Source organism: Rhodococcus sp. SJ-3, assembly GCF_051918125.1.
In the GTDB taxonomy this organism is placed as follows: Bacteria; Actinomycetota; Actinomycetes; order Mycobacteriales; family Mycobacteriaceae; genus Rhodococcus.
The window spans coordinates 1205915-1261937 of the sequence record NZ_CM123306.1 but is presented as its reverse complement, the minus strand read 5'-3'; the positions used below and the strand labels follow the sequence as shown (position 1 = coordinate 1261937).

General features: G+C 64.6%; 51 protein-coding genes and 1 pseudogene (1 of these 52 only partly in view). 30 read left to right on the top strand and 22 right to left on the bottom strand.

The window, feature by feature from the left end; translation table 11 throughout:
* Nucleotides 1-5 precede the first annotated feature (5 nt).
* Nucleotides 6-2008 (top strand): annotated as a pseudogene (locus ACTDXD_RS05535) (TerD family protein).
* 56 nt (nucleotides 2009-2064) lie between these two features.
* Here the strand turns inward: ACTDXD_RS05535 and nhaA are convergent.
* Together nhaA and ACTDXD_RS05525 are read right to left on the bottom strand one after the other, a co-directional pair.
* Nucleotides 2065-3918, bottom strand: a complete 1854-nt coding sequence (gene nhaA, locus ACTDXD_RS05530; RefSeq protein WP_440126170.1) for a Na+/H+ antiporter NhaA — start codon at nucleotides 3916-3918, stop codon at nucleotides 2065-2067.
* Nucleotides 3919-3998: 80 nt separating this feature from the next.
* Nucleotides 3999-4685: a lysophospholipid acyltransferase family protein gene (locus ACTDXD_RS05525; RefSeq protein WP_440126169.1), complete on the bottom strand. Its 687-nt coding sequence runs from the start codon at nucleotides 4683-4685 to the stop codon at nucleotides 3999-4001.
* An 18-nt stretch (nucleotides 4686-4703) separates the two neighbouring features.
* Here ACTDXD_RS05525 and ACTDXD_RS05520 point away from each other — a divergent pair, with 18 nt between their 5' ends.
* Together ACTDXD_RS05520 and ACTDXD_RS05515 are read left to right on the top strand one after the other, a co-directional pair.
* Nucleotides 4704-5267, top strand: a complete 564-nt coding sequence (locus ACTDXD_RS05520; protein WP_440126168.1) for a TetR/AcrR family transcriptional regulator — start codon at nucleotides 4704-4706, stop codon at nucleotides 5265-5267.
* Nucleotides 5268-5303: 36 nt separating this feature from the next.
* On the top strand, nucleotides 5304-5747 hold the full coding sequence (locus ACTDXD_RS05515) for a hypothetical protein (protein ID WP_440126167.1): 444 nt from the start codon (nucleotides 5304-5306) through the stop codon (nucleotides 5745-5747).
* An 11-nt stretch (nucleotides 5748-5758) separates the two neighbouring features.
* Here the strand turns inward: ACTDXD_RS05515 and ACTDXD_RS05510 are convergent, their stop codons facing one another.
* Both ACTDXD_RS05510 and ACTDXD_RS05505 read right to left on the bottom strand, forming a co-directional pair.
* Nucleotides 5759-6964, bottom strand: a complete 1206-nt coding sequence (locus ACTDXD_RS05510; RefSeq protein WP_440126166.1) for a flavin reductase family protein — start codon at nucleotides 6962-6964, stop codon at nucleotides 5759-5761.
* A 25-nt stretch (nucleotides 6965-6989) separates the two neighbouring features.
* Nucleotides 6990-8405, bottom strand: coding sequence for an MFS transporter (locus ACTDXD_RS05505; RefSeq protein ID WP_440126165.1), 1416 nt, complete (start codon nucleotides 8403-8405; stop codon nucleotides 6990-6992).
* A gap of 177 nt (nucleotides 8406-8582) precedes the next feature.
* Here ACTDXD_RS05505 and ACTDXD_RS05500 point away from each other — a divergent pair, with 177 nt between their 5' ends.
* From ACTDXD_RS05500 to ACTDXD_RS05490, 3 genes are all read left to right on the top strand, one after another.
* Complete coding sequence (locus tag ACTDXD_RS05500; RefSeq protein WP_440126164.1) at nucleotides 8583-9875, top strand: amidase; 1293 nt, start codon at nucleotides 8583-8585, stop codon at nucleotides 9873-9875.
* Nucleotides 9876-9964: 89 nt separating this feature from the next.
* The gene (locus ACTDXD_RS05495) at nucleotides 9965-10255 is read left to right on the top strand and encodes a hypothetical protein (protein WP_440126163.1); all 291 of its coding nucleotides are present in this window, start codon (nucleotides 9965-9967) and stop codon (nucleotides 10253-10255) included.
* A complete protein-coding gene (locus ACTDXD_RS05490; protein WP_440126162.1) occupies nucleotides 10252-10908 on the top strand; it encodes a response regulator transcription factor in 657 nt (218 codons plus the stop codon). Before ACTDXD_RS05495 ends, ACTDXD_RS05490 begins: the two co-directional genes overlap by 4 nt.
* 6 nt (nucleotides 10909-10914) lie before the next feature.
* Here the strand turns inward: ACTDXD_RS05490 and ACTDXD_RS05485 are convergent, their stop codons facing one another.
* The 7 genes from ACTDXD_RS05485 to ACTDXD_RS05455 are packed head-to-tail and all read right to left on the bottom strand — an operon-like array spanning nucleotide 10915 to nucleotide 16525.
* Nucleotides 10915-11865, bottom strand: coding sequence for a PDR/VanB family oxidoreductase (locus tag ACTDXD_RS05485; protein WP_440126161.1), 951 nt, complete (start codon nucleotides 11863-11865; stop codon nucleotides 10915-10917).
* A gap of 26 nt (nucleotides 11866-11891) precedes the next feature.
* Nucleotides 11892-12641 (bottom strand): SDR family NAD(P)-dependent oxidoreductase, encoded by a 750-nt coding sequence (locus ACTDXD_RS05480; RefSeq protein ID WP_440126160.1) that lies wholly within the window; start codon nucleotides 12639-12641, stop codon nucleotides 11892-11894.
* A gap of 9 nt (nucleotides 12642-12650) precedes the next feature.
* Complete coding sequence (locus ACTDXD_RS05475) at nucleotides 12651-13145, bottom strand: aromatic-ring-hydroxylating dioxygenase subunit beta (RefSeq protein ID WP_440126159.1); 495 nt, start codon at nucleotides 13143-13145, stop codon at nucleotides 12651-12653.
* The gene (locus ACTDXD_RS05470) at nucleotides 13138-14418 is read right to left on the bottom strand and encodes an aromatic ring-hydroxylating oxygenase subunit alpha (protein WP_440126158.1); all 1281 of its coding nucleotides are present in this window, start codon (nucleotides 14416-14418) and stop codon (nucleotides 13138-13140) included. Before ACTDXD_RS05470 ends, ACTDXD_RS05475 begins: the two co-directional genes overlap by 8 nt.
* Before the next feature lie 40 nt (nucleotides 14419-14458).
* Complete coding sequence (locus tag ACTDXD_RS05465; protein ID WP_440126157.1) at nucleotides 14459-14956, bottom strand: nuclear transport factor 2 family protein; 498 nt, start codon at nucleotides 14954-14956, stop codon at nucleotides 14459-14461.
* 4 nt (nucleotides 14957-14960) lie between these two features.
* Nucleotides 14961-15320 carry a hypothetical protein gene (locus ACTDXD_RS05460; RefSeq protein WP_440126156.1) on the bottom strand — a complete coding sequence of 120 codons (360 nt, stop codon included), beginning with the start codon at nucleotides 15318-15320 and terminating at the stop codon, nucleotides 14961-14963.
* A 32-nt stretch (nucleotides 15321-15352) separates the two neighbouring features.
* The gene (locus tag ACTDXD_RS05455; protein ID WP_440126155.1) at nucleotides 15353-16525 is read right to left on the bottom strand and encodes an acyl-CoA dehydrogenase family protein; all 1173 of its coding nucleotides are present in this window, start codon (nucleotides 16523-16525) and stop codon (nucleotides 15353-15355) included.
* A 161-nt stretch (nucleotides 16526-16686) separates the two neighbouring features.
* On the opposite strand from ACTDXD_RS05455, the gene ACTDXD_RS05450 reads away from it, so the two are divergent.
* Both ACTDXD_RS05450 and ACTDXD_RS05445 read left to right on the top strand, forming a co-directional pair.
* Complete coding sequence (locus ACTDXD_RS05450) at nucleotides 16687-18165, top strand: ATP-binding protein (RefSeq protein WP_440126154.1); 1479 nt, start codon at nucleotides 16687-16689, stop codon at nucleotides 18163-18165.
* 118 nt (nucleotides 18166-18283) lie between these two features.
* Nucleotides 18284-19375, top strand: coding sequence for a zinc-binding dehydrogenase (locus tag ACTDXD_RS05445; RefSeq protein WP_440126153.1), 1092 nt, complete (start codon nucleotides 18284-18286; stop codon nucleotides 19373-19375).
* A gap of 144 nt (nucleotides 19376-19519) precedes the next feature.
* Here ACTDXD_RS05445 and ACTDXD_RS05440 read toward each other — a convergent pair whose 3' ends face one another.
* Nucleotides 19520-19858, bottom strand: a complete 339-nt coding sequence (locus ACTDXD_RS05440; RefSeq protein WP_440126152.1) for a hypothetical protein — start codon at nucleotides 19856-19858, stop codon at nucleotides 19520-19522.
* A gap of 248 nt (nucleotides 19859-20106) precedes the next feature.
* Between ACTDXD_RS05440 and ACTDXD_RS05435 the strand changes: the two genes are divergently transcribed.
* The 3 genes from ACTDXD_RS05435 to ACTDXD_RS05425 all read left to right on the top strand — a co-directional run bounded on the left by ACTDXD_RS05435 (nucleotide 20107) and on the right by ACTDXD_RS05425 (nucleotide 22607).
* Nucleotides 20107-20607 carry a hemerythrin domain-containing protein gene (locus ACTDXD_RS05435; protein ID WP_440126151.1) on the top strand — a complete coding sequence of 167 codons (501 nt, stop codon included), beginning with the start codon at nucleotides 20107-20109 and terminating at the stop codon, nucleotides 20605-20607.
* Nucleotides 20608-20751: 144 nt separating this feature from the next.
* Nucleotides 20752-21762, top strand: coding sequence for a 3-carboxyethylcatechol 2,3-dioxygenase (locus ACTDXD_RS05430; protein ID WP_440126150.1), 1011 nt, complete (start codon nucleotides 20752-20754; stop codon nucleotides 21760-21762).
* Nucleotides 21759-22607, top strand: coding sequence for an alpha/beta fold hydrolase (locus ACTDXD_RS05425; protein ID WP_440126149.1), 849 nt, complete (start codon nucleotides 21759-21761; stop codon nucleotides 22605-22607). The genes ACTDXD_RS05430 and ACTDXD_RS05425 overlap by 4 nt, the downstream gene beginning before the upstream one ends.
* 7 nt (nucleotides 22608-22614) lie before the next feature.
* On the opposite strand, the gene ACTDXD_RS05420 is transcribed toward ACTDXD_RS05425, so the two are convergent.
* Nucleotides 22615-23316: an IclR family transcriptional regulator gene (locus ACTDXD_RS05420; RefSeq protein ID WP_440126148.1), complete on the bottom strand. Its 702-nt coding sequence runs from the start codon at nucleotides 23314-23316 to the stop codon at nucleotides 22615-22617.
* Nucleotides 23317-23479: 163 nt separating this feature from the next.
* Here ACTDXD_RS05420 and mhpA point away from each other — a divergent pair, with 163 nt between their 5' ends.
* The 4 genes from mhpA to ACTDXD_RS05400 all read left to right on the top strand — a co-directional run bounded on the left by mhpA (nucleotide 23480) and on the right by ACTDXD_RS05400 (nucleotide 29275).
* Complete coding sequence (gene mhpA, locus ACTDXD_RS05415) at nucleotides 23480-25129, top strand: bifunctional 3-(3-hydroxy-phenyl)propionate/3-hydroxycinnamic acid hydroxylase MhpA (RefSeq protein WP_440126147.1); 1650 nt, start codon at nucleotides 23480-23482, stop codon at nucleotides 25127-25129.
* A 137-nt stretch (nucleotides 25130-25266) separates the two neighbouring features.
* Entirely contained in the window at nucleotides 25267-27675 is a 2409-nt protein-coding gene (locus tag ACTDXD_RS05410; RefSeq protein ID WP_440126146.1) for a CoA transferase, read from the top strand.
* A 27-nt stretch (nucleotides 27676-27702) separates the two neighbouring features.
* The gene (locus tag ACTDXD_RS05405; RefSeq protein WP_440126145.1) at nucleotides 27703-28662 is read left to right on the top strand and encodes an enoyl-CoA hydratase/isomerase family protein; all 960 of its coding nucleotides are present in this window, start codon (nucleotides 27703-27705) and stop codon (nucleotides 28660-28662) included.
* Between the two features lie 34 nt (nucleotides 28663-28696).
* A complete protein-coding gene (locus ACTDXD_RS05400) occupies nucleotides 28697-29275 on the top strand; it encodes a TetR/AcrR family transcriptional regulator (protein WP_440126144.1) in 579 nt (192 codons plus the stop codon).
* A 2-nt stretch (nucleotides 29276-29277) separates the two neighbouring features.
* Here the strand turns inward: ACTDXD_RS05400 and ACTDXD_RS05395 are convergent, their stop codons facing one another.
* Entirely contained in the window at nucleotides 29278-30684 is a 1407-nt protein-coding gene (locus tag ACTDXD_RS05395; protein ID WP_440126143.1) for an alpha/beta hydrolase fold domain-containing protein, read from the bottom strand.
* A 206-nt stretch (nucleotides 30685-30890) separates the two neighbouring features.
* Between ACTDXD_RS05395 and ACTDXD_RS05390 the strand changes: the two genes are divergently transcribed.
* Nucleotides 30891-32687 (top strand): NAD(P)-binding domain-containing protein, encoded by a 1797-nt coding sequence (locus ACTDXD_RS05390; protein ID WP_440126142.1) that lies wholly within the window; start codon nucleotides 30891-30893, stop codon nucleotides 32685-32687.
* 59 nt (nucleotides 32688-32746) lie between these two features.
* Here the strand turns inward: ACTDXD_RS05390 and ACTDXD_RS05385 are convergent, their stop codons facing one another.
* Both ACTDXD_RS05385 and ACTDXD_RS05380 read right to left on the bottom strand, forming a co-directional pair.
* Nucleotides 32747-34330 (bottom strand): class I adenylate-forming enzyme family protein, encoded by a 1584-nt coding sequence (locus ACTDXD_RS05385; protein WP_440126141.1) that lies wholly within the window; start codon nucleotides 34328-34330, stop codon nucleotides 32747-32749.
* The gene (locus ACTDXD_RS05380; protein WP_440126140.1) at nucleotides 34327-35952 is read right to left on the bottom strand and encodes an FAD-dependent oxidoreductase; all 1626 of its coding nucleotides are present in this window, start codon (nucleotides 35950-35952) and stop codon (nucleotides 34327-34329) included. Before ACTDXD_RS05380 ends, ACTDXD_RS05385 begins: the two co-directional genes overlap by 4 nt.
* A gap of 129 nt (nucleotides 35953-36081) precedes the next feature.
* On the opposite strand from ACTDXD_RS05380, the gene ACTDXD_RS05375 reads away from it, so the two are divergent.
* The 5 genes from ACTDXD_RS05375 (at nucleotide 36082) to ACTDXD_RS05355 (ending at nucleotide 42510) form a co-directional block, all read left to right on the top strand.
* Nucleotides 36082-37725, top strand: coding sequence for an FAD-dependent oxidoreductase (locus ACTDXD_RS05375; protein ID WP_440126139.1), 1644 nt, complete (start codon nucleotides 36082-36084; stop codon nucleotides 37723-37725).
* Nucleotides 37726-37858: 133 nt separating this feature from the next.
* On the top strand, nucleotides 37859-39169 hold the full coding sequence (locus ACTDXD_RS05370) for an NtaA/DmoA family FMN-dependent monooxygenase (protein ID WP_440126138.1): 1311 nt from the start codon (nucleotides 37859-37861) through the stop codon (nucleotides 39167-39169).
* A 34-nt stretch (nucleotides 39170-39203) separates the two neighbouring features.
* On the top strand, nucleotides 39204-41030 hold the full coding sequence (locus tag ACTDXD_RS05365) for a flavin-containing monooxygenase (protein WP_440126137.1): 1827 nt from the start codon (nucleotides 39204-39206) through the stop codon (nucleotides 41028-41030).
* A gap of 39 nt (nucleotides 41031-41069) precedes the next feature.
* The gene (locus tag ACTDXD_RS05360) at nucleotides 41070-41264 is read left to right on the top strand and encodes a ferredoxin (protein WP_440126136.1); all 195 of its coding nucleotides are present in this window, start codon (nucleotides 41070-41072) and stop codon (nucleotides 41262-41264) included.
* A gap of 7 nt (nucleotides 41265-41271) precedes the next feature.
* Complete coding sequence (locus ACTDXD_RS05355; protein WP_440126135.1) at nucleotides 41272-42510, top strand: cytochrome P450; 1239 nt, start codon at nucleotides 41272-41274, stop codon at nucleotides 42508-42510.
* A gap of 29 nt (nucleotides 42511-42539) precedes the next feature.
* On the opposite strand, the gene ACTDXD_RS05350 is transcribed toward ACTDXD_RS05355, so the two are convergent.
* On the bottom strand, nucleotides 42540-43349 hold the full coding sequence (locus ACTDXD_RS05350; protein WP_440126134.1) for an SDR family NAD(P)-dependent oxidoreductase: 810 nt from the start codon (nucleotides 43347-43349) through the stop codon (nucleotides 42540-42542).
* A 444-nt stretch (nucleotides 43350-43793) separates the two neighbouring features.
* Between ACTDXD_RS05350 and ACTDXD_RS05345 the strand changes: the two genes are divergently transcribed.
* Nucleotides 43794-45401 (top strand): AMP-binding protein, encoded by a 1608-nt coding sequence (locus ACTDXD_RS05345; protein WP_440126133.1) that lies wholly within the window; start codon nucleotides 43794-43796, stop codon nucleotides 45399-45401.
* 87 nt (nucleotides 45402-45488) lie between these two features.
* Here the strand turns inward: ACTDXD_RS05345 and ACTDXD_RS05340 are convergent, their stop codons facing one another.
* From ACTDXD_RS05340 to ACTDXD_RS05320, 5 genes are all read right to left on the bottom strand, one after another.
* Nucleotides 45489-45875, bottom strand: coding sequence for a hypothetical protein (locus tag ACTDXD_RS05340; RefSeq protein WP_440126132.1), 387 nt, complete (start codon nucleotides 45873-45875; stop codon nucleotides 45489-45491).
* A gap of 172 nt (nucleotides 45876-46047) precedes the next feature.
* A complete protein-coding gene (locus ACTDXD_RS05335) occupies nucleotides 46048-46473 on the bottom strand; it encodes a preprotein translocase (protein ID WP_440126131.1) in 426 nt (141 codons plus the stop codon).
* Nucleotides 46461-47231, bottom strand: a complete 771-nt coding sequence (gene tatC, locus ACTDXD_RS05330; RefSeq protein WP_440126130.1) for a twin-arginine translocase subunit TatC — start codon at nucleotides 47229-47231, stop codon at nucleotides 46461-46463. The genes ACTDXD_RS05335 and tatC overlap by 13 nt, the downstream gene beginning before the upstream one ends.
* The gene (locus ACTDXD_RS05325) at nucleotides 47228-47425 is read right to left on the bottom strand and encodes a twin-arginine translocase TatA/TatE family subunit (RefSeq protein WP_440126129.1); all 198 of its coding nucleotides are present in this window, start codon (nucleotides 47423-47425) and stop codon (nucleotides 47228-47230) included. Before ACTDXD_RS05325 ends, tatC begins: the two co-directional genes overlap by 4 nt.
* A 31-nt stretch (nucleotides 47426-47456) precedes the next feature.
* Nucleotides 47457-48416 (bottom strand): intradiol ring-cleavage dioxygenase, encoded by a 960-nt coding sequence (locus ACTDXD_RS05320; protein ID WP_440126128.1) that lies wholly within the window; start codon nucleotides 48414-48416, stop codon nucleotides 47457-47459.
* A gap of 162 nt (nucleotides 48417-48578) precedes the next feature.
* Between ACTDXD_RS05320 and ACTDXD_RS05315 the strand changes: the two genes are divergently transcribed.
* The 8 genes from ACTDXD_RS05315 to ACTDXD_RS05280 all read left to right on the top strand — a co-directional run.
* On the top strand, nucleotides 48579-49379 hold the full coding sequence (locus tag ACTDXD_RS05315) for a HugZ family protein (RefSeq protein WP_440126127.1): 801 nt from the start codon (nucleotides 48579-48581) through the stop codon (nucleotides 49377-49379).
* 15 nt (nucleotides 49380-49394) lie between these two features.
* On the top strand, nucleotides 49395-49796 hold the full coding sequence (locus ACTDXD_RS05310; RefSeq protein WP_440126126.1) for a TIGR03668 family PPOX class F420-dependent oxidoreductase: 402 nt from the start codon (nucleotides 49395-49397) through the stop codon (nucleotides 49794-49796).
* 60 nt (nucleotides 49797-49856) lie between these two features.
* Nucleotides 49857-50957, top strand: a complete 1101-nt coding sequence (locus ACTDXD_RS05305) for a Gfo/Idh/MocA family protein (RefSeq protein WP_440126125.1) — start codon at nucleotides 49857-49859, stop codon at nucleotides 50955-50957.
* 36 nt (nucleotides 50958-50993) lie between these two features.
* On the top strand, nucleotides 50994-52007 hold the full coding sequence (locus ACTDXD_RS05300) for a hypothetical protein (RefSeq protein ID WP_440126124.1): 1014 nt from the start codon (nucleotides 50994-50996) through the stop codon (nucleotides 52005-52007).
* Between the two features lie 108 nt (nucleotides 52008-52115).
* Complete coding sequence (locus ACTDXD_RS05295) at nucleotides 52116-52826, top strand: hypothetical protein (RefSeq protein WP_440126123.1); 711 nt, start codon at nucleotides 52116-52118, stop codon at nucleotides 52824-52826.
* A 40-nt stretch (nucleotides 52827-52866) separates the two neighbouring features.
* Complete coding sequence (locus ACTDXD_RS05290) at nucleotides 52867-54789, top strand: histidine kinase (protein ID WP_440126122.1); 1923 nt, start codon at nucleotides 52867-52869, stop codon at nucleotides 54787-54789.
* The gene (locus ACTDXD_RS05285) at nucleotides 54786-55439 is read left to right on the top strand and encodes a response regulator (protein ID WP_440126121.1); all 654 of its coding nucleotides are present in this window, start codon (nucleotides 54786-54788) and stop codon (nucleotides 55437-55439) included. Before ACTDXD_RS05290 ends, ACTDXD_RS05285 begins: the two co-directional genes overlap by 4 nt.
* 106 nt (nucleotides 55440-55545) lie before the next feature.
* Nucleotides 55546-56023, top strand: the 5' end (the start) of a protein-coding gene (locus tag ACTDXD_RS05280; RefSeq protein ID WP_440126120.1) for a ScbA/BarX family gamma-butyrolactone biosynthesis protein. Its footprint extends 479 nt past the window's final position; only the first 478 of its 957 coding nucleotides appear in the window; its start codon is at nucleotides 55546-55548; the stop codon falls past the right edge of the window.

The window sequence follows — 56023 nt, the reverse complement described above, 5'->3', positions numbered from 1 at the left end:
TTTCGATGGATTTCCCGTTGCTGTCCAAGGGCCAGAACATGACACTGCCTGCAGAAGCGGAGCAGTTCGATGTGGTGCTCGGGTGGACCGAATCGGAGATCGAAGTCGACGTATCAGCGCTACTTTTGGGTGCGGATGGACGAGTCCGCTCCGACGCCGACTTCGTCTTCTACAACCAGCCCGAGTCGCTGGAAGGCTCCGTCCGCTTCCTGGGTACGAGTGCAACCGAAGACGGTGCGCAGGCGCGGATCGCGATAGAACTGTCCTCGATTCCCGAGGATGTACATACGGTTGCTCTCGCGGGCAGCGTCGGATCCGGGAGCTTCGGTGATCTGGGGAAGCTCGCGTTGCGGGTCGTCGACGGGGCAGGGCACACGATGGCGGAATACGTGACCGCAGATGCGACCACTGAGTCGGCATTCTGTTCGGCGAGGTGTACCGAAGAAGCGATCAATGGAAGGTCCGAGCAATAGGACAAGGCTGGGATTCCGGTCTGTCCGGATTGGCGGCCGATTTCGGTGTCGATATCGACGACGAACCTGCCCTCGATGGTGCAGCATCGGACGACCCCGCAATCGTCGCTCCCGTTCCGGTCGAAGTACCCGTCGCGGCATCTGCTCAGCTGAGTGCAACGTCGGAGAAGGCAAGGACTCGGGGTGTGCGCACCGCCAAACGTGCGGTCAAGAAGTCGAAACCGATCGAATTCACTCTCGCCGAGAATGAAATGTGGCAACCCGCGCGGTTGTTCTCGGTAGCCGGTATCGGAGCGGGAGAAGAGCAAGAGCGGCGCGCGACATCGGCTCTCGTCGCAACCATGCAGGCCGTACGGCCCTTTGCGCGCGCGGTATGCGCTCGGATGGGCGCACCAGCCGGTGTTTTCGAGGGCTATGTCGAGGTGCAGTACGAGCGAGGAGAGACGAAGGTCATCCCCGACGGTGTGCTGAAGGTGTCACGCGGGAGCCGGCTGTGGACGGGCCTGCTCGAGGTCAAGACAGGCAACGGCAAACTCAGGAAAGAACAGCTCGAGAACTACCTCGACGTGGCGCGCAAGAAGAAATACGACGTAGTGGTCAGCCTCTCGAACGATGTTCCCGCGAGCGCGGGAGAACTGCCCGTCGAGGTGGACCGCCGTAAGCTTGCCAAAGTGGCGCTTCGGCACCTGTCGTGGGCCGAGGTCGCGCACGAGGCACGAATGTTGCTCTCGCACGGTGGAATCGACGATGACCTCCAGTCCTGGATTCTCGCCGAGTTTCTCCGCTATCTCGAGCATCCGCGCTCGGGTGTGGTCGAGTTCGTCGATATGGGCAGGCACTGGGTGACGGTGCGCGACTCCGTGATCGCAGGCACCTTGCGCGGTGGCGATCACAAGGCTGCTGCCGTCGCCGATACCTGGGTGTCGCTCGCGCGGCACCTCGCTTTGAGATTGACCGCCGAACTCGGTGTCAACGTCAAACACGTGTTGCCCCGAAAGTTCAGTGCCGACCCGGCTACTCGCAATGCCGCGGTCGCAGCGAGACTGGCAACCGACGGGGTATTCGAGGCAGTCCTCCGCATTCCGGATACGGCAGGGGATCTGACGGTGACTGCGGATGTGCGGACGAACAAGATTCGTTGCCGCACCACTATCGACGCGCCGAACGAGGGGACCGCGGGCCGACGCCTGACGTGGTTGCTCAAGCAACTCGTTGATGCGCCTGGCGATGTCCGACTCGAGGCGGTGTTCTCCGAGCGTGGAAATGAGGCGTGTGACCATCTGGATGCGGTGCGGGCCGACCCGAAGGTGTTGACCGCCGGCCGTTCGGGCGACATCGTGTCGTTCTGTCTCGAGCAGTCTTTCCCGATGGGGAGTCGGCGTTCGGGAACATCGGCGAGTTTCATCAGCAGCGTGACATCGTCGACCGATGCCTTCTACGGTACGGTCGTCCAGAAACTGCGTGAATTCGTTCCGGCCGCACCCAAGCAGACCGAACAGCCGAGGGCTGATCCGTCCGACGTCGTGACCGAATAGCGGAGCGGGCAACTTCGGCGCTGCATCCGGCACATCACTCGGTGAGTGTGCGGTCCCTACCGATCACGGACTTCTTCCAGTTTCCGGATCAAGGTCGCCGCATCGAACGGCCCGGTGTGCAGGGTGAGATCCGAGCCGGTGGCGCCGATGTAGAACGTCGGTGTCCCGTGCACATCGCTGGAGGCCGCGTCGAGGTCGTCGTCCTCCACCCGATGCCGGTACCGTCCCAGCCGCAAGTCTTCGGCGAATCGCTCCATGTCGAGCCCCAATTGCTCGGCATGTTCGTAGATTTCGTCTTCGGTCAGAGCGTCGCTGTGGGCGAACAGGTGATCGTGCATCTCCCAGAATCGGTCTTGCACGCCCGCGGCCTCGGCGGCCTCGGCTGCGAAACGCGCGTGCGGATGCACTTCGTCGAGCGGTAGGTGCCGGAAGACATAGCGAAGCTCATTGCCGAAGTGCCCGTGCACCTCTCGGATACTTCCGGTGGCTTCGCTGCAGAACGGGCATTCGAAATCGCCGTACTCGACGAGGGTGAGCGGCGCGTCCACCGATCCACGCAGGTGGTCTCTGTCCGGGTCGACCGGCCTCAACAGCACGAGTCCGGTGACGCCTTCGGGCGGGCGGCGGTGATCCGAGCGCCTGAACAACACCCACCCCAGTCCGGTCGCGAGAACGGCCGCGACGAGCACGCCGATGCGGGCGTCGTTGGCAGCGTCGGGAGATTCGAATGCCAGATCCACAATGAAAAGGGAGATGGTGAATCCGATGCCTGCGAGGGCAGCGCCTCCACTGATCTGCGACAACGTGAGGCCCGGTTGGAGGGCACCGGGGCGCAGCCGCGAGAACACCGCGGTGGCGGCGGTGATACCGACCAGTTTTCCCAGCACCAAACCGAGAATGACGCCCCACGTGATCGGCGACCTGAGCGCGTCGCTCACCGTCTGCCCGGTGATCACGACTCCGGCGTTGGCGAGCGCGAAGATCGGCACCACGAGAAACGCGGTGTACGGCTGATAGAACCGCAGCAGCCGCTCGTTGACGGATACCGCCCGAAGCACGCTGAGCTGTGCGGCGCGCGCATAGTCGGAGTTGGGGGATTGACGGAAGGCTCGTGTGAGCTCACCCGCACGTTCCACCTCGTTTCGTCTCGGTGGGTAAACGGGAAGGATCAGCGCGATCAGCACCCCGGCGAGGGTGGGATGCACACCCGACTCGTAGAACGCCACCCACGTTCCTGCCGCAACGATGAAGTAGGCGATGCCACGCCACACCTCGAGCCGGCGAAACTGCAGGATGAGAAGCAGTCCCACGCCGCCCAGCAGCAGATAACCCAGTCGCAGCTCGTCGGTGTAGAAGAAGGCGATGATCGCGAGAGCGCCGATGTCGTCGGCTACTGCGAGGGTGAGGATGAATACGCGTAGTCGAGCCGGGCACCGCGGCCCGACCAATGCAAGTGCGCCCAGCACGAAGGCTGTATCGGTGGAGACCACCACGCCCCACGCACCGGCAGCCTCCCCGCTGGGGTTGAGCAGCAGGAAGAGCGCAGCGGGCACCGCCAGGCCGGCGATCGCAGCCAGCAGAGGGACTGCGGCCCGGGTGCGGTCGGTGAGCTCTCCGATGGTGAGTTCGCGTTTCACTTCCAGACCGACGACGAAGAAGAACAGGGTCATGACTGCGTCGTTGACCCAGTGCTTCAAGTCGAGAGTGATGCCGTAGTCGCCGATCGCAATGGTCAGTGGTGTGTGCCAGAACGCCTGGTAGGAGTCACCCACGTTGGCCCAGATCAACGCCACCACGGTGGCCGCGAGCAGAAATCCGGCCGACAGTTTGTCGTCATCGGTGCCGTCACGAATTCCAGCAAGGGTCAGCGATATCCGTCGAAGTTTCCCAGGCTGTTCGTCGACCGCCATGTGTCCCCGATTCGAAGTCCGCTCTCAGTCGTCGGCCAGCTTATCGCCGCTGGAGGGCACCCGGGCCGCGACTCGACCGGTCACGAGCTCGCTCGCAGCGTCGCCCATTCTTTCGCGTACGCGTCGACGTACTCCTGGCCGGTGTGAGCGGCGAGTTCGAGCATCAACGCGTCTGTGGCTGCTCGCGCACCCGCAGCTCCGGTACCCCGGAACGGCGTCAGGTCCAATGGCTCGAGGATCTCGACCGTGACTCTGCGTCGCCACCACGGGACGGAGCCGGCCGACCGTGTACCCGTAATCGCCACCGGCACAAGCAGAGCCCCGGTATCGAGTGCGACCCGGACCGCGCCGGTTCGTCCCCGGTAGAGACGTCCGTCGGGTGAGCGCGTGCCTTCCGGGTGGATCCCCCACGCTCCGCCCTGCTCGATGATCCCGGTTGCGGCTTCGAGGGCGGACGCTGCCGTGGATCCTCCTCGGCGATCGACCGGAATCTGGCCCATGGTCGAGAAGAACCACTTCTGGAGGTTGCCGACGAGGCCGCTTCTGTCGAAGTATTCGCGCTTTGCCAGGAAGGTGATCTGCCGCCGGGCGGCAAGCGTCAGGTAGAACGAGTCGAGTACTGCAAGGTGGTTGGCTGCCACGATGACCGGCCCGTGCCGGGGGAGGTTCTCGCGACCGACGATCTTCGGACGCCTGGGTAGGTGCAGGACCGGTCCGATCAGGACGTGCCGACACAGCCGGTAGAAGCATGCACTCCACAAACGCATAGACAGTGTCTACACGCAATGGGAGACACTGTCTACGTGAAGACGGAGACTACGAGATCGGCGCTGGTGAAAGCTGGCGTCGAGTTGTTGGAAGAAACCGGGTCGGCTGAGATCGGTCTCCGAGAGATCGCGCGGCGCGCTGGGGTTTCGCACGGTGCGCCGCGTCGATGGTTCCCTACGCACAGGAGCCTGCTCGCTGCGATCGCCGAGGTCGGCTTGAAAGACCTCTCGGCTGTACTCGTCGCGGCGGCAGGATCGGACAGCGATCTTGCCGGGCTGGCAGTTGCCTACGTCGACTTTGCCAAGCGCAGGCGGGCAATGTTCACCCTGATCTTCCGGCACGACCTGCTCGAAGGCTCCGGTGCTGAGCTGAGAAGCGTGTCGCAACCGCTGTTCGCGTGGCTGGTCACGATGATCGAGCAGTCTGCAGGCACGGATCATGCGCATCAGCGGGCTGCGGCCTTGTGGACCGGTGTCCACGGGATTGCGGTGCTCTCGTCGACGGGGTCGCTGGGGCTCGCCGCGTCGGGAGTCGACGAAGGCGACCTGATCGACCGTGTGGTGCGGAACAGTCTCCGGTGACCTTCCCCGTCGACTCCACGGGTAGCGTTCGACGCCATGAGCACCCTTCAGGAAGTCGGCGACCGCGAGTCGTGGAGATGCTGGTTGTGCGACGAACCGGTGGACTCCGAGATGTCGGTCAACGACCCGCGTGGCCCCAGCATCGACAACATCAATGCTGCCAAGAAGGGCGCCAAGGGGAAGGGCGGGGCCGAGCGGCTCGCGCACCGTGCCTGCAACACCAAGAAAGGCGCTGTCAAGCCTGTCGTACCGTGGCCCGATCATCTGTTCGTCGTCGACCCCGCGCCCATAATCGGCGTGGTCGAGCAGCTGAGACGGAAGGGTGGGCGCGTCGCCGTCGCGCGGTGCCCCGCGAAATCCGATGCCGAAGACGCTTCCGCGTGGCTGCTCGACCGACTGTCGCGTCTGGAACCCGACATGCAGTTCGACACCCAGATCGATGCAGGTGGTGGTGGGTTCCTGCTGGTGCTGAAGGCGTAGTGCAGCTGCATCTACCGACGACCGGATCGTCCTTCCAACACCGCGACGACTGCCTTGGCCCCGGAAATCCATTCCTCGACCGTCGCTCCGGACGCATGTGTCGGAAGCTGGGCCAGACGTAGCGTCCGGGTGTGGTGACCGTCCCGATCGCGGACGGGGAGTACCACAGAGCCCACGTTGTAGTGAAGCTCGGGATCGAGTTCCCGTGGGCGATAGTCGACGGTCGATTCGACGATCGAGGCCCGGATGTCACGTTCCTGTACAGGTGTCAAGCGTCCGCACTGGTATCGACGCGTCGCCTCACACATCGTGTCGTAGGCGGCGATGCCCTCCTGCGGAAGCAGCGACAGTACATACCCGTGGGTGCGGAGGAACACGATTCGCTGCCGGTAGTGCTCCTTCACGGATTCGTCGACGCCGCGGGCTTTGGCCAGCCAGTGTTCCAGCTCGTCGTCGGCACGGTCGAAGACCACACTGTCGCCGATGGGCGGCACGATCGGTATGCGCCGTGCAAGGCCGTTCTCCCGATCGACCCCGGCCCCTACTGCGGACAGGACCGTCGCCATCTCGTCTCTGCTGATTGCCGTGTAGAGGATGACCTCGCATCCGACGGTTCGGGCGAGGGCCTCGACGTCGGCACGCGCGATCTCGGCATCCTGAATCTCGTCGAGAATCTCGTGATCCATCCGGGCCATCAGCGAGGTACTGACGAAACTGCCGTAGCCACCTTGGAAAAAGAGCAGCGGCGCAACAGGATTGGTGACAGCCATGTCGTTGACGCTGCAGAGGATGATCCAATGGTCACCGGCGTCCAGTGAATTCGTGATGCGCGCATCGATCCACGCAACGGACTGTTCGAGCACCGGGTCGCCGGACGGTGAGCTGAACCAGTCGATACCGTCGAACTTGTTCTCCCATCGTCGTGCGATCGTGGAGACCAGGTCTTCCTGCTCCCCGCCGAGAATGTTGATGCATACCGAGTCGCATCGGCGGAGCTTGTCGAACGACTTGGATGTCTTCATCGGCATGAATGAGACGAGTGGAGGCTCGAGCGATACCGAGCTGAATGTTCCGACGACGAGAGCGAGCAGTTCGCCGTCGTCAGCGCGACCCGTGACTACCGCGACGCCGGTGGGGTAGTGACCCATCACCTCGCGGAACAGGCCCTTGTCGATGTCACTGTCGATGTCGATGTCGATGGTGGTATCGGTGGACATGAGTGCCCTCCTTGCTCGGGGGAGATTACTTGCTGTAGCCGGCCTGGAGCTTGCGTCCGAGGGCCTCGGGGCGGAGGAACAGGATGCACAGTGCGCCGCCGACAAGGAGGACGACACCGGTGATCGTGAATGCCTGGTGTACACCGTGGGCCATGTTGTTCGCCATCTCGGGAGTGAGTTCCGATCCGGATGGCGGCGAGACATACCCGGCTCGGGTCATCAGCCATCCGACGAGTGTGGGGGAGATGATCGCTCCTACGGAGGCGACCCCACCGAGCGTGGCCATCATGATGGGCCGCTGTTTCTTGCCCACGGAGAACGTTAATGCTGATGCGGTCATGGGGTAGGCGAGGCTGCAACCGGCTGCGATACAGAGCAGCGCCACAGCGAAGACACCTGATGCTGTTTGGACGAGGATGAAGCAGACACCGGCAACGAGTGCCGCGATCCCGAAGGGGATCGCGATCGACCGGTGCGAATCGAAGCCCTTCTGCATCAGCCGGTGGCCGAGGAAACCGAGGAACAGCAGGACGATCGCGCCCAGGATCCACGGAATGGTAGTGACCGTGCCGACCTGAGGGAGGGAGAGCCCGACGACCGTGCCGAGGTACTGCGGAAGCCATGTCGTCACGAAACCCTGGACCCAGAAGTTGGAGCCGCCGCCGATGACCGCAGCGAGGAAGGTCAGGCTGGCGAATGCGCGCCAAAGAGCAACGGGCTTCTGCTTGTCGACGTCCTCGGTGTCCATCTCGGCCGGAGGTTCAGCGTGCACGCCGTCCTCGCCGTGTTTGCCATGACCCGAGTACGGGCCGTCGCCAGCGAGCAACACCCATGCGACCACCCAGACGAAGCCGACGATACCGAGGACACCGAAGGCCCAGCGCCAACCCCACTCACCGATGACCCACGCCAGTGCGGGCGCGGCGAGAACAGGACCGAGGGTGGAGCCGGCAGCCACGAGATTCGACGGCAGAGCACGGCGGCGCGGCTCGAACCACGAGTGGACCGAGGTCAGCGACATCGCCGTGGCCGGCCCTTCGGCACCGCCGAGCACGATGCGGGTCACGAGCAGGATCGCGGCACCGCCACCTAGCAGCATGGGGAACTGCATGACCGCCCACACGACGCCCATCGTGAGGATGATCCACCGCACCGAGAACCTCGCTGCGAGAAAGCCGGTCACGACAGACACCACGGCGTACAGGAAGAAGAAGGCGCTGCCGATGAAGCCGAATTCGACTGCGGAGATACCCAGATCGGGAATCGCCTCGGACGCAACCAGTCCCAGCACTGCCTTGTCGGCGAACGCGACGATCTGGAACAGGACGAGCAGTGCTGTGACGAGCCAGGCCTTGCGGTTCATTCTGCCGAAATCGATCTTCTTCGATGTCCCCGGTCGGGGAGAATCGATGATCTTGTCCGGTGCCACGGACGAAGCCATGTGCAGCCGCCTTTCTTGTGGGCTGGGAATGGTGCGGGAAACACTCGAAGACAACATCGGGCCGACGGTGTGGAAAACATATTTGGCCTGTCCGGGCTCGGGTAGGAGAGAAACCTTTACTGTCGTCGGCCGCGCTCACTGGGCAGAATGGGAGGCCAGCGAACGTAGGAGGAAGATGTGAACGCACCCGCGGTCGGTTTCTCGGTTGAGGATCAGGTGCGGTCGATCGGAGCGGGTTCGACCACCGCTGTGGAACTCGTCTCGCACGCCAGGGCGGCGATCGAGGCTCATGAGCCGGAACTAGAGGCCTGGGTGCAGCTGTCCCGGTCGGCAATGGCAGAGGCAGCGGACGTCGACCGCGACCGACGCGACCTCCCCCTGCGGGGTGTCTCTGTCGGCGTGAAGGACCTCATCGACGTCGCGGGTATGCCCACACGGGCCGGCTCGTCCGTCACGCCCTCCTCGCCGGTCACCACCGATGCGCCCTGCGTCGCCCGACTGCGCTCGCTCGGCGCCGTCATTCAGGGGAAAACCGTGACGACGGAGTTCGGCTACTTCCGTCCCGGCCCCACACGTAACCCGCGCGCGCTCGATCACACGCCCGGCGGGTCGTCGAGCGGTTCCGCCGCGGCAGTGGGCGCAGGCACTGTACCGCTGGCGCTCGGCACTCAGACCGCAGGATCACTGACTCGTCCCGCGTCGTACTGCGGTGCAGCGGGAATGGTCCTTGCACACGGCACCACCGACATGTCGGGAATCCTCGGCCTGAGCGAATCGCTGGATTCCCTGGGGTTTCTCACCCGAACTGTCGCCGACCTGCGTTACGTGTACGACGCGTTCGTCAGCGGGCGACCGAGTGATCCGTCCAGTGAGGAAACCAGTGTGTTCGTCTGGGGCGGTAGCTACCTCGACTATCTGGATCCCACGATGATTGCACTGCTGGGTCGACTTCCCGCTCTCCTCGGTGATTTGGGGTTCCGATCGGAACCGCTCGACTGGGACGACCACGTCAAGACCCTCGCCGACGACCACGTCACGGTGATGGGGTACGAAGCCGCACGCAAGCGTGCCCATGAATTCGACACGCATCGCGACGACCTGAGTCCCCAGATTCGGGATCTGCTGCTGCAGGGTCGCGAGATGCCCGAGTCGGCGTACTCCGCGGCCTTGATTCGGCGCGATCGGTCGCGCGACCTCCTGCGCGAGATTCTCGAGGGGCCTTCGGTGATCGTGGGTCCTGCCGCCACGGGGCCTGCGCCGAAGGGCCTGTCCGTGACCGGCTCGCCGATCCTCAGTCGTCCGTGGCAACTGCTGGGAGCGCCTGTGGTGGTCGTGCCGGGTGCCCGCACCGTGTCGGGCCTTCCGCTGGGGTTGCAGGTGATCGGATCTGCAGGAGGCGAGGAGTATCTGTTCGACGTGGGCGAGAAGCTCGAGGCCGCACTGCGTGAGCTTTCCCCGATGGACGGCTGACAGCGACTGCAACACCGAAGGATTCAGGAGACAGCGTGATTTCTGGGAATGTCGGGATACTGACACCGCGACCGGTCGATCATCACCGGATGTTCCTCACATGTTACGAGGACACCTTCAACTACGGGTGGCATCACGTCGACCTTTTCGTGCACGATGAGTACGGTCGCGAGGTCAACTGGGTGCACTGGACGGTCGAGGCGGACGGTCCGGACGCAGCCGACCGATCGGTGCGCGGTGAGGAACCATTGCTGAGGCGCACCACGCCGTGGGAGCCCAAGCTCAGCGCGGTGGGAGCGCGGTACTGGACTGCTGAAGCCAGGTGGGGAGAGGGCGCCGAGCCCGGAGACGATATCGAGGTGGGAGGAGACGCCGAATGACCACCGCACACGCGACCGGGGACATTCCCGAGGCGACGGTGTACGTCGTCGACGACGATCCCGCGCTGTGCGATTCCGTCGACTGGATTCTCGAGAGCATCGGTATCAAGCCGGTGATCTGCCACAGTGCTGACGCTTTCCTCGACGTGTACGACGGTTCGATGCCCGCGTGCATCGTGCTTGATGTGCGGATGCCCGGAATGAGCGGTACACGCCTGCAGGAGAGAATCAACGAATTCGCCCCGCACGTTGTGATCATCTTCGTTTCAGCGCACGGCGACATCCGGATGTCCGTCTCGACATTGCAGAAGGGGGCGATGGACTTCCTCGAGAAGCCCTACGATCCACAGCGACTGCTCGACGCGGTGCAGTCCGGCGCGGAGAGAGCCAGAACCCGTTTTGCCGAACATGTTTCACGCACGATCGTGCAGGAGAAGCTCGAGTGCCTGACTCCGAGGGAGCGCCAGATTCTCGCTCTGGTCGTCGAAGGGCTGCCCAGCCAGAACATCGCTCGACGGCTCGGTATGAGCGTGAAGACGGTTGATGTTCATCGCGCCCGAATCAAGAGCAAGACCGATTCCGACAGCATCGGAACCTTCGTCCGGGACCTCCTCCGGTACGGAGTGGAGGTCCCGGACGCCGATCGGTACTAGTTCCGATCAGTAGTAGTCCAGCACGAGCCGGGGGCTCTTCGTGCGCGACACGCATACGGCCATGACCTCACCCGATTCCTTCTCGCCCTTGGTGAGCACGTTGTCGCGGTGCTCGGGCGAGCCTTCCAGTACCTGCATGATGCAGGTGCCGCAGATTCCTTCCTGGCAGGAGGTGTCGACGTCGCAACCGTTCTCCTGGAGCACCTCGACGATGCTCTTGTCGGCGGGGATCTCGTAGGTCTCGCCTTCCAGTTCCACTTCGAAGGCCGCGTTCTCGGACGCGTCGGGCTGTTCGGCGGCGTGGAAGTTCTCCAGGTGGACGGCGTCGGCGGCGACGTGCCGGCCCGCGACCGCGACGACCTTGTCCATGAATCCGTCCGGTCCGCACGTGTAGACGTGCGCACCTACCGGCAATGTCGTGAAGGCCGCGTCGAGTATCTGCTCCTGGCTGTCGCGGGAAACTCCGATGTGTGCGTGGAGCTTCTCGGGGCAGCGGTCGTTCAACAACGGCAGGAACGCCGCTTCGGCTTCGGTGCGGGCGAAGTAGTGAAGTTCGAAGCTGATGTCGTGGACATCCATGTAGCGGGCCATGCTCAGCATCGGGGTGATGCCGATGCCTGCGGCGACGAGTACGTGGTGTCGAGCGCTGGTTGCGATGCCGAGGAGGTTCCGGGGCTCGCTGATGCGGAGTCTGTCGCCGACCGCGAGTTCGTGCAGGGCGGCAGACCCGCCGCGGGAGTTCGCCTCACGTTTGACGGCGAAGGCGAACGAGTCCGCGGAGTCGGGGGTGCTGCAGAGCGAGTACTGCCGGGTGATGGCCGTCGGCCCTTCCACGTCGATGTGCGCACCCGGAAGATAGGTACCCAGCGGCGACCCGTCGGGCTTCTCCAACCTGATCGACTTGATGGTCGGAGTTTCCTGGGTGATGTCGGAGACGATGACGTCGATGAGTGCCATGTCCGTTTCTCCTTGTGTAGCAACAGTCAGCGGACGTACAGTCCGCCGTTGACATCCCAGCAAGCGCCGGTGACGAAGTAGGCGTCGTCGGAGGTCAGCAACGCGACCGTGTCGGCGATGAACGACGGGCTTCCGAGGCGCCCCACAGGGATCCCCGCGATGATGCCTTCGAGTTTGTCTGCGGGCACCGTCCTGCGTACCACGGGCAGGTCGTGCGGGCCGGGGGAGATGGCGTTCACCGTCACGCCCCGGCTCGCCAGCTCACGCGCGAACACCTTGGTGGTGGTGAGGATGGCGCCCTTGGACGCGGCGTAGTGGCCGCCGGTGGCCGTGCCGCCGTTCTGGCCCGCGAGTGACGCCATGTTGACTATCCGTCCGAAACCTTCGTCGGCCATGGCGGCCCCGAACACCTGGCATCCGAAGAAGATGCTGTTGATGTTCGTGTTCAGGACACTCGTGAAATCATCCTCGGCGAGCGTCATCAGGTCGGCGGCCTGGGTGACCGCGGCATTGTTGACGAGGATCGTGGGTGTGCCCCAGAGCTCTTCGCACACCGCGAGTCCCTCCTCGAACCCGCTCTTGTGACCGACGTCGAGCTTGACGCCGCGCGCGGTGGATCCGTCCGCAGACAGCTCCGATGCGAGCGCGTCGGCGGCGCCACCGTCGAGGTCGGCGAGGAGGACGCGCCGGCCGTCGGTGTGCAGTTTCCGGGCGATGACGGCGCCCATTCCGCCGGCGGCGCCGGTGACGACCGCGATGCCGTTGGTGGTGGTCATACCAGCTCCTTACAGCAGGTAACCGGAGGCGCTGACCGCGTCCTCGCTGTCGACGAGACGGATCACCTTGAGAGAGATCTTGTCGTCACCCTCGTCGCCGAAGACGACGGTGTGGGTCAGGTTCGCGCCGAGTGTCAGGAACTCGTTCCGCTTGAACGCGTTGAGAATCTGGGCCGAGCGAATGGTGACGGAGGTGTCGGTGAGCTCGCGCACGGTGAAGCGGGAGATGACCCGGACGGTGCGTGCCGCCGCTACCGCAGACGGTGAATAGCCCTGCAGCATGCGCTCGACACGAAGACGCCGCATGCGCTTGTCGTCGTACACCAGGTTGAGCGACGACCCGAAATCGTCGGTGTCCGGGTCGATCGGAACGACGTAGTGGCCATCGTCGGTGTACATCTGCTCCCACGACTTGTAGTCCTTGTCGTCGAGCGCTTCGGCTTCCTTCCAGATGAGCTCGATGGCGCGCAGGACGCGGGGATCCGTAAAGGTGAGGTCAGTCATCGCTCATCAACTTCTTCCACATTCCGTAGGCCTCACGCATTCCCGTTTCGTCGGTGACGTGGGAGGTGGGCCAGCCTTCTTTCGTGAGGTATTCACGTCCCTCGCCACGGTTGACGAGGATCGGCATGTCGGGATTGCCACCGGCACCGATCTGAACCCGGGTCCAGCCTTCGGCATCGTCGGGGCTACCGAAACCGAACGGTCCCTGGAAATGTTCGTGGATGCGCAGCCGCTCCCGGTTGACGCTCTCGGGTCCGCCGTCCATGCCGATGGCCATGTGCCAGATCTCGGTTTCGTCGACGGAAATGGGGATGAGCACGCGGAAGAACGACGACGACATCGCCACGTTCGGGAACGTGTTGAGGTTGAATCCGCATCCGTGCATCGAGCGCATGTATCGGCGGATCCGCTCGGGACTTTCGCCGGCTTCGGCGAGTTCGTCGACTAGATGCCGGAATCGGGGCTGGATCTCTTCGGTGCCGTCGTCGATGTCGAGGTCCATGTGGGCAGCTGCCATGATCGCGACACTGTGCCCGTTGCCGAGCGAGTGCGTTTCAGCGCTCGGATCGTCCATGAACGACATCATGTTCGCGGTTTCCGCATCGACCGAGGCCATCCAGGACTTGTGGACCATCGGAAAGTGGTAACCGTCGGTGGTGTTCTCGAGCTGGATCTTCCAGTTCCCCTTGAATCGGAACTTGTGCACGCCGATTACCTTGGTCGGCAGACCGTTGCTCTGCTTGAAGAACCGCTCCATCCAGATCTTGGAGTCGCCCAGGAAATCCTCGAGCGGCTCCGCGTCCTGATTGAACGTCGCCCAGATCATTCCCATGTAGCTCTCGGTGCGGAGGGTCTGGAGCGGGTAGTCCTTCTTGTCGATGACACCCTCGTACCCGTCCGGGTACGGGATGCCGCGCAGGCGACCATCGAGTGCGTACGACCAGTTGTGGTAGGGGCAGGTGAAACCGTTCGCCTTGCCGCTGCGCTGGTCGCACACTGTCGCGCCGCGATGCCGGCACCGGTTGAGCAGGGTGTTGAAATTGCCCTTGCGGTCGCGGGTGACGATCACCGGCTGATCGCCGACCTGCGTGGTTTTGAACGATCCGGCTTCGGGGATTTCGCTCTCGTGCGCGACCCACACCCACGTGCGGTAGAAGATCTTTTCCATCTCCACGCGGAAGATTTCCGGATCGGTGTAGAGCCGGCCGGCGACACGATCGGTGCCGACGAGGTCGCCGTAATTCTCTTGGATCGAATGCTCGACCGTTGTCATGGTGCTCTTCTTTCGAAATTCGTGTCGTGCGGGCGTCCGCTCAGTGCAGGTGGGCCATTGCTTCGGTGGGTAGCGGTGTCGCGAACATCCGCTGCGTACGGAACCGGCTCATCCGGGCGGTGGGATGGGGGAGTTGTTCGATATCGAAGTCGATTTCGAGTCGGGCGCACAACAACTCGGCGGTGCCATCGGTGTAGAGCGAGAGTTGCTGCATGATCCAGCGGCCCCGAACACCGTCACCGTCCACCCGGATCTGTTCGCTGCCGAGCAGATGAACGTTGCGGACGAAGTGCTCCGCAGGCGGAAGATAGCGAGAGACGAGCGCAACGACCTCGGCGCGACCTCGGGCGATCCCGAACTTGCCGGCGTACTCAGGGCCCACGCCTTCCCAGGTCGCGTCCGCGGTGAACAGCAGTCCGATCTGGTCGGTGCTCTCCAAGGGCCCGGGTATGTCGCACAGGTCCATGTAGCGTGTCAGGCAGTCGCGGACGGCGTCCTTCGCTTCGAGGACTGCCAGACGGCGTTCGAGGGCGGTCATCGGGTTACAACTCCACGTCGTCCCGAATGGTCAGCTCACGACCCATCCGCGCTTCGATCTTGAAGTACTTCCACAGTGCGTATTCGCCGATCATGGTGGTGCGCAACAGGTTGCATGCGTTCTTCACCGTCTCCTGATCCCGAGCATCGGCGAGGACGTAGCAGGTCCACGGCCACCCATCGGACGGACCGACCATGTGGGCGTCGTCATCGAACGTGCCGATGATGTCGATGCCGTCCATGTTCTTCAGGTTCGAGAGCATGGTGGAAATGCCGACCCAGACCGGGCCGATCTCCGCCTTGGGCAGATCGAAGAAATTCTGGTTGTTGCCGATGCAGAACAGTGTGCGCAACGGTTCGGCCATGACGGCGTCCTTTCGGTTGGGGTCGAGCCCGGTCAGGGGAAACTGGGGATACCGGCGTCGAGTCCGAGCAGGATCGAACCGGCGGCCTCGAAGGTGTTGGTCTGGAGCATCGCGTGCTGGGCCGGAACGAGCGCGTCCTGCAGATATCTCTGGAGCGGATGGCTCTCGTAGATCGCGCCGGTGCCCGCGAGATCGAATGCGGTGAGCACCACATCACGGCCTACATGCGCGGCCTGGGTCGCACCCAATCGGAGCAACGCCTTGTGTTCGTCGGTGATGGTGGCGCCCGATACGGCGAGCTCCCAGACCTCGTCGGTGACCTCGTAGAAGAACGCCCGCGCCGAGCGCAGATCGGCCTCGGCCTTCGCGAGGCCCGTCTTGTATGCGGGGCGGTTCCCCTTGGCTGTTCCGCCGGTGATGCTGGAACGGGCCGAACCCACCTCACGCACGTAGTCGAGGGCGCCGCGTGCCGCCCCGAGTGTCACCACCGCAAGGACCTGTGCCGCGTACGGGAGCATCGGGTAGCGGGTGATCGGCTCGTCCACCTGCGGGAGTCCGCCGCGCACGAAGGTCATCTCTTCGGGCACGAAGAGCCTGTCTGCGCGGACGGCGTGGGAGCCGGTTGCCTTCATTCCGGCAACATCCCAGTTCTCCACGATCTCCACGTCGGCCGGGTCCACGAGCGCGGTGAGTGGCATACCGTTGGAATCCGGGCCGCCGGCGAGGCCGATGCCGAGAATGTCGGCGCCGCGGCATCCGCTCGCGAACTGCCAGAGCCCACTGCACAGGTAGCCGCCCTCCACCTTCTCGGCTTCCTGCATCGGGAACAGGCCACCGGCGTAGGCGAGGTCCGGTCCGTCGGCGTAGATCTTCGCCTGCGTCGCGATCGGCAGCGCAGAGAAATACACCAGAGACGACCCGAAGCTCGCGACCCAGCCCGTGGCGGGGTCCACCGCGGAGATCCGTTCGACGAGCTCCATGAACGACGACGGATCCATCGGTTCACCACCGAACTGCGCCGGTGTCGACGCCCGATACATCCCGGCACGCTTGAGCAGGGCAATGTAATCGGGTGGGACGAAGTGCTGCTTGTTGAACTCGTCGCGTCGGTCGCGCAGGACTTCGAGCGCATCGTCGAATGCACGGTCCCGTGCCGCGCCCACAGGCTCGGCCGCGATCCGTTCGGTGGTGCTGGGGATCGTCATGTCGTCTCCGTTCGCTCGTGTTCGCGCTGATGAACACGCTATGGACGCGGCGGCTACGGCGGTATCGGGGTTTTCTCCCGAGGGCATAAGGTAATTCCTTATGGCGGATGGGACGCATCGCGTTCGATGATGGGCCGTCATGGTCCAGGAGGTGTCGATCGATGTTCCCCACTCGGCGCGACTTCCAGGCAATGGCGGAACGGACGCAGACGGGCATTCTCATTCACGAGGCCGCGTCGAAGAACATTCTGTGGGCGAATCCCGCCGCATGCCGGATGTTCGGATTCACGCTCGAGGAGTTGCGTCCGCTCAAGGCGCACCACATGAGTAGCCAGGAACGGCAGTACCGTCGAGCGCTCGGTGTCGCATGGCTGCAGTCCGCCGTGGTGCACGGGTCGAGTCGCCGACAGTGGAAGTACCGCACCAAGGCCGGTGTCGACTTCCTCACCGATGCGACCGCGTCGCTCATGCAGTTCCAGGATGGTCCGGTGATCATGGTCGAGTTCCGCAACATCTCCGAGGAGGTCGAAATCCAGCAGGAACTCAGCTGGGTGTCGCAGTCCCTGCAGCGGATCATGACGCACACGTCGGCCGGAATTCTGGTGCTCGACGACGACAACTGCATCGAAGACATCTCACCGCTCGCCGCGCGGCTGTTCCATTCCACACCGGATCGGCTGACGGGGGTTCATCTCGAAGACCTGGGTCGGTGCGATCCTGCGCTGAACTCCGAGCCGGTGGTAGCGAAACTTGCGTCCAGAAACGGATCGGTCAAGATCACGCAGAAGATCACGAAAGCGGACGGGAGCGTGACATGGCTGGCCGGTGAGCTCGAGGACGTCGTGCACGACGGCATCGTCTCGCGTGTCCTGGCCGTCCGCGACGTCACCGAACGCGTCGAACTCGAACTGCGGCACGAGTACCAGGTGGCCAACCTCCAGTATTTGAGCCGCTACAACGCGATGGGCGACATGGCGATGATCCTTGCTCACGAACTCGGGCAGCCCCTCGCGGCTTCGTCGAACTACTTGAGCGGACTGAAGGCACGTGTCGCGGGAGGCACACTCGATCGCGAGCAGCTTTCGTACGGATTGGACATGGCAGAGAAGCAATTGAGCCGTGCCGCGGAGATCGTGGCGTCTGCCAAACGTTACGTCCGGCGCATCGAGTCGACGATGTCTGCACTGGACCTCAACGCAGTGGTGGATGAGAGTCTGTACTTCGTCCGGCTGCGGGCCGCAGAGCGAGGCGTGGACGTCAGCGTAGATCCGACGGACGAGCCCATGCCCGTTCAGGGTGAGAGTGTGTTGATCGGACAGGTCATCATCAATCTGTGTTTCAACGCGATCGACGAGATAGTGCTGCCCACTACTGCGGTCAAGGAGTTGAAGATCAACACCTGGCGCGACGAGGAGTGGGCGTGCGTGTCGGTGTCGGACGAAGGCAGAGGGATGGAGAGGGCCCCGGGGAATCGGCTGGCCTCGGGTGCCTTCTCGGCGAAGCAGGACGGATCGGGGCTCGGCTTGATCCTGTCGGAACACATTGTCGAACGGCACGGCGGCGATATCCGGTTCCTCACCAACGAACCCCGCGGCACCGAGGTCCGGTTGCGGCTGCCGATCACGAGGACGAGCCGGTAGACATGATGCTTGTGACCGGAATGCCGGAGTCCGAGTCGGTGCATATCGGGAAGCCGACGCGGCCGAGGTGATCCCTCCCCGAAGATGAACGAGTCGGTACTGGAACGGAGTGTGGCATATGGGTGTTCCCGATGAAATGACGGCGGTGCGGATCAGGGAGCACGGTGGACCCGAGGTGCTGGAGGTCGCCCGGGTCCCGGTACCGGTGCCGGACGCGGGGGAAGTGCTGGTCGAGGTTCGTGCGGTGGCGCTCAACAATACCGATCTGTGGACTCGCGAAGGTTCCTACGGTGCACCGGGAAACCCGGACGCACTCTCGGGTTGGCGGGGTCCCATCGACTTCCCGCGAATCCAGGGCGCAGACGTAGCCGGTGTGGTCGTCTCGGTCGGGCCCGGCGGGGATTCGGGCAAGATCGGTCGCAGGGTGGTGGTGGACCCGGCGATCTACGACGGCGAGGGCCCCGACGCGCACCCGATCGGACTGATGGGAAGCGAACGCGACGGTGGATATGCCGAGTACGTCACTGCACTGAGTAGTCAGGTGCACGAGGTCACCGATTCGCCGCTCTCGGATGCCCAGCTCTGCGCACTCCCCACTGCCTACGGCACCGCGCTGGGCATGATCGAACGAGGTGAGGTCACCGGTGACGACACCGTCCTCGTAACCGGCGCCTCCGGAGGTGTGGGCCTGGCGCTCGTGCAACTCGCACATGCCCGCGGTGCGCGGGTGCTCGCGGTCAGTAGCGGATCCAAGGTCGAGTCCGTACGGCGAGCGGGAGCTCACGAGGTCATCGACCGCGCGAAGGACGTCGTCACGCAGGTCCGTGCCGCTTCTCGTGAGGGGATCGACGTAGTGCTCGACGTGGTGGCGGGGGATCTTCTCGGTGCGGGGCTCCCGTTGCTTCGTGAGGGCGGCAGATGGGTCGTCGCCGGAGCGCTCGGTGGACACGACGTCGCTTTCGATGTGCGCCGTCTCTATCTTCACAATGCTCGGATCATCGGCTCCAGCATGCACACTCCCACTCACTTCACGATGTTGATGGACCTCGCTCGGAAGGGTGGAGTCCGCCCCGTGATCGCGGAAACCTATTCGCTGGCCCAGGCGGCCCGGGCCCAGGAAGAGCTCGGCCGCCGCAGGCATGTCGGCAAACTCGTGATGTATCCCCTGGCCGACCGGGGTCGAGTCCGCTCAGAGGGGCATGCGCGGTGACAAATAAATGTGCCAGGACGTAGGTATTCGGACGTAGTTCGGGTATCAGTTTCTGTAGCCGGGACGCTTTCGGCCGAAGGTGCGCCGGTCAGGGTGAGTCGGTTCAGCAGCGCAGCCGGCCTCACCCGTTCTGTTGAGGGGCCCTCACGACACCCGGGTTTCCGGACTCTGCGGTAGCGAGCCTCCGGGTTCGTCGAGCTCTGTGGAAAGTGCGTGGAGTGCGGAGAAGATGCCGGCCTGATCCTTCGCTGCGCACAAGAATGTGACGCCTTGACCTCGTAGTCTCTGTAGCGCGGCTGCTTCGGCTGCGGTACAGAAACCGTCGAGCACATCTTCGGTGACGATGACGCAATCCGCGTCGTGGAGTTCGAGACTGCATGTGGTTTCGATGCCGGCGACGGCAATGGATGTGCGGAGCTGTGTCCACCGTGTGAGCTCGTCAGGGTCGGTCGGAATGCCGAGGAACAATACGCGCAGGGGCATGTCAGGGGCGCATTTCGTCATGGGACCTTCTCGAGTCAAGATGTGATGCGATTCACAAGTATGTAGGCTTTTGTATATCACCTGTTCACACTTCGCTACTCGGACAACCGTTCAGCTTCGGGTGACTCGGGCCGGCGTTCCTCGTCGGGAGGCGGGGGATGCGAATGTGTTTCGGCGGCGGGGCTCCGGGGAATATGAAAATGCCCGTCGCAGCCCGGCGTGGCCGAGCGATTCGTGTGGAGGTGCTCATGACGACCGATGCCATCGTGCTCCTGAAAGAGGAGCACAAGGAGATCCGGAAGTTGTTTCGCGATTTTCGTGCTGCGGGACCGAACGCGCTAGCGCAGAAGGGGCGGATCGTCGACAAGATCATCGAAGTCTTGACCGTGCACACCTACATCGAGAACGAAGGGATGTATCCGCAAGTGCGGGAGCTGGTCCCCGACGTCGAAGACGACATTCTCGAATCCTACGAGGAGCATCACGTCGCGGATGTGCTGGTGATGGAATTGGCGACGATGGAGCCCGAGGACGAGAGATTCACCGCGAAGACGACTGTGTTGATCGAGAACGTCGAGCACCATATCGACGAAGAGGAGCAGGAGTGGTTCCCCAAGGTGCGGGAAGCCCTTGGCCGCAAAAAACTTCAGGAGATCGGTGAGCGAATGATCGAATTGAGGAAGAACGCGCCCACCTCTCCTGTGCAGCCGTCGGCGTTGAAGAAGGCGGTCGATGCGGTCCTGAGTTAGAAGCGGAAATTGTCCGGAGGTCGCCCGGATCCTTTTCGTTGAACGTCCACGGGGCGAGTGTTACTGTCTCGCGTGTAGATACCGAGATCCAGTGTGTACATATCGCACACATTGGGATTCGCCTGGACGATGAACGGAGTGGCCATGCCGCTTGCTCTCTGCGCTTCGTCGCACTCGCCGCTGATCGGCCTGCACGATCCAGCGGCGGAGATCGTCGGCGAAGTGCACGCGCAGCTCGCGGGCGCGCGCGCCTTCGTGGAGGAATTCGATCCTGAGCTCGTGTTGGTCTTCGCCCCCGACCACTACAACGGATTCCTGTACGAGCTGATGCCGCCGTTCTGTGTGGGTGCGGCAGCGACATCCGTGGGTGACTACGGGCTACCCGAGGGGTCGTTGCCCGTCGACCGCGACGCCGCCTACGCCCTCGCGCGACACGCACTCGAGTCGGGTGTCGATGTTGCCTTGTCGGAGTCGATGCATGTCGACCACGGCTTCGTTCAGCCGCTGCTGTTCCTGTTCGGTTCCATGGACAAGCTCCCGCCCCTGGTTCCGGTGTTCATCAACTGTGTGGCCGAGCCGCTCGGCCCGGCGAGTCGCGCACGCCTGCTGGGAGAGGCTTCAGGGCGAGCCATGGCGGAGTCCGGCAGACGTGTGCTGATCGTCGGGTCGGGTGGCCTCTCGCACGACCCGCCCGTGCCCCGTATGGAAAATGCGTCTCCGGAAGTTGCCGAACGAATCACGCACGGGCGCAATCCTACTGCCGAGCAACGCCGGATCCGGGAATCCCGCACGGTGGCGGCAGCAGGCGCATTCTCGTCGGGGTCAACCGATTTCCACGACCTCAATCCCGAGTTCGATGCCTTCGTTCTCGACGCCTTCGAGTCCGGCGACACCACCGCGTTCGACGGGAAGTCGACCGACTGGTTCGCGGAGGAGGGCGGCCACTCTGCCCATGAGATCCGCACCTGGATTGCCGCGTACGCCGCGTTGTCCACTCAGGGCGAATACGCGATGACGCGTCGCTACTACCGCCCCGTCAAGGAGTGGTTCGCGGGATTCGCTGTCACCACAGCAATACCGGTCACCACTGCAATACCGGTCACCACTGCAATACCGGTCACCACTGCAATACCGAAGGAGCTATCTGCGCAATGACGATCTGGGACGACCTCGGCACGGTGGCACACACGATCGAGTACCGCGAGATCGACGGGTGGCGGACCCGTGTACTGCGCGCAGGTGCCGGGCCCGCCCTTGTGCTCATGCACGGAACGGGCGGGCATCTGGAGGCGTTCTCGCGCAACATACCTGCGCTTTCCGAGCATTTCACCGTCATCGCATACGACTTTCCCGGTCAGGGCTACACGACCCCGACCGATCGCGATCTCGAAATCGATGCCTATGTCGGGCACCTCGCCGCGCTGTTGGACGACTTGGGTCTGGATCGTGTGCACGTGTCCGGCGAATCGCTCGGTGGTTGGGTGGCAATAAAATTCGCGGTGAGGCACCCCGAGCGACTGGACCGCATCGTGCTCAACACGCCCGGGGGAACCATGGCGTCGCCGGAGGTGATGGCGCGGATCAGGGACTTGAGTCAGGCTGCCGCCGACGATCCTTCGGAGGAACGCATTCGAGCGCGTCTCGAGTGGCTCATGGCCGATCCGGCGAGTGTGACCGACGAACTCGTCGGGTGCCGTCGCGCGATCTATTCGCAGCCGGGGTTCGCCGAGTCGATGCGACACGTCCTGTGCCTGCAGGATCCCCAGGTGCGCCGGCGCAACATGGTCACCGACGCCGACCTGGCAGCGGTGACTGCACCTGCGCTGGTGATCTGGACCAGCGACGATCCGTCCGGTCCTGCGGGTGCAGGCATGGACATGGCCGACAAGATGCCGAACGGCCGGTTCCTCTTCATCGACGGTGCCGGGCACTGGCCGCAGTGGGAGCAGCAGGAGATCTGCGACAAGGCCGTGATCGGTTTCCTCGCCGGCGACGCGTAGAAGTCGTTCAGCCCTCGAGTACGGCCGCGGCGATCTCGCCTGCGGCACGCACGACATCAGGCGCTGCCGTGGCCAGCTGATTCTCGCGATGGCTCATGAGTGTCAGGCACGCCGCGGGGTGTGAGTTCGCGATCGGGGCGGCGACGGCGTAGGCACCGGACTCGACCTCGCCGGAGCTCGTTGCGTATCCGCGCCGCCGTGCTTCGGCGACAGCTTCGGGCTCGCCCGCCAGTGCGGGGCCCGCTGCCAGCAGTGCGTAACCGGCGGCTCCGCGATCGAGCGGCGTCCGCATTCCGGCGCGGAAAGCGATGTGCTGAAGCACGGTCACAGGCTCCACCACTTCGATCGAGACGGCCTCCTCACCCTCGACGACGAACAGGTGCACGGTGCAGCCGGCCTGGTCGGCGAGGCGCCGCATCACCGGGGTGGCGATCTCGCGCAACGCCGGAAGGTAGGACGTCGAGAGGGCGGCGAGGAGCGCTCCGGGACGGTAGCTGCCGTCGGATCCGTGTGTCACGAATCCGAAGTCGCGCAATGTCTGCAGGATTCGGTAGGCGATGGAGCGGTGGACGTCGAGCTCAGCGGCGAGGCGCGCAACGGTCATGCCGTCGGGGGAGTCCACCACGGCGAGCAGTGCGGTGAGTCCGCGAGCCAGCGTCCGGCTTCCGACCTGGGGTGCAGGCTGCTCGCGCCCGTTCGAGGTAGTCATTCAGCGCAGACCTGTGAGCAACAAATACAACATGGAACTCAGTATATGCACTTCAGCTGCGTCGGGCGGTGTTGACACTACAGCGCCGCGTTCGCCATAGTACGTGTGTATATAGAAGCTCGGTGTTCGATAATTACAACACACTGATGCAAGGGGAATGCCCGTGATCGACGGTCGAGAACGATCCGCGTCGGAGTTGGCTGCCGTCGATGTGCTCATCGTGGGAGCAGGGCCCGTCGGGCTCACCTTGGCGAACATCCTCGGTGCCCGGGGCCTGCAGGTTCTCATCGCCGAGGAGCGCGATGTCCTCATCGACTACCCGCGCGGAGTGGGCCTGGACGATGAGTCCATGCGCGCCTTCCAGGGCATCGGGCTGGCAGGAAAAGTCGAACAACACCTGATTCCGAATCAGATTCTGCGATTCGTCAACGGCGACGGTGATCTTCTCGCGGAGATGGCACCGAGCCAGGCGCAGTTCGGCTGGCCGCGACGCAACGGCTTCGTCCAGCCGCTCGTGGACGCAGAACTCCTCGAAGGTCTCGGACGTTTCGACACCGTCGAGGTGTGCTGGTCCACTCCGATGCAGTCCCTGCGCGAAGACGGCGACGGAGTCGTCGTCGAACTCCTCGACGGCGGCGCACTTCGCGAGGTGCGTGCGCGATACGTGGTCGGCTGCGACGGAGGGAAGAGCCGGACCCGCCACATCATCGGAACCGCATTCGACGGTGTCACCTCGTCCACGCGCTGGCTCGTCGTCGACCTTGCCCATGATCCCCTCGGCTCGCCGAACAGCTATGTGGGCGCCGACCCCGAGCGGCCGTATGCCTCCATCTCGATTGCCCACGGCATCCGGCGCTTCGAGTTCATGCTCATGGACGACGAACACGACAGCGAGGTCGACGACATCGGATTCGTGCGCACACTTCTGGGTCTGCATATCCCCCGCCCGGAGGATGCCGAGATAATCGCGTACCGCATCTACACCCACCACTCGCGGATCGCGGGCGAGTTCGGCCGCGGCCGCATCTTCATCGCGGGCGACGCAGCCCACCTGATGCCCGTCTGGCAAGGGCAGGGATACAACAGCGGTGTGCGCGACGCGGTCAACCTCGGCTGGAAGCTGGCTGCGGTGTGCGCCGGGCAGGCCGACCCCGACTTGCTCACCACTTACGACGCGGAGCGACGCGGGCATGCCCGAGCCATGATCGACCTGTCGACCATGGTCGGACGGGTGATCTCGGTGCGCGACACGCGTCTTGCCTGGTTGCGCGACCGGGTGCTTCGCGCGGCGGCGGCGCTCCCCACTCTCAAGCGCTACATCCTCGAGATGCGATTCAAGCCTATGCCGCGATACGAGACGGGAGCGGTGGTGCCGCTTCCCGGTAAGGATTCGCCGGTCGGCCGGATGTTCATCCAACCCGAGGTCGTCACCGAGAACGGCCGGTGCCTGCTCGACGAGGCGCTCGGAAACTGGTTCGCGGTGCTCTGCTGGAACAACGATCCCACCGCTGTGCTCGACAAGCCCAGCGTGGAGGCGTGGTGCAAGATCGGCGCGCGACTCGTCGCCGTCGTTCCTGCGGCCCAGATCGGGCAGACCTCGTACGACGAGAGCGTGACGGTGGTCGGCGATCCGGGGCAGCTCAAGGCGTGGTTCGACGTGCACCGCGAGTCGGTCCTGTTCCTGCGGCCCGACCGCTTCGTCGCTGCCGCAGGCATCGCGCAGGACGCGAGTCTGCTGTCGACGCGACTGTTGAGCGCACTGCACATGGAGAAATTCGTGGCCGACAGCCCGTCGGGCGCCGCCGCGGGCTGACGAGCGCCGACATTTCGGTAGAGGGTTCGACTATTTGCTTGACGGTGGTGCCTCTGTTGGGGAACAGTGTCCAATGACAAGACGCATCGTCTATCGAACTGAGTGGCCGCTGATCCGACGGGCGTGAGGAATCGGGAATGAACAAGGGTCAGGACAGCCGCACCGAACAGCTTCCGCTCGAGGACTTCGTCGTCGTCGACCTGTCCGTCGGTGTCGCAGGCGGATACGGGACCCGGCTCCTGGCAGACGGCGGTGCACGGGTTCTGAAAGTGGAAGCCGCGGACGGCGACCCGCTGCGACGCTGGTCCGGTTCGGGTGCCGAGATCGGGGACGGCGAGAGCGGTCCGCTGTTCCAGTTCCTGGCGGGCGGCAAGGAAAGCCTCGTCATCGACCCCGGGGGAGCGGATGCCGCAGAGCAGGTCGCGTGTCTGCTTGCGAGCGCCGATGCGGTCATCTGGTCGTCCGACTCGCCCTTCGCGAGCATCGCAGAACTGCATCCGAGGCGGCTGAACTCCGACCATCCGCATCTCGTCGTCGTGTCGATCAGCCCCTTCGGGCTGGAAGGCCCGTGGAGCGATAGGGCTGCAACCGAATTCACGCTCCAAGCGTGGTCCGGTGCGATCGTCGGCCTTGGCCGTGGCGCGCCTGATCGCGCGCCGGTTCAGGTGGGTGGCCGGGTGGGGCAGTTCGTGACCGGCACCTACACCGCCATCGGGGCACTGACCGGACGTGTGAATTCGCGTTTCACGGGTCGTGGGTGCCTCATCGACCTGTCGATGCTCGAGGCGATCGTGCTGAGCCTGACGTACTACCCAGTCACCTACCACGACGTGATGGAGCGACCGTGGCGCACCGAGCGGGCACTGGTGCTCCCCGGCGTGCAGCAGGCTGCCGATGGCCTGGTCGGAATGGCTTGTGGCACGCTGCAACAGCGTCAAGACCTCTACGTGATGATGGATCATGCGGAATGGATCGAGGACGACGCCATCATGTCCCGTCCGGCCGAGGTGGCGCCCCTGATTGCCGAATGGGTCGCCGCGCGCACCGTCGACGAGATCCGAGAATTGGCGATCGCCTTTCGAATCCCGAACGCTCCCGTCGCTGATCCCGGCAACGTTGCCGCACTCGACCACTTCCAAGTGCGCAAGGTATTCGTCGAAAACCCGTACGGGAAGTTCCTGCAGCCTCGCCAGCCCTTCCGGATCTCGTCGTTCACTTGGTCTGCGCCACAGCCGTCTCCGCCTCTCGGTGCACACGGCGACCTGACCGGACGCATGCGCACACACCACGACGGCGACGGTATCGACTTGCCGTTCGCCGGACTGCGGGTGCTCGATATGACGGCCTTCTGGGCAGGCCCCACCTCGACTCATCTGCTGGCCTTGCTCGGCGCCGATGTCATACACCTCGAGTCCGTTGTGCGGCCGGACGGTGGCCGACTCGTCGGCGGTGTGTCGGGTGACACCGAAATGTGGTGGGAGCATTCACCTATCCATCTCGGCGGAAACGCAGGCAAGAAGAGCGTCACGATCGACTTCACCACCGATGAAGGGCGCACACTGCTCGAGCGTCTCATCGAATCCTGCGATGTCCTCGTGGAGAACTTCACACCGCGAGTCCTCGATCAGGCCGGATTGAATTACGAGCGGGTACGGGAAATCAGGCCCGACATCGTGATGGTGCGTATGCCGGGTTTCGGACTCGACGGCCCCTGGCGCGACATCGCCGCATTCGCCTACTCGATCGAGGACGCCGCGGGCCTGACCTGGATGACGGGATACCCCGACAGCAACCCTCTCGAACCCTCCTGCATCGGAGACCCGAATGCCGGTATGCACGCGGTGTACGGCCTGTTGCTGGCGCTCGAACACCGAGCGGCCACCGGCGAGGGCGCGCTCGTCGAAGCGTCGATGATCGATGCGGCACTGAGTATCACCGCCGAGCAGATCATCGAGTACACCGCGACCGGGTCGATCCTGACGCGACAGGGCAACCGAGGGCCGGACGCCGCTCCGCAAGGGTTGTACCGGACCAAGGACGTCGACGAGTTCGGCCGGCTCGACAGTTGGATTGCGCTCGCCGTCGAGGACGACACTCAGTGGGGTGCGCTTGTCGAAGCGCTGAGCGAGATCCCGGAGCTCGAGGATTCTCGGTTCTCCTACCGTGCAGGGCGTTTCGAGCACCACGACGAGATCGACAAACTCATACAGGCGTGGTGCGAGGAACGGGACTCCGAGTTCATCGTCGACCTCCTGTGGAGTGCAGGTGTCCCTGTTGCGCGGATGATGCAACCGCACCGCCAGACGGAGATCGAGCAGCTGAGCACGCGGAGGTTCTTCGAGGACATGGAACATCCTGTCGTCGGTCGCTACCGGCAGAGCACCCTGCCGTTCACCATGACCGGACTGCCCGACCGTCTTACGCAGCGACCGGCACCGCTGCTCGGGCAACACAACGAAGACGAACTGAAAGCGCTCGGTGTCACCGACGACGACCTGCGCGCATTGGAACAAGACGGCGTGATCGGCCGGGCTCCCGCTCGGTGAATCAAGTACTGAACTCGAGGAGCGCACATGTCGAACAGTGAACCGCCGTCGGCCGAAGAGATCATCCTCTATGAGAAGGATCCGGCCTCGAAGATCGCGACCATCACGTTCAACCGGCCCGACCGTCTGAACGCTCCGACCGTCGAAGCGCGACTGCGCTACGCCGACCTTCTTCACCGGGCGAGCATCGACGACGACGTGAAAGTCCTGGTGGTGCGGGCCGAAGGAGACGATTTCGGCAGTGGGGTCGACCTGCCGGACTTCATGGCCGGTATCGAGGACGGAGACTCGGCGGAGCGCCTCAAGGAGTTCCGGATCGACGACCCCGACGTCGTCTATCCGCCGAAGGATTCGTACCGCAACATGGGCAACTACGGGCCGTGGTTCGCCGACGCGCAATCCGGCTGCCGGAGCCTGCAGGAGTTCAACAAGATCAGCATCGTCGAGGTCAAGGGCTACTGCTACGGGTGGCACTTCTACCAGGCAGCCGACGCCGACCTCGTCATCGCGTCCGACGACGCACTGTTCGGACACGCAGCGTTCCGCTACGTCGGTTGGGGCCCGCGCATGTGGACATGGGCGATGACAATGGGAATACGGCGCTTTCAGGAGATGGTGTTCACCGGCCGACCGTTCACCGCCGACGAGATGTACGAGTGCGGCTTCCTCAACAAGGTCGTGGCCCGCGAAGACCTCGAGGACGAGGTACAGACGTACGCGAAGGCGTGCGCGCGCAACCGTCCGACCGACACCGTCGTGATCCAGAAGATGTTCTTCCGGATGATGAAGCAGCATCAAGGTGAGTACATGGGGAGTCTCCTCACCGGTATGGTCGAGTCCATGGGGCGGCTCGTCCGTCCGGACGAGCACGAGTTCCATCTCGATGCCGAGATGATGGAGGCGGGGCTGACGAATTCGGTGAAGGCGAACGACGAGAATTTTCCCCCCGAGTTCAGGCTCAGCAAGGCCGCACGGCTGCGCCCCTAGTCACTGTTGCGGTCCCGGTTAGGATCACCGACTCATGAGCACAACTCCACGACTGTCCATGCGCGAGCGTCAACGCAACCTGACCCGGCAGAGCATCCTGGATGCCGCCCTGGAGGCGTTCGCCGACCGCGGCTACTTCGCCACCACGGTCGACGACATCGTGCAGCGGGCCGGCATCGGGCGAGCAACCTTCTACCTGCATTTCGACGGCAAGGCCACCGTGTTGCGCAATCTTCGCGACGCGCGGATGGTCGAGTGGCAGACCAAGGACGGCTTCAACTGGGGACACAAGCAGGCTGCATCGGTGCGGAAATTCTTCGAGCGGATGGTCGACTTCTATCTCGAGGCGCCGATCCTCTACAAGACGCTGCACGAGGCGCGCGCAGCCGATCCGGAGTTCGCCGCGGAACACATGCGCACGATGGAGGAGTTGGTCGTCGAATGGTCGCGCACCAAGACGTCGGCAACCACGGAGCAGCTGCGTCTCAGTGCCGCGATGCTCTACTCGATGCTCGACTACTTCATGCATCTCTGGCTGATCCAGGGGTGGGAGATCGAGCGTGAGCGCGCGATCGACGCGATGTCGGATGCACTGCTGGCCGCGATGCGCTGAGGTCAGGTATCGGTCTCGAAGACCGTGCGCAAGGCGGCGTAGACGTCGTCGAGGAAACGCCGGGTCTGGCGTGTGCGAGGGCGGGCGACGAACCCGCCGTGGATCACCCCGGGGTAGACATGGAGTTCGACGGGAGTGCCGGCGCGGGACAGCTGCGCGGCATAGTGCAGGTTGGAGTCGAGCAGCGCGTCCACGTCGCCGATACCGATGAATGCCGGTGCTGTGCCGCGCAATTCGTTTGCTTCGGCTCGGCCGGGCGCGGCTGTTGCCGGTGGTGTCGTGCCGGAGAGTTCGCCGAGATACGCCCGCCACGAGTGACGTTCGGCCTCGAGTCGCCACAGACCCCAATGCCCGGCGCCGCCCTCGAGGGCAAGGAGGGAACCGTGCTCTCGGTCGTCGAGCATCGGGTAGACCAGCAGTTGCAATGCGGGCTGGGGCAGGCCCATCTCGGCGAGGCGGATGCACAGCGCGGTGGCGAGTCCGGCGCCTGCGCTTGCGCCGCCGATGACGAGGCGGCTCGGGTCCACGCCGAGTGCGTCGGCGTTCGCGAGGAGGTGACGCCAGACCGTCTCGGCGTCGTCGAGCCCCGCGGGGTAGGGATTCTCGGGTGCCAGACGGTAGTCGACCGACACGACCGCGCAACCGATGTCGGTGGCGAGGAGGTCGAGCCGATCATCGTTCTCGTCGAGGCCACCCATGATGAACGCACCGCCGTGGAAGTACACGACCGCGGGGAGAGGGCCCGGAGTGTCCCGAGGCCGGTACCAGCGGACGGGGATTCCTGGTCGCTCGGCGGTGCCGGGGACGACGTCGTCGACCCGCTCGACTCGGTCGTTCGCCGGGACGCTAGGGGGAGTGACCTTGGCATAGGAAGCGCGGATGGTGTCGATGCTCGTGGTGTCCCACCGGGTCAGGTGGTCGAGCTGTGCGAGTGTTGCCGGTTCGACCCTGCGATGCACCGCGACGGCGGGCTCGGTGGGGCCCTCGAACACCGGAAGCGAGGAGATGCGGGTGTGCAGGCCCGTCGCGAATCCGGCGAGGTCGGTATGGCCGAGTGTGTCGACGACCAGTGCGGGTTCATGTCGGGCCCGTACGCGCTCTGCGAGTTCGGCGGCAAGAGGATGCGTTTCCGGCGCGTCGAGGACGGCGATGCGGCTCGGATCGGCACCGAAGTGATCGGCGGCCACCGAGCGGGCCCATTGCAGGGCGCGGTCGCTGTCGTCGAGTGCGCTGTCGGGGCGAACGGGGACTTCGACCACCACGAGGCCGTCGTCGGCGAATTCGCGGTAGGTGTGCGAATTGTCGCGGGTCAGGATCAGCAGCAGAAATCGACCCGCGGGAGCATGCTGCGACGCGAAGGTTCGGACGATCAGCCCGGCCCCCACCTCATGGGAGTCGTTGCTCGCCATCCCATCCCCTGTCTCGAATAGTGCACAACAGTGTGTAGTAAATGCAACTCGACGGTATCTGATGGCATTGGGCGCCACAAGGTTCCGCCCGTGACTCTTGACGGAGAGCGGACCACTCGACCAGTATGTGTGTATATAGAACCAAAGTGTTCGTTAAATACACAAGCCTTCGGATCACTCATCAGACCGAGAAGGAGCCGCACGTCATGACGGAAGCTCGGCAGAACTCAGCCCCTCAGATCGACGCTCCGAATGCGACGGAGGTCTTCGCGGCCTGGCTCGCGGAGTTCGCCGCAGCGATCGAGAACGGCTCGGAGGTCGAGTTGGGGGCATGCCTGCATCCCGATGCCACGTGGCGCGACTTCATGGCCTTCCCGTGGGACTTCCACCACGCCGTAGGCGGCGAGCAGACTGCCGGTCGGCTGATCGAGCTCGCCAAGGAGTGGAGCGCGTCCGGCTTCTCGGCAAACAACGAGCAGCAGCCCTTCCTCTCCGGCGACGACGTCATGGGATTCTTCGACTTCACCACCAACGACCGGATCGACCGGGGATTCGTCCGGCTCGTACGTGATGGGTCGCGGTTCGTCGCGTTCACGCTGCAAACCCAGGTCGAAGCGCTCAGTGCATTTCCGGAGGCCACCCGTCACCGCCGCCCCGAGGGCAAGGTCTACGGCGTCGTCCCGGGCCGCACGCGCTGGGCCGACGATCGCCGAGGCGAGACGTCGTTCGAGGACCGCGACCCCACCGTGCTCGTGCTCGGCGCAGGACACAACGGCCTTGCCCTCGCGGCGAGGCTGGGCGCCCTCGACGTCGACACACTGGTGATCGACAAGGAAGCGCGTATCGGCGACACGTGGCGCAAACGCTATGCATCGCTCGCATTGCACAGCACCGTCTACGGCGACCACCTGCCGTATCTTCCACTTCCCGCGACCTGGCCTGCGCATACCCCGAAGGACAAGTTCGCGAACTGGCTCGAAACATACGCCACCACACTCGACCTCAACGTGTGGACGAGCACGACCTTTCTGAGCGGTCACTACGACGAGGAAGCCGAGCGGTGGACCGTACGTGTGCAACTGGGCGACGGATCGATCCGCGCATTGCACCCGCGCCACTTCATCGTCGCGGGTGGCATGTTCGGTTCACCGCGCATCCCGGAGATCAACGGACTCTCGGAATACCGCGGTGTCGCAGTGCATTCCGACGAGTTCCAGGACGGCGCACGCTACGCGGGCAAGAAGGCGCTTGTCATCGGGTCGGGGGTCAGCGGACACGAACTCGCACACGACCTCTGGGAACACGACGCCGACGTCACCATGGTGCAGCGCACGTCGACCTACGTCGTCACCTACCCGAGCTACCACAAGTACTGGTCGACGCTGTTCACCGAAGACATGACGCTGACGCCGGACTTCGCCGACCAGATGACCTACGCCCTGCCCAACGAACGGGTCGACGAGTTCAACAAGGAACTCGTGCAGCTCGCGAAGGCGGCCGACAAGGAGCTGCTCGATGCACTCGAATCCCAGGGATTCAAGCTCAACTGGGGGCCTGACGGCACCGGGATCATCGGTGCACACATGTCCGGCAAGGACAGCTACCAGATCGACATCGGGGCATCCCAGCTGATCGCCGACGGTCGCGTCCGCCTGAAGCAGGGCGTCGAGGTAGCAGAAATCAAGGACGGAACGACGGTGGTATTCACCGACGGGTCGGAGCTGCACGACGTCGAGCTGATCGTCTTCGCGACCGGCTACCACCAGTTCTGGGGCCACTTGAAGCCGGTCCTCGGATCCGCGGCGGCGAAGATCGACAAGGCGTACGGCCGTGCCGCCGACGGCGAGTACGCGAACACCTGGCGCCGATCGGCGCAACCCGGACTCTGGTTCGGCACAGGATTCATCCGGATGGCGCGCTTCTACACCCGATTCACGGCGCTGCTGATCAAAGCGATAGAGGAGGGCATCGAGCCGATGGATCCGGAAACCCGCAAGCCGTAGGGCTCGACCCGAACTTCGGTGTTCTCAACGGCGTATATCGCTGTCGAGAACACCGAAGTTCATCGTCCGCGCAACGCGCCTCGCTGGATCTTGCCGGTCGCAGTCTTCGGGAGTGCCTCGAGCACGTGGACCTCGCGGGGCCGCTTGTATGCGGCGAGACGTTCACCCGCGAATGCGACCAGTTCGGCCGGATCGGTCGTCTCTCCCTCTCGCAGCGACACATACGCGACCACTGCTTCACCCCGATACTCGTCGGGCACGCCCACCACCGCGACCTCGAGGACCGAAGGGTGCTCGTAGAGAACGTCTTCCACCTCGCGCGGCCATACCTTGTAGCCCGAGGTGTTGATCTGATCCTTGATGCGATCGACGAGATAGACCCAGCCTTCGTCGTCGATGATGGCGACATCGCCGGTGTGCAGATGCCCACCCGGAAGCGTGCGCTCGGTTGCTTCTTCGTTCTGCCAGTAGCCGGGAATCACCTGCGGCGCGGTGACGACGAGTTCGCCCTCCTGCCCCGGTGGTTGCGCGCGTCCCTGAGCGTCGACCGTGACCACCTCGACGCCGCGTGTCGCGACGCCGACGGAGAGCGTCCCGCTCGGACTGTGCACAGGAGCCGCAACACCGGGCGGCACAGCGATACCCCCGCCGGTCGTCTCGGTCATGCCCCAGATGTTGTGGAGGTACACGCCGAACCGGTCGCGGAAGGCGTCGATCGTCGCGGGCGGGATCGGAGCCCCACCGGAGTAGATGCGCTTCGCGCTCGCGAAATGGTCGGTACCTGCGTCGGGGACGCCGAAGAAGGCGTTGAACGCGGTGATCGAACCGACTGTCGTCGTGACCTCGTGCTCGCGGATGGTGTCGAGCGCGACCGACGCCTCGAACCGTCCACTCATGCTCAGGGTCGCATCGCTCATGAGTGCGATCCCGGCGTTGAGTGAGAGCCCGGTGATGTGGAACATCGGAGCGATCGCGTAGGAGACGTCGCCGGCGGCGAACCGGATCCACTCGGCGTAACCCGCCACCGCGCACAGAAAATTGCGGTGGGTGTTGAGCGCGCCTTTCGGTGGCCCGGTCGTACCGGAGGTGTAGGTGATGAACGCGATGTCGTCGCCGTCGTGCATGATTCGCGTCGGACGCTGACCGCGTCGTGCAGCGAGAACTGTGGTGAGGTCGCCGTCGGGGGAGGGCGCGGGATCCGGTTCGGTGAACACTCGAGGGTCGTTCCGCGTCTGGAAGTCGCGCGACGACGCCGAGAGCAGCCACCGTACCGGGGTTCCTACCAGCGCGTTGCGCGTCGCCTCGTCGGTACCACGGGCGACGATGATCCCCGTGGTGCCGGAGTCCTCCACCAGCCGCCGTAACTCCTCGCCCCGGTACATCGGGTTGAGGGGCACGGCGATGGCCCCGGCCTTCCACACGGCCAGCAGACTCAGCGGGTAGTACGGGATGTTCTGCAGATAGATACCGATCCGGTCGCCTGAGCGCACACCCCGCGCTTGCAGCTCGGCGGCCAGCGCATCGGTCAGCGAATCCAGGGCGGCGGTATCGATCGCGCCGTCGAAGTACCGGATCGCCGCGCGGCCCGGTCCGGCGGCGACCCGCTCGCGCCACGCCTCGACGATCGAGCCGGACACGGTCACCGGTCCGCGCCGACTGCGTGCCGGCCAGCGATCCAGGCGAATGTCATTGCGGGGCCGAGCGTTCCGCCGGGGCCACCGTACGAGGCGCCGGTCGGCGACGAGACGTTGCCCGCCGCATACAGACCCGTGATCACGTCACCGTCGAGATCGATGACGCGGGCATACTCGTCGACCTTGGGTCCGCCTTTGGTGCCGATGACGCCTGCGGTCAGTTCCATGGCGTAGAACGGTCCGTCCGTGATCGGGCCGAGGGTGCCTTCGATGCTGCCCTTCTTGTACGGGTCGCCCCACCACCGGTCGTGAGCGCTCTCGCCCCTGCCGAAGTGCGGGTCCTTGCCCGCCGCGACGTTCGCGTTCCACTGTTCGACGGTGCGTTCGAGTTCGTCGCCGGGGATGCCGAGTGCCAGAGCGAGGTCGTGAAGGGTGGGAGCCTCTGTCAGCCACGGGGGTGTGGCGCCGGTGTAGGGCCGACCGGTAGATCCGTAGGTGGTGAGATAGGTGTGGTCGAAGATCAGCCACGCGGGCAGGTTGGCGTACTGGAATGCGGTGACGTCCTCCTGGTGGAAGGCACCCACGACCGAGTTGTAGCTGACGGCTTCGTTGGTGAAGCGCCGCCCGGTGCGATTCACCATGATGCTGCGTGGTCGTGTGCGGTCACCGTTGATCATTTCGAGGTTCATCGAATTGATGCCCGCGGGGAGTTCGGTGATGGGGATCCACCAGGCTTCGCGCATGTTCTGAAGTGCAGCTCCGGCACGCATCGCCATGCGCAGGCCGTCGCCGGTGTTGGTGGGGATCGAGGCGGGCTTCGTGACGTGACCGCGGAGGAATGCGGCGCGGTATTCCTCGTTCCACTCGAATCCGCCGGTGGCGAGGATGACAGCCTGGGTGGCGCGGAGGGTTTGCCGTCCTTCGGCGGTCTCGACGACCACACCCGTCACCCGACCGTTCTCGACGATCAGGTCGTGTGCCGCTGTCGACAACTCGATTGTGACGCCGACGCGCAGGCACGCGTTCAGGAGATGGCCGACGAGCCCCCCGCCCATGCCCCGTAGGTCTTCGGCCTCACGACGTGCCTTCTCCTCGTCGGTGGGCGCCTTGGGGACTGCACACCCGATCGCGGTCTCGTCCATCCGAAGGTAGGGGGAGTAGTAGGGGGTCACCTCGACCTTGTCCTGCCACTCGCCCAGAGTGGAGAAGGGGAACAGTTCCTGCCCGAGTGTCCGGCCACCCTCCGGCCTGCCGCCGGGATTGGACGGGTGGTAGTCGGGAAGTCCTGGCACGGCGAAGAACTCGACGCCGCCCTCGTCGGCGAGTGCACGCACCATTTTCGGTCCGGCGTCCACGAAGGCGCGTGCCAGGCGTTCGTCGAGGATGCCGCGTCCGAGCGACATCAGGTAGGTCATCGCGTCGTCGGTGCTGTCCGTCGCGCCGATGCCGGGCATGTACGGGTTGTTCGGGATCCACAGGTGGCCTCCGGACCACGCGGTGGTGCCGCCGATCCGGTTGTTCTTCTCGACGACTGCGACTCGCGCACCTTCGTGTGCTGCAGTGAATGCGGCGGTGAGTCCTGCAGCGCCGCTGCCGAGGACGATGACATCGTATGTTTCGGGTTCGGACACTCCGGCCTCCGGTTCGAGTGGGCTCTTGTGGGGTGGTGTGATCCCGCTTACCATAGCGAACGTGCATCAATAGAGACCAGGTGTTCAATAATTACAACACGACGCGATGAGATGATGGGCGAGTTACCTATGCGGGAGACGTACGACGTAATCGTTCTCGGGTCCGGAGCCGCCGGTCTCACAGCGGCGCTCGCCTCCGCACTCGAGGGTGCCGACGTCGCGGTGTTCGAGAAGTCCGACCTGGTCGGCGGCACCACTGCCCTCTCCGGAGCAGGAATCTGGGTTCCCGGAAACCCCGTCGCGGCAGGCAAGGGCGTCCAGGACTCGCTCGAGGAAGGCATGACGTATCTGTCCAGCCTGTCCAACGGCATGATCCTGCCCGAGCTGGCCGAAGCACTGATCTCCGGTGGCCCCGGCTTCGTCGAATTTCTGCACGAGTACACCGATCTACGGCTTCAGCTCGTCGAGGGCTATCCCGACTACCACCCCGAACACCCCGGCGGGAAACCCGGCGGTGGCCGGACCCTCGAGCCCGGACTGTTCTCATTCGCAGGGATCGAAGAGTGGATCGACCGTATCGCCGGCGACATCCAACGCATCATGCTCGTCGAAATGCCGCTCGGCGGCGGGACGGGCGTCATCGCACCCGAGATTCTCGCTGCCCGCGCAGAAGCAGAGGAAGAAGGGTTGGGCCGCGCACTTGTCGGCGGCCTCCTGAAGGCGTGCCTCCAGCGCGGGGTCGACCTCCGGACCGGAACCCGGGCACTGCGGCTGTGTACCGACGACGATGTCGTCGACGGTGTCGAGGTCGAGACCGCCGACGGAGTGCGCGCAGTCGGGGCCTCCGCTGTCGTCCTTGCGACGGGAGGATTCGAATACGACCCGGACCTCGTGCGCGACTTTCTGCGCGGCCCGCTGACGCGTCCCATCGGTGCACCGACCAATACCGGTGACGGCCTGCGAATGGCTATGAGAGTCGGTGCCCGCCTAGGCAATATGCGTGAGGCGTGGTGGTCTCCTTCGGTGCCGTGCCCCGGCATCCGGCGCGACGGGTCGCCGGTCGCGATGCTGTCGTCACGCGAGCGCGCGCTCCCCGGCTCGATCATGGTCAACCGTTACGGTCGCCGTTTCGCGAACGAAGCCGCGAACTACAACGCCTTCGGTGGTGCCTTCCATCATCTCGACGAGTCACGGCTCGACTACCCGAATCTTCCGGCGTACATGATCTTCGACCAGTCCACCGTCGACCGGTTCGGCGTGTTCGGCGCTCGCCCGGGGGCCCCGGTTCCCGAGTGGGTCACCCGAGCATCGTCCATCTCGGAACTGGCTGCAGCACTGGATCTTCCGATCGACGCGGTGACGGACACCGTCGCTCGCTTCAATGACCACGCGGCGCAAGGTGCGGACCCGGATTTCTCGCGGGGTAGTAGTGCGTTCGATCGTTTCCCCGGTGGAAGGATGGGCGATCCGGATTCCCCTGGCGCCACATTGGGTCCGGTCCGAACGGCACCGTTCTATGCCGTCGAGGTGATCAGTTCGGCGCTCGGCACGAAAGGCGGACCCCGCACCGACGTCGAGGGGCGGGTTCTCGATGTCGACGGCGACGTGATCGAGGGGTTGTATGCCGCGGGCAATGTCATGGCCAATCCCAGCGGGATGGTGTACGGCGGTGCCGGAGCCACCCTCGCGGTCGCGGGGGTGTGGGGGATCGCCGCAGGTCGGGCGGCTGTCGCAGACAAGGTTCCGGCGCGCTCCGAAGTGGCGCAGACCTGAGTGAACGCACGGACAAGCCGATTCGGTCAAAAGATGGACGCATCGTCTATTGACTTGCCGGACCATCCATCTATAGCGTGTGACTGGGATTACAGGACGACTCTCGATGCCACCTCTGATCTGAAGGACAGCCATGGCGACTCGGCGCTACCTCCACCTGAACCTCGTCGGCAACGACGTCAACCTCCACATGGGGGCTCCCGCCTACGAACAGCAGCACCACGCCGACACAGCCCTCGTCGATCCATTCGAACGGCTCATGACCTACGGGCACCTCGGCGACGAAGGGTTCTTCACCGCGATCTTCCTCGGCGACGTACCCGGCATGCCGAACTCGCCTGCCTTCGACGGCGGACCGGCCGAGCCGATCACCGCGCTGACCGCGATGGCCCGCGAGACCAAGCACGTCGGGCTCATCGCCACCGCGTCGACGACGTTCTACGACCCGTACACACTCGCGCGTCTCATCGCCTCGCTCGACCAAGCGTCCGACGGCCGGGCCGGACTCAACGCGGTCACCACCGTCGGCGACGCACTCGCGCTGAACTACAGCAAGACCAGCCACCCCGACCGCGAGACCCGATACCGCCGCGCCACGGAATTCCTCGACGTGACCGAAGCCCTCTGGGCCAATCGTGAGGTGCGCCGCGATCCCGATGGCGTCACGCGGTACTACGCTTCCCCGATCAATCACAAGGGCGAATCCTTCAGCGTGATCGGCCCGCTCAACGTTGCACCGAGCAGACAGGGCCGACCGCTGGTCGCGCAGGCGGGCGGGTCCGGACCCGGTATCAAGGTCGCCGCACGGCACGCCGACATGGTGTTCACCGCGGCATCCAACCGGGAGCGCGCAGCCGCATACCGGGAGGACCTCGACAAGGCGCTCGCCGACGCGGGACGCCCCGTCGGGAGTGTCCCGGCCGTTCCCGGCCTCATCCCCTACGTCGCACGCACCGCGAAGGAGGCCGAAGAGCAGATGCTCGCCCTGGACGAGTTCGTTCCGTGGGAACTCCTCGCGCCGAAGGTGCTGGTGCAATTCGGGTTGGAGCCGATCTCGTTCGACAGCGTCGAAGACCGGTTCCCGTTCGAGAAGATGCCGAAGCCCGCCGACGTCGAGAAGACCATCAAGAGCACCTTCGGGAACTACGTCGGTCTCTACGACTGGATCGAGGCGCACCCCGGCGCCACCGTCCGCGAGGTCACGGCGCAGTCCCTCGGCCGAGGCGGTGCGCAGCACCGCAAGTTCGTCGGCTCGTACGACGACATCGTCGACGATTTCGAGGCCTGGTGGAGCGACGGCAACGTCGGCGGTTTCAACCTCATGTTCCCCGTCGGCCCGGCGTCGATCCGCGAATTCATCGACGAGGTGATTCCGCGCATGATCGATCGCGGCATCTACCGATCCACCCCCGACGACCGGCCGCTGCGGGAGCGCTTCGCGTGAGCCGTGCACTGCCGCGAGGTGAAAGGAACCGAGCATGCAGGAGACGTTGACGCCGCCGGGCCCGAAACCCGAAGGCTTCGACCCGGATTGGGTGCGGGCCAAACACGCCTACGAGCGTGCCAAGCGACTCCGGCGCGACGGAGTCGAGCAGTTCGTCGAAGTCACGGCCGAATTCTCGCACTGGGAGGACGATCCCTACGTCGAGCGGACCCCGCGCGATCCCGTGAACGACGAGGTCGAGATCCTGATGATCGGTGCCGGTCTCGGCAGCCTGATCGCCGCGGCGCGCATGCGCGAGGCGGGCCTCGACGGCATCAGACTGCTCGACCGGGCGGGCGGCGTCGGCGGAACCTGGTACTGGAATCGCTACCCGGGCATCCAATGCGACATCGAGTCGTACATCTACATGCCGCTCCTGGAAGAGCTGGGCTACATCCCCACTCAGAAATACGCCTACGGCGCCGAGATCCGCGAACACCTTGCAGCGATCGCCCACCACTACGACTTGGTTCGCGACGCGCTCTTCCGCACCACCGTCACCGAGATGGTCTGGGACGAGACGGAACAACGCTGGAACGTCCACACCGATCGCGGCGATCGTATCCGCGCCCGGGCGGTGGTGGTCTCGCCCGGCTCGCTCGTACGTCCGAAACTGCCCGGCATTCCCGGTATCAACGAATTCGAAGGGCACACCTTCCACACGAGCCGATGGGATTACAGCTACACCGGCGGAAACGAATTCGGTGGCCTGTCAGGGTTGCAGGACAAGTCGGTGGGCGTCGTCGGCACCGGTGCCACCGGACTGCAGGTGGTGCCTCACCTCGGCAGGTGGGCCCAGCAACTCTACGTGTTCCAGCGGACACCGAACGCCGTCGACGAACGCGGCAACAAACCCACCGATCCCGACTGGGCTGCGAATCTCGAGCCCGGTTGGCAGCGCGAGCGGATGGAGAACTTCACCCGTTACACCGCGGGCATGGAAAGCCACGTCGACCTCGTCGACGACGGCTGGACCCGGGTCGCCTCCGAGGTCACCAAGACTGCGATCCAGCAGGAAAACGAACGCCGTGGCACACCGATGACGCCGGAGGAGATCGGCGAGTTCCTGTTCGAGGCCGACTACAGGTCCATGGAACGGGTGCGTGCCAGGATCGACTCCGTCGTCACCGACAAGGCCACCGCCCAAGCACTCAAGCCCTGGTACAAGCGGCTCTGCAAGCGAGTCGGGTTCCACGACGAATTCCTGCCCACGTTCAACCGCGACAACGTCGAGCTCGTCGATACCGACGGCCGCGGAATCGAGCGGCTGACACGCGACGGGGTCGTCGTCGGAGGCACCGAATACAAGGTCGACGCGCTGATCTTCGCAACGGGATACGACGTCAGCAGCAGCTACACCCGCCGCGCCGGATTCGATATCATCGGTCGCGACGGAATCCACCTGAGCGACAAGTGGAAGAGTGGACCGCGTACCTTCCACGGCTTGCAGTCCCACGGATTCCCCAACTGTTTCTTCCTCGGGTACACGCAGACCGGCATCGCGAACAACTACACGCACACCGCCGAGGAACGCGCCCGCCACCTCGTCTACCTGCTTACGCAGCGCATCGAGCGAGGAGCCACCACCATCGAGGCAGACCTCGAGGCGGAGGACGGCTGGGTCGCCACCATGAAGGAACTCGGCAAGGCGGGCCAGGCCTTCTACGCGGACTGCACCCCCAGCTATCTCGACAACGAGGGCGACAGCGGCAATCCCGACGGCCTCGTCGCAGCCAACTACGGCGGCGGACCGATCCAGTTCTTCGACCTACTGGCCCGATGGCGGGACAGCGGGCAGATGGAAGGCGTCACGCTCACCTAGCGTCCTTGGTTCCAGTCACGGTTACGGAGTCGATTGTCAATGAGAGTCGAGATCATCGAAGAGCGATGCGTCTCTGCAGGCCAGTGCGCCGCAATAGCGCCCGGGGTGTTCGATCAGCGTGACGAAGACGGCGTCGTGGTCCTGATGGATGCGCATCCGTCCGAAGAACACTGGGATTCGGTTCGTCAGGCAGCAGCATCGTGCCCCGCGGTCGCCATCGCATTCGAGGAGTGAAACAGACATGTCAGAAAATTCCACGACCGACGTCGACGAGGCCGTTCTCAGCTTTCCCGTCGAACGCGACGCACGCTGCCCGTTCGACGTCCCTGCTGCACTTATCGATTCGGCGGCCGATCAACCTGTGCGGCGAGTCCGTATCTGGGACGGCAGCACGCCGTGGCTGATCACGGGCAACGCCGAACTGCGTGTACTGGCATTGGATCCGCGTATCAGCACCGACGATCGCCTGACAGGCTTCCCGCACTGGAACGCGGGCCGGGCCGCCATCGCCCCGATGCGACCCGACAGCATCTTCAACACCGACGGCCCCGGTCATCTGCGGCTCCGCCGCATGATGACACGCACTTTCTCGTACAAGCGCGTAGAAGCGCAGCGCGAGAAGATCCAGCAGGTGACCGACAAGCTCATCGACGACATGCTCGCCGGGCCGAATCCGGTCGACCTCGTGCCCGCATTCGGTCTACCGCTTCCGTCGTTCATGATCTGTGAGCTGCTCGGGGTTCCCTACGACAATCATGACTTCTTCCAGGAGCATGCCTCGGCCGCGATGGATCGGTACGCCACACCGGAGTTGCAGGAGCGGCTGTTCACGGCGATGCGCGGCTACATGCGCGAGGTCATCGAAGAGCGGCTTGCGTCGACGGAAGAGTCGACAGGTGTGATCTCGGAGTTCGCCGACAACATCCGGGCGGGCGAGATGACGATCGACGAAGGCGTTGCGCTTGCCAACGGGCTGCTGTCGGCGGGTCACGAGACGAGCGCAGGCATCATCTCGCTCGGAACGCTCGCGCTCCTCCAGAATCCGGAACAGCTCGAGTACCTGCGCCACAACGACGATCCCAAGGCCATCGCCACAGCGGTCGAGGAGCTACTGCGGTATCTGAGTATCGTCCACAACGGGCAACGCCGCATTGCTTTGGAAGACATCGAGATCGGTGATGTCGTGATCCGCGCCGGCGAGGGGGTCGTTCTCGACTATTCCGCCGGTAGCTGGGATGCCCGGACCTTCGACGATCCGCGGCACTTCGATGTGGCACGGGTGTCGAACAAGCATCTCGCGTTCGGATTCGGACCGCACGGGTGCATCGGCCAGCAGCTCGCCCGCGTCGAACTCCAGGTTGCTTTTGCCACGCTCATCCGCCGCATCCCGACCCTGAAGCTTGCCGTGCCCATCGAACAGATCGAGTTCAAACACGACCGGCTCGCCTACGGTGTCTACTCCCTGCCGGTGAGTTGGTGACCGGCAGGGAGTAGACCTGCGGCCCTGTGTCAGCTCTGACCCGGCGTCGTCATCGTGCTTCCCGCGGCAGTGCCGCCGTCGACGCGAAGGACGGCGCCGGTGACGTAGCGGGCGCGGTCGCTGGCCAGATAGACGGCGGCTTCGGCCGCGTCGTCGACGGTCCCCTCGCGGTTGAGGGGCCGCTTCTTCGACTGCGTGGTGCGCACGCTCGAAATCATCGCTTCACGCTCCTCGCCCTCGAGTTCGGTGGTCGACGACGCGAGCAATGTCGTCGGGATGCTCCCCGGTGCAAGGCAGTTCACGCGGATTCCATGGACGCCCAGGTCGATGGCCGCAGATTTCGTGAAGTGGATGACCGCGGCCTTCGACGCCCGGTACGTGATCACTCCTCTGCCTGCCATGATGCCGCCGATCGAGGAGGTGTTGATGATCGAACCGCCACCGTGCTCGGCCATGTACTTCGCTGCTGCTTGCGTCCCCACCATCACGGCACGCAGGTTGACGGCGAAGATCTTGTCGAAGGCCTCTAGGTCGTCGTCGAGGAAACTGGCGTGGATGGGCCCGGAGATGCCTGCGTTGTTGACCAGCACGTCGAGTCCCCCGAACGTCTGCACCGCGAAGTCCACCAGCGCCCGCACCTCGTCGATGTCCGAGACGTCGGTTTCCCGAAACACCGTGGCGGGGGCGAGGGAGTCGGCGAGGGCCTTACCTTCGTCGCGGTTCACATCGGCTACCACCACCCGGGCGCCTTCGCGGACGAAATGTTCGACCGTCGCGCGGCCGATCCCTGTGGCACCGCCCGTGACAACGGCGATCTTGCCGGTGAGTTCTGAAGACATGTAAGCACTCTCGCATCTCGAAGGGTTCGACGTCATGGCATCCATCTACTGGACGCATTGTCTATCAATAAGCGTTGCCTGCCAAGAGGGTTGCGATCACCGACGGCGGGGCCACGCTGGTGGCCTACCGGCGCCGCGACGCGAGGGGATCGATGACCGTAGGCGAGTGGGAGTCATCGCGATCGATGGGAACATGTGTTCGACTCGAGGTAGGGTGTGGAGCGCGCGGGTCGGTGAGGTGTCATGCCTGGGAAGCATCGGCCCGCGTGCGGCAACTTGGAGAGCGGAATCTTTCCCCTGCCGCCTCGGGTTGCCATTGCCTCATGACCCGCGGAAAGCCGGAGAACCTGGGGAAGGTTTGCCCGATTCTGCGCGAACCCTTCCCCTAAGCTGGAACGTGTTCTAGATTCTGGGGCAGGGTTCGTCGGAGTGGAGGGATGCACAGTGGAGTTCAACCTTGCTGATGTTTTCGAGACAACCGCGTCTGCGGTACCGGATCGCATCGCGCTCACGTACGAAGATCTGAATCTCACGTACGCGGAGCTGGACGCGGAAGCCAACCGCGCCGGGCAGCTCTTCTCCCAGGCGGGCATCTCCAAGGACGATCACGTCGCGGTATTCCTCAAGAACTGCGTCGAGCACGTCACCAGCATTCTCGGTCTCATCAAGATCCGCGCCGTGCCCATCAACGTCAACTACCGCTACACACCCAGCGAACTCGAGTACATCTTCACCAACTCGGATTCGGTGGCGGTCGTCGTCGAGCTTCCCGAGCATCAGCAGGTCCTCGCGTCCTTGCTCGATGCCTGTCCGCTGATCCGCACGGTGTTCGTCGTCGGCGAGGCAACGGAGGAGCTGAAGCAGGCCGCCGAGCAGCGCTCTGTCGCCGTGGTCTCCTTCGCCGATGCGCATGCTCTGCCCGCGACAGCAGAGTTCCCCGCGCGTTCGGGCGACGACCTGTATCTGCTGTACACGGGCGGAACCACCGGATACCCGAAGGGTGTCATGTGGCGGCACAACGACTTCTTCCGCAAGCCGCTCTCCGGCGGCAATCCCTATGGTGCTGAGCCGCGGAAGGATCTCGCCGAAGTCGCAGCGGGAGCGACGGAGTTCCCGGGCCTGGCGTTCCTCATCGCGGCGCCCCTCATGCACGGTGCAGCCCTCTACTCACTGTTCACGTTCTTCACGCTCGGGGCCCGGGTGGTCTTGAGGCGCGACTTCGATCCGAAGACGGTGGTCGAGGCTGTCGAGAAGGACAAGGTGCAGGTGATTCTCATCGTCGGCGACGGCATGGGATTGCCCCTCGTCGACGAGATGGAACGTCGGAAGGACGACGCCGACCTCAGCTCGCTGTTCTCCATCACCTCCGGCGGTGCCATCTGGTCGACGAGCGTCCGCGACCGCATGCTCGCCGTGAAACCCGACCTGTTGCTGCGCGACAACTTCGGCGCTTCGGAAACCGGCAACGACGGCGCATTCGACGTCGACGAAGACGGAAACCTGCGGATGCCGCCGAGTCCCAACATGATCCTCGTCGACGAAAAGCTCGAGCCCATCGCCCCGGGCTCCGACGATGTCGGCTACATCGCCCGTATCGGCAACGTGCCGCTGGGCTATTACAAGGACGAAGAGAAGACAGCCCGGACCTTCCCGACTCGCGCCGACGGCACGCGCTTGTCGATCCTCGGAGACATGGGTCGTGTGGAGGCCGACGGCACCATCGTGTTTCTCGGTCGCGGCTCGCAGTGCATCAACACCGGAGGCGAGAAGGTCTTCGCCGAAGAGGTCGAGTCGGCACTTCATGCGCATCCGTCGGTCTCCGACGCTCTTGTCGTGCCCGTGCCGCACGAACGCATGGGCCAGGCTGTCGCGGCCGTCATCGCCACCTACCCGGAAGCTGGGGAACTGACGCTCGAAGAGGTGCAGGAACATTGCCGTAAATCGTTGGCAGGATACAAGATTCCGCGCTCTATCGTAGTGGTAGACGAGGTCAAGCGCACCCCCGCCGGCAAGGCGGACTACCGGTGGGCCACCGCTCAGGCTGCGCAGTAGGCGACGAACACAGCAATACCGACAGATGCACCTCTTCGGAAGAAGAGGTGCATCTGCGTATGCGGCCCTCGATCGCCACGGTCGTGTTCAGGGCCGAGTGTGCCGGGCGCGACGCTCCGCCTCTGTGAGCGCGCGTCGGACAACGGCCGACAGTGCGACGAACGATTCCAGCTGGCTGGACCCCGAAGGTTTGATGTCGTCCAGTTCGGCTGCGATGGATTCGCTCTCACTGCAAAGTTCGGTAGCAAGAGCGCACTGATCATTCAGCGACTTCAGTTCTGTCAAAGGCCAACTCGCGTCGATAATCCGATAGTCGCCGCGCTCTCTCAGTCGAACTCCACGGGATGCAAGGGAGATTCGAAGTGCCTCGTTCACCTCGACGGAGCGGTCGGTGACCTCGATCCACCTCTGCATCGCGTTGAGCTTCGATCGCTCGCTACGACGCTTGCCTGATCCGAACAGTGACAGCTTCATTCGCGATTTCCCCTCTAATCGAGATGATTGTAGCTGCAATATCGTGATCTTGTAGGCGATTTGGCGAGGTACCGACTGCCGCGCGCCCACCCGTCCGAGTACTCTTCGCCACAGGCCGACACGCTCGAACGAGGATGACGACGAGCCCGTCGGATCTGCGAGCTGACGCGCCTCAGTCTGCCGCTCGATCGAGCTCGGCATCGGGTCGGGCGGGCGTAGCCGCAATGCGACGAGGATCGTCGTCGGGAAGCGATTCGATCAGGATGCGTCGCGGGTGCGCCGCAGAGCCCGCCGCCAGATACTTCTGACCGGGACGCACGCGTCGGGCCTGATCGGCTATCTCGTCCGTGACTGCAGGAATGGCGGGTTCGTTGAGTGCGTCGCGCACGATCCGTCGTGGGTCGTATTGTTTCAGGTCCAATGAAGTCGTAAGCCCCATTTCACGTTCGGCGCTTCCGCGCGTCGATTCGACGAAGTCGCGCAGTGCCCGCACAGTGCGGGCGAGCCGATGGGCGTAGACGGGAAGCCGTTGGGGGCCGAGCACGACCCCCGCGATGATGGCGACGAGGAACAGTTTCTCGAAGGTCAGGCCGAACATGGTGTGGATTCCTCATTTCGGGACGATCTCCTGTCGTGCAGCGTCGTGATGACGAGTGCGGCGCCGAACAATATCGACATCGGCAACGCGACCACGAACATGGACAGGACGTCGGCGGCCGGCGTTACCAGGGCACTGAACAGCGTGATGACGACGACGATGACGCGCCAGCTGCTACGGAGCTTGGCTGCGGAGACGATCCCGACGTAGTTCGACATCGCCAGGAACACCGGAAGAACGAAGGCAATCCCGGTCGCCAGAACAACTTTCATCACGAAGTCCACGTAATACGACGCATTGAGGATCGTGCTGTCCTGATCGGACGAGAATGCGGTGAGCACGCTCACCATCCGGGGAAAGATCAGGAATCCGAAGGCGCACCCGGCTGCGAAGAGCGGGGCGGCCGCCGCAGAGAACCCGACGACATACTTCTTCTCCCGGCGCGTCAGACCGGGGGTGACGTAGGCGAAGAACTCTCGCAGCCAGATCGGACTGGACAGGATCACGCCTGAGAACAGTGCGATCTTCAGCTGGAGGTCGAACGCACCGGTCACGGTGTCGTAGTTGAGGCTGGCCTCCCGAGAGAGCGCCAGCTGCTCGACAGGTTCGCGCAGGACGTCGAGGATCTGATCAGAGAGAGCGAAGCCGACGATCACGCCGATGAGCAGCGACACCGCCGCGCGAACCCCGCGACGTCGCGCTTCGCGCAGGTGTCCGGCGATCGGCATCGTGCCTCGCGCGGCGGTGGTCGCGGTCATGATGCGCGTCGGTACGGAACCTGGGTGAGGTCCGCGGTCTCCGCGTCGATGGTCGGATCACTCACCTCGTCCTTGAGGATGCGCATCGACTGGCCCACGCTCTTGGCGAGCGCCGGAAGCTTGGTCGAGCCGAAAACGAGGAGGACGATCGCGAGGATGATGAGAGCGTGCCAGCCGGTGAGGTTGTTCAGCATGGTGTTGTCCTTGAATGGGTTGGATGAGTGATCAGTTGGGTGTGCCCGGGCCCATGCCCGGCATTGCTCCACGGGGAGGTTCGCCGCCCATCGGCGCACCTTCCGGCGGAGCACCACCGCCGGTGGGTTCGGTCGTCGTGTCGACCGCGACTGCCAGCGACCCCACGTATCCCGAGTCGGTACTGCCGGAGAATGTGCCCATCTGCAGGTCGTATCCGTCGCCGAAGACGTTGTCGTTGTCGAGACTTCCGATCCGGGCCAGATTCTCGGCCGACCCCGCATAGGTATCGAGCTCGTAGACCTCGTTGAGCATGTCCTGGGGAAACGCGATCTGAGAGGTCGCGATCGCGTTCTCGACGTTGGTCGCGGAATCGACGTCGAGGTAGACCTCGAAGTGAATGTGGGTCCAGCGGCCGGTGTAGCAGCCGGGCACGATCGTCTCGAAGGTTGCCTTGCCGTCGGCATCGGCCACCTGAATCCCGCGCAGGTAGGTCTCGTCCTCTACACCTTCGGTGTACATCGAGTACCGGCCCTGCGCGTCGCACTGCCAGGCGTACACGGCGACCCCATCGAACGGGGTGTTGTCATTCGCCATGTCGGTGACCGTGAAGGTGAGGGAAAGTGGAACACCGTCGGCGGTGGTGCCTCCATCGAGGCTCGACGTGATCTCGCGGCGGACGATCCCGGACTCCTCGAGCACGTTGACCCCGTTCGTGCCGTCGGCCGGATAGGGGCCGTTGGTCTCGTCGGGGATTTCGCCGGCGGGTGTGCTCACGGTGACGGCGGTGCTGCCGATCCTCGAGGAACACGCGGCCAGCGCCAATGCACCGGCACCGGCACCGACGACGCTCAGCACTCGGCGGCGGGTGATCAGAGTTGCGATATCGAAGCCCGCACCCTGATCGACGACGTCCTCTGTGGGGCGGTCGAGCAGGCGGCCTTGGTATGCGGGTCCGTCCGGTGTATCAGTGGGTTCGGGAACGCGGCTCATGTTCGTCTCCTCCGTGCGTCGCTCAGGGGTTCAGTGATAACCACAGTCCCAGCCGACGCCGGGGGAGCCCTGTGTCGTCGCTGGGTGTTTGCCGTGAGCGGTTTGCACAGTCGGCCGGTCATCTCACGGCAGGCCAGGATGCGTGCGGGTACCGTCTCGTGGATGACGAACTTGGACCACGGAGACCCTGGCGACGCTCCCACTGTGCCGCCGCCGTTGACGGAGATCGTGAACGCGGCCCGGCCCTCTGCCGCCGAGGAAGCGCGGACGGTCGCCGCGTCGACGAACACGGGTACTCTCGCAACCCTCACCAAGGAAGGCGACCCCTGGGCGTCGTTCGTGACGTACGGGCTCGTCGGAGGCTCACCGGTGTTGTGCGTGTCGCACATGGCCGAGCACGGACGCAATCTGGCGCGCGATCCACGAGCGAGCATCGCGATCGTGGCACCGGACCCGCAGTCCGACCCATTGGCCAGCACTCGAATCACCCTCGCCGGGTATGTCGAACGTCCGGAGGGTGAGGAGCTGACCGCCGCGCGCGAGGCGCATCTGGCCGCCGTGCCTGCGGCGCGCGTCTACATCGATTTCAGCGACTTCTCGCTCTGGGTTCTTCGGGTTCAGCGCGTGCGCTGGGTGGGCGGGTACGGACGGATGGATTCGGCCACCGCCGAGTCCTATGCCGAAGCGTTGCCGGATCCGGTGATCCCGGCGGCCGGTCGCGCGATCGCGCATCTCAACGACGACCATGCTGATGCGCTGCTGGCGATGGCCCGAAATCTCGGCGGATTCCCTGACGCCACCGAGGCCACGTGCGTCGGAGCCGACCGTTACGGTCTGGATCTGGATGTCACCACGCCGCGCGGTCGGGCACTGACCCGCGCCGGATATCTGTCACCGCTCGATTCCGCTGCTGAGTTACGTGCGGCCACAGTAGCTTTGACACGCGCAGCACAGGCCTCGTAACCCGGGCGCACGATCATGGATATCCGCCGCCGCGTCGCCGACGCTCGCGTGGCCCGGCTCGCCACAGCGGATGGATCGGGCGTGCCGCACGTGGTGCCGATCGTGTTCGCTTTCGACGGCGACACGATCCACACCTGTGTCGACGACAAGCCGAAGACGACGCGGCAACTGCGACGCTTGGCCGACATTGCAGAGAATCCTCGGGTGAGTGTGCTCGTAGACCACTATGAGGATGACTGGTCCCAGCTGTGGTGGGTCCGTGTCGAGGGCATCGCCACCGTGCACGATGCCGATACGGACGCCGGAGCGGCCGGACTCGACGCGCTGGTCCGGAAGTACACGCAGTATCGGGTGCAGCGGCCGTCGGGGCCGGTGATCACCATCGACCAGCTGAGATGGCGGTCGTGGTCGCCGTGAGCCACGACGACGCGTCCCGGTCGAGTGCGGCGTCGGATCGATGGCGGGTATATCTGTCACATGCGTATCGGAATCGTCGGCCTGTCTCGGGGCCTGTACATGGCCGGATTGGCACGCCGGATCGGCATCGAGGTGATCGCGGTCTGCGATGCTGACTCCGAACGTATGGCCGACGCACGCGCAGAGTTTCCGGAGGCGCGGGCAACCGGGGATTGGACCGAATTGCTCGGTGCCGGTCTCGACGGTGTTGTGCTGGCCAACGACTTCGACGCGCACGCGGAATTGGCCATCGCGTTCCTGGATCACGGGATTCATGTGTTGTCGGAGACCGCGGCCTGCGCGTCCGAAGACGAAGGACGCCGGCTCATCGCTGCGGCCGAGCGTTCCACGGCAACCTATTCGTTTGCGGAGAACTATGTCTTCCATCCGCATACTCGGCTGCTTCGGAAGTCAGTGGATTCCGGCGAGCTGGGCGCACTCACGTTGGTGGAAGCCGACTATCTGCACAGTCTGTCGCCCCAGGACACAGCCGCTCTGATCGGCGACCCTGCACATTGGCGTGGACGTATACCGCCGACCGCTTACTGCACGCACACCGTCTCACCGCTACTCGACCTCACCGGAGCGTGGCCCGTGGAAGTCAGCGCCTTCTCCATCGGACCGGATGATGCTCGCCCCGCCGCCGTTGTTCTCGCCATAAGGCTCTCCGACGGCACCCTGGCCGTGGCCCGCCACGGTTTTCTCGCCGGCGAGACCGGTAGTCACTGGAGTTGGGTATCGGTGCGCGGTTCCCATGGCATGGCCGGGTCGGAGCGCGTCACAGGAGAAGAGGCGTGGTCCGTGCGAGTGCGTCTGGAGGGCTGGGCGCAGGCGGACGGGCTGGTGCGTGAGCAGATCCGCGTACCCGACCCCTACGTTGCGGACGACGAACCCATCGATCGCATGGCAGAGGGCACCGTCGTGGTGCTCGAAGGATTCCGTGCGACAGTGGAACACGGCACTGCACCGCTCATTCCGGTGCATCGCGCCGTCGCGGCATCATTGGTCGGTGTGGCAGGTGCGGAATCGCTCGTCACCGGTTCGCGGCCAGTGCTGGTTCCGGATGTCCGCCCAGAACATCTGAGGCAGGAGGTGAGGGCTTCACCCAAGCGCCTCCAGTGAAAGACGTTACTGCTGAGACTATTCGAGGTATCCGAAATGAACGAGCCGATCGCGTTGCCGATCATGTTGATCGGCTTCGGGCCGGTTGCGCAGCAGTACGCTGCCACTGTCCGTGCCCGCCGTGACGAATTCCGGATTCGATACGGGGTGGAACCCCGCGTCGTCGCGATTCGGGGACGAACCCGGCAGGTTCTCCTGCCGGACGGTGAAGCTCCACCCGCACGGGAATTGTGGACTCCACGCACGTCAGTGGCAGACCTGTTGACGCGTACCTCACCTGTCGTCGTTGCGCAGGCGGTCCCTTCCCACCCAGAGGGTGCTGGAGAGGCATTGAACGACGGCCTCACCGCACTTGCCCACGGCGCCCACCTGGTGACGGCAACGAAGTCGCCCCTGCTGACCGGATGGTCGCGGCTACGGGATGCTGCACTCGAACATGGTCGCGGGGTGCGTATTTCAGGTGCAACCGGCGCTGCGTTGCCTGCCGGAGACATCGCACGTGCCGGTTTGCGCGGCTTCGACGTGCGCACCATCCGTGGGTGTGTCAACGGCACCGCAAGTTTCGTACTCGATCAGCTCGGTGATGGTGCGGCCCTCACCGAGGCCATCGCGATCGCGCAGGACCGAGGTATCGCGGAGGCAGATCCCTCGGCGGATCTCTCCGGAGCCGATGCCGCGACGAAGCTACGTCTGCTGGCAGGGCTGCAATGGGGATGGGACGTCAGCGCCTGCGAAGTCGAAGCGGAGCCGATCACCGCTGCCACCGCCGACCGCGCCGCGCGTGTGAGTGAACGCGGCGCGGTTCTGCGGCACGTCGCGTCGGTGAGCATCGATGATCCAGGCCGCGTCGTCGTTGCACTTCACGAGTTCGCACGATCCGAGCCGCCCTTCGGGGTTCTGGCCGGCCCGGACAAGGCGGTCACGTTCGGATGTGGCGATGCGGGGGACATCACCGTCTCCGGTGGTCGATCGAGTCCGCTCGGGGCAGCCCTGTCCATGGTCAAAGACACATTGTCGCTGGCGATCGATCCTTCGACCGGGCTCGGCTGAGTGTTCCCGGTGAATCGGGACAGCTGTCCCTTTCCGTCGGGACTCCGTGCGTCGCAATCTTTCCGCATGGCGGTTGACGTTGCGGGATCGAGAGTGGAAGGGGCAACAATGCGCACTCCGAATATCAGAGAAGATGAATCGACACCAGCGGTCCTTGCGGACACCCCGTCGGTGCCCTCGGCGCCGAGCGCGGTGTGGGCATGGACCGGCGCTGTCGCCGGTCTGGCCGGTGTGGTCGGTATCCAGGCCAGCATGGCGATGGGCGCAGCTTACGACGAGAACAACGCGGGCAACGCCGTCGCGATCACCGCCGCGTTCGCCGAGCAACGTACCGCGATGCTCGTGATGCACCTCAGTCTCACCATCTCGACGCTGCTACTGCTCATCTTCGCTGCAGGCCTGTACCGGCGCTTGCAGGCGGGGCTGCCGGAGTTCAGCCTTCTGCCCACCGTCGCGGCATTCGGCCTGGTGCTCACCTCGACGGGGACCCTGCTCGGGACCGGCCTCGACACCGAGTTGCTGTTCGGCCTGTCCGACACCGACAAGATGGTGCCCGAGGTGGCGGTGTTCGCGTCACATTGGATGGGCACGATTCCGTGGCTGTGGGTCGGTGCCGGACTCAGCGGCCTCGCCGTCGCGGTGGCCGCACTTCGGCACCGCGCCGTACCGCGCTGGCTGGGGTGGACGAGTCTCGTGCTGGGCGGATTGACCACCCTGCTCGGGGTGTCCCCACTGCAGTACATGGCAGGATTCGTCGGACCGGTGTGGGTCCTGTTGGCAGGCATCGGATTCGCGCTCTCCGAGCGAGTGAAACGATAGCGCGACGCCCGGTGGTCCGCGGGTGCATACTCACTGCACCATGAACGACGCCTCGGCCACTGGGAAAGCGGCGGGCACCGGAGCACCGGTGTCCGCCGCCATCGTTGCTGTCGCCTCGTGGCTGCTCGCCTGCGCAGCCGTCGTCGTCTTCATGGCCGCACGTCCCGTGCTCGACGCCGACCAGTTGTTCTTTCTCGTGGACGTCGTCGGGGCGGCCGTGTACGGCACGGTGGCGGGGGTGGTGCTCGCGCGTCGCGCGCACCCCGTGCCGATCCTGCTGGCGGTTGCCTCCATCGGCGTGGGTATCGCCGCGTTGTCGTACAGCTGGACCGAATTGGCCCTGGTGCGTCCCGAACTCCCACTCGGAATCCTCGAGCCACGCCAGAACACCGCGTGGATACCGGGCACACTCTCGTTGTTCCTGGTGGTGCCGTGGCTCATCCGCGACCAGGCTGCCGACACCGCCACCCGCATCGGTCTCGGCGTCGGGGCTGCCGCGACCGCATGGTTCTTCTGGGCTCGCACCTACACCGAGATACCGGCGGTCTGGTTCGTCGGCCCGGTCGTCGTGACGGGTTTCGCGACGGCCGGGTATGTCGCGTGGCGGTGGCGGCGGGGGCCGGAAGACGAACGTGCCGGGATGGGATGGCTCGTCTTCGGCAGCGCGCTGATGACCGCTTCCTACATCCCGCTCGCGGTGCCCGGTGTTCCCTGGATGCTCACGCCGCTATTACATCTCGCGACACAGGCGTTCTATCCGGTGGCAATCCTCGCGGTGGTGTTGCGGCAACGCCTGTGGGGGCTCGATCTGGCGGTCAGCCGTGCGGCCCTGGCCGGTAGTCTCGTCGCTGTTCTCGCCGCGGGATATGTGGCGGTGGCCGTCGTGGTGTCGCTGGTGCTTCCGACGGACGGTTCCGTGTTCGCTCAGGCCGTTGCGGCGACAGCTGTAGCGCTCGCCGTCCAGCCGGTCCGGGCATGGCTGACCCGCCGAGTGCATCGCCTGGTCTACGGCGACGGTGCTGATCCTGCTCGTGCCGTACGGACCCTGGGGAGGCACTTCGCAGGGGCCGAATCTCCGGAGGTATTGCTCGGTGAGCTCGCCGCCGGTATCGGTACCGCGCTGCGTCTCGAATCGGTGGAGGTGCGGCGGGCGAGTGAGACGATCGCGCGCTGGGGCGAACCGTCGAGGCCGGCAGAGGAAGTGCCGCTGCGTGACGGTTCGCTCGCGGTCACCGCCCCGCCCGGGGAAACGCTCGGGGCTCGCACTCGTGATGCCCTCACCGAATTGGCGTCTGTGGTGGAAGCCGGTCTCGTGGTGTTGCGAGCGGCCGAGGATCTCGAAACCACGCGGCGTCGTCTCACCGAGGCGCGACTCGAGGAGCGCCGCACCATCCGCCGCGAATTGCACGACGGACTCGGGCCTTCCCTCGCGGGCGTTCGGCTGGGTTTGCAGGGTGCCCGGAATCTCATCGGCACCGACGTCGACGCGGCCCGTGATCTTGTCGACGAACTGTCGAGGGAACTCGACAGGCAGGTCGACGGCGTACGCGAACTGTCGCGTGGCCTTCTTCCGCCGGTGCTCGACGAACTCGGGCTCACCGCCGCCCTCGACGAGCTCGCCGCGAATCATGCGCGCGCCGGTTTCCGCGTCGAACTCGAGACCACTGCGGACGCGTCGGGACCGGTCGCGGTGGCCGCGTACGGCATCGCGTCGGAAGCGATCCTCAACGCCCGTCGACACTCGGGCGCCGATGGCTGCCGGGTGCGCGTCGGCCATGACGACGACTTCCTCGTCATCGACATCTGTGACGACGGAACAGGACCCGCGCCGGACGCGCGTGTCGGAGTCGGTACGCAGAGTATGCGCGAGCGGGCGTGCGGAGTGGGAGGCACTGTCCGGGTCGAAAACGCCGAGCCGCGCGGCACCGTCGTGCGTGCCCGGTTACCGTGGTGCGGGCCATGAACAACGATGAACAGATCCGGGTTGCGGTGATCGACGACCATCCCGTCTTCAGACTGGGCATGGTCGCCTTGCTCGGCACGCTGGACGGCATCGATGTCGTGTGCGAGGCCAGCTCTGTTCGCAACGCTCTCGACGTCGTGACGGGCGACGTCGACGTCGTGCTCATGGACATCGAACTGGGTGACGGGTCGGGCATCGACGCCACCCGTAGCCTGCTCTCGAAGTTCCCCGGCCTTCGTGTTCTGGTGGTGACCATGCACGAGGACGAGGACACACTTGTCGCATCGGTACGGGCGGGGGCACACGGATATCTGGTCAAGGGCGCAGATCCGGCGGGTGTCGAGCGGGCGATCCGGGCGGTCGCCGACGGCGAGATGATCGTCGGAGCGGCGGTTGCGGCCAAGGCGCTCGGTGCGATGGCTTCGTCACGTGCCCTGGCGCCGACGGTGTTCCCGCAGCTGACCGGCAGGGAACGCGAGATCCTCGATCTCGTGGCCAGGGGCCTCGACAACGGGACGATTTCGCGTCGTCTCGTACTCAGCCAGAAGACGGTGCGGAACCACGTTTCGAACATCTTGGGGAAGATCGGTGCGGCGGACCGGGCGACCGCCATCGTGCGAGCACGTGAAGAGGGGCTCGGTCTCGGGTGAGGGAATTATCTTCGACGCAAGCCCGGTCGTTCACGGCCGGGAGGACGTCAAGCCGTACTGTGAGTGCGATAAGAACGGTATGGGAGTAACAAACAGTTCGTCCGGTATGTCTACCAGCGTGGAGGCTGATCTTTCGGTGTTGTCGTTCGAGTCGACGGTGCCACGACGGTATGTGCATCGACAGTCCGTATCGGAGGTTTTCCTCACCGATTGCGTCACCGGCCCGGAACCCGACCGGTTCGTTCTTGGCGCGCAATGGCCGCGGCTCCACGGCTTCTACCGCGGCCGGGCCGGCCGGTACGACCCGATGCTCCTCGCGGAGACCCTGCGGCAAAGCGTGATCTACCTGGCACACACCCGCTATCGCGTCTCGCTCGGTCAGCGATTCGTGATGCAGACGATCGAAATCACCGCTGAACTCGATCAGCTCGAGATCGGTGCGGGGGCGGCCGAGGTCGCGGTCACCGTCGTGGTGTCGAATGTGCGGCGACGAGGCTCGCATGTCACCGGTCTCAGCGCTGCCCTGACGTTCGAGGTCGCGGGCCGCCGAGTCGGATCGGGCCACGGCCGTGCTTCGGTGCTCA

Excerpts from the sequence above, each read along its gene's own strand:
- nhaA (WP_440126170.1), bottom strand. The coding sequence starts at position 3,918 with ATGGCGGTCGACGAACAGCCTGGGAAACTTCGACGGATATCGCTGACC.
- ACTDXD_RS05525 (WP_440126169.1), bottom strand. The coding sequence starts at position 4,685 with ATGCGTTTGTGGAGTGCATGCTTCTACCGGCTGTGTCGGCACGTCCTG.
- ACTDXD_RS05520 (WP_440126168.1), top strand. The coding sequence starts at position 4,704 with ATGGGAGACACTGTCTACGTGAAGACGGAGACTACGAGATCGGCGCTG.
- ACTDXD_RS05515 (WP_440126167.1), top strand. The coding sequence starts at position 5,304 with ATGAGCACCCTTCAGGAAGTCGGCGACCGCGAGTCGTGGAGATGCTGG.
- ACTDXD_RS05510 (WP_440126166.1), bottom strand. The coding sequence starts at position 6,964 with ATGTCCACCGATACCACCATCGACATCGACATCGACAGTGACATCGAC.
- ACTDXD_RS05505 (WP_440126165.1), bottom strand. The coding sequence starts at position 8,405 with ATGGCTTCGTCCGTGGCACCGGACAAGATCATCGATTCTCCCCGACCG.
- ACTDXD_RS05495 (WP_440126163.1), top strand. The coding sequence starts at position 9,965 with ATGTTCCTCACATGTTACGAGGACACCTTCAACTACGGGTGGCATCAC.
- ACTDXD_RS05490 (WP_440126162.1), top strand. The coding sequence starts at position 10,252 with ATGACCACCGCACACGCGACCGGGGACATTCCCGAGGCGACGGTGTAC.
- ACTDXD_RS05485 (WP_440126161.1), bottom strand. The coding sequence starts at position 11,865 with ATGGCACTCATCGACGTCATCGTCTCCGACATCACCCAGGAAACTCCG.
- ACTDXD_RS05480 (WP_440126160.1), bottom strand. The coding sequence starts at position 12,641 with ATGACCACCACCAACGGCATCGCGGTCGTCACCGGCGCCGCCGGCGGA.
- ACTDXD_RS05475 (WP_440126159.1), bottom strand. The coding sequence starts at position 13,145 with ATGACTGACCTCACCTTTACGGATCCCCGCGTCCTGCGCGCCATCGAG.
- ACTDXD_RS05470 (WP_440126158.1), bottom strand. The coding sequence starts at position 14,418 with ATGACAACGGTCGAGCATTCGATCCAAGAGAATTACGGCGACCTCGTC.
- ACTDXD_RS05465 (WP_440126157.1), bottom strand. The coding sequence starts at position 14,956 with ATGACCGCCCTCGAACGCCGTCTGGCAGTCCTCGAAGCGAAGGACGCC.
- ACTDXD_RS05460 (WP_440126156.1), bottom strand. The coding sequence starts at position 15,320 with ATGGCCGAACCGTTGCGCACACTGTTCTGCATCGGCAACAACCAGAAT.
- ACTDXD_RS05455 (WP_440126155.1), bottom strand. The coding sequence starts at position 16,525 with ATGACGATCCCCAGCACCACCGAACGGATCGCGGCCGAGCCTGTGGGC.
- ACTDXD_RS05450 (WP_440126154.1), top strand. The coding sequence starts at position 16,687 with ATGTTCCCCACTCGGCGCGACTTCCAGGCAATGGCGGAACGGACGCAG.
- ACTDXD_RS05445 (WP_440126153.1), top strand. The coding sequence starts at position 18,284 with ATGGGTGTTCCCGATGAAATGACGGCGGTGCGGATCAGGGAGCACGGT.
- ACTDXD_RS05440 (WP_440126152.1), bottom strand. The coding sequence starts at position 19,858 with ATGCCCCTGCGCGTATTGTTCCTCGGCATTCCGACCGACCCTGACGAG.
- ACTDXD_RS05435 (WP_440126151.1), top strand. The coding sequence starts at position 20,107 with ATGACGACCGATGCCATCGTGCTCCTGAAAGAGGAGCACAAGGAGATC.
- ACTDXD_RS05430 (WP_440126150.1), top strand. The coding sequence starts at position 20,752 with ATGCCGCTTGCTCTCTGCGCTTCGTCGCACTCGCCGCTGATCGGCCTG.
- ACTDXD_RS05425 (WP_440126149.1), top strand. The coding sequence starts at position 21,759 with ATGACGATCTGGGACGACCTCGGCACGGTGGCACACACGATCGAGTAC.
- ACTDXD_RS05420 (WP_440126148.1), bottom strand. The coding sequence starts at position 23,316 with ATGACTACCTCGAACGGGCGCGAGCAGCCTGCACCCCAGGTCGGAAGC.
- ACTDXD_RS05410 (WP_440126146.1), top strand. The coding sequence starts at position 25,267 with ATGAACAAGGGTCAGGACAGCCGCACCGAACAGCTTCCGCTCGAGGAC.
- ACTDXD_RS05405 (WP_440126145.1), top strand. The coding sequence starts at position 27,703 with ATGTCGAACAGTGAACCGCCGTCGGCCGAAGAGATCATCCTCTATGAG.
- ACTDXD_RS05400 (WP_440126144.1), top strand. The coding sequence starts at position 28,697 with ATGAGCACAACTCCACGACTGTCCATGCGCGAGCGTCAACGCAACCTG.
- ACTDXD_RS05395 (WP_440126143.1), bottom strand. The coding sequence starts at position 30,684 with ATGGCGAGCAACGACTCCCATGAGGTGGGGGCCGGGCTGATCGTCCGA.
- ACTDXD_RS05390 (WP_440126142.1), top strand. The coding sequence starts at position 30,891 with ATGACGGAAGCTCGGCAGAACTCAGCCCCTCAGATCGACGCTCCGAAT.
- ACTDXD_RS05375 (WP_440126139.1), top strand. The coding sequence starts at position 36,082 with ATGCGGGAGACGTACGACGTAATCGTTCTCGGGTCCGGAGCCGCCGGT.
- ACTDXD_RS05370 (WP_440126138.1), top strand. The coding sequence starts at position 37,859 with ATGGCGACTCGGCGCTACCTCCACCTGAACCTCGTCGGCAACGACGTC.
- ACTDXD_RS05365 (WP_440126137.1), top strand. The coding sequence starts at position 39,204 with ATGCAGGAGACGTTGACGCCGCCGGGCCCGAAACCCGAAGGCTTCGAC.
- ACTDXD_RS05360 (WP_440126136.1), top strand. The coding sequence starts at position 41,070 with ATGAGAGTCGAGATCATCGAAGAGCGATGCGTCTCTGCAGGCCAGTGC.
- ACTDXD_RS05355 (WP_440126135.1), top strand. The coding sequence starts at position 41,272 with ATGTCAGAAAATTCCACGACCGACGTCGACGAGGCCGTTCTCAGCTTT.
- ACTDXD_RS05350 (WP_440126134.1), bottom strand. The coding sequence starts at position 43,349 with ATGTCTTCAGAACTCACCGGCAAGATCGCCGTTGTCACGGGCGGTGCC.
- ACTDXD_RS05340 (WP_440126132.1), bottom strand. The coding sequence starts at position 45,875 with ATGAAGCTGTCACTGTTCGGATCAGGCAAGCGTCGTAGCGAGCGATCG.
- ACTDXD_RS05335 (WP_440126131.1), bottom strand. The coding sequence starts at position 46,473 with ATGTTCGGCCTGACCTTCGAGAAACTGTTCCTCGTCGCCATCATCGCG.
- tatC (WP_440126130.1), bottom strand. The coding sequence starts at position 47,231 with ATGACCGCGACCACCGCCGCGCGAGGCACGATGCCGATCGCCGGACAC.
- ACTDXD_RS05325 (WP_440126129.1), bottom strand. The coding sequence starts at position 47,425 with ATGCTGAACAACCTCACCGGCTGGCACGCTCTCATCATCCTCGCGATC.
- ACTDXD_RS05320 (WP_440126128.1), bottom strand. The coding sequence starts at position 48,416 with ATGAGCCGCGTTCCCGAACCCACTGATACACCGGACGGACCCGCATAC.
- ACTDXD_RS05315 (WP_440126127.1), top strand. The coding sequence starts at position 48,579 with ATGACGAACTTGGACCACGGAGACCCTGGCGACGCTCCCACTGTGCCG.
- ACTDXD_RS05310 (WP_440126126.1), top strand. The coding sequence starts at position 49,395 with ATGGATATCCGCCGCCGCGTCGCCGACGCTCGCGTGGCCCGGCTCGCC.
- ACTDXD_RS05305 (WP_440126125.1), top strand. The coding sequence starts at position 49,857 with ATGCGTATCGGAATCGTCGGCCTGTCTCGGGGCCTGTACATGGCCGGA.
- ACTDXD_RS05300 (WP_440126124.1), top strand. The coding sequence starts at position 50,994 with ATGAACGAGCCGATCGCGTTGCCGATCATGTTGATCGGCTTCGGGCCG.
- ACTDXD_RS05295 (WP_440126123.1), top strand. The coding sequence starts at position 52,116 with ATGCGCACTCCGAATATCAGAGAAGATGAATCGACACCAGCGGTCCTT.
- ACTDXD_RS05290 (WP_440126122.1), top strand. The coding sequence starts at position 52,867 with ATGAACGACGCCTCGGCCACTGGGAAAGCGGCGGGCACCGGAGCACCG.
- ACTDXD_RS05285 (WP_440126121.1), top strand. The coding sequence starts at position 54,786 with ATGAACAACGATGAACAGATCCGGGTTGCGGTGATCGACGACCATCCC.